Annotated in this window: 62 protein-coding genes and 4 tRNA genes (2 of these 66 running past the window's edge); 60 read left to right on the forward strand and 6 right to left on the reverse strand. The window is 68.6% G+C overall.

What is annotated here, in order from left to right; all coding sequences use genetic code 11:
* From ACFPP6_RS21615 to ACFPP6_RS21650, 8 genes are all read left to right on the forward strand, one after another.
* Positions 1 to 163 carry the final stretch of an NADH-quinone oxidoreductase subunit J family protein gene (locus tag ACFPP6_RS21615; RefSeq protein WP_382044855.1) on the forward strand. The gene continues 419 nt to the left of window position 1, outside the view, so the window shows 163 of its 582 coding nt (coding positions 420-582); the start codon falls outside the window, past its left edge; it ends in the stop codon at positions 161 to 163.
* Positions 163 to 522: an NADH-quinone oxidoreductase subunit NuoK gene (gene nuoK / locus ACFPP6_RS21620; protein WP_382044858.1), complete on the forward strand. Its 360-nt coding sequence runs from the start codon at positions 163 to 165 to the stop codon at positions 520 to 522. The genes ACFPP6_RS21615 and nuoK overlap by 1 nt, the downstream gene beginning before the upstream one ends.
* Positions 519 to 2510, forward strand: coding sequence for an NADH-quinone oxidoreductase subunit 5 family protein (locus ACFPP6_RS21625; protein WP_382044860.1), 1992 nt, complete (start codon positions 519 to 521; stop codon positions 2508 to 2510). Before nuoK ends, ACFPP6_RS21625 begins: the two co-directional genes overlap by 4 nt.
* 2 nt (positions 2511 to 2512) lie before the next feature.
* Positions 2513 to 4117 (forward strand): complex I subunit 4 family protein, encoded by a 1605-nt coding sequence (locus ACFPP6_RS21630; RefSeq protein ID WP_382044863.1) that lies wholly within the window; start codon positions 2513 to 2515, stop codon positions 4115 to 4117.
* Positions 4117 to 5667 (forward strand): NADH-quinone oxidoreductase subunit N, encoded by a 1551-nt coding sequence (locus ACFPP6_RS21635; protein ID WP_382044866.1) that lies wholly within the window; start codon positions 4117 to 4119, stop codon positions 5665 to 5667. The genes ACFPP6_RS21630 and ACFPP6_RS21635 overlap by 1 nt, the downstream gene beginning before the upstream one ends.
* Before the next feature lie 172 nt (positions 5668 to 5839).
* Positions 5840 to 6697: a zinc metalloprotease HtpX gene (htpX, locus tag ACFPP6_RS21640; protein ID WP_382044869.1), complete on the forward strand. Its 858-nt coding sequence runs from the start codon at positions 5840 to 5842 to the stop codon at positions 6695 to 6697.
* A 124-nt stretch (positions 6698 to 6821) separates the two neighbouring features.
* Positions 6822 to 6944 carry a SapB/AmfS family lanthipeptide gene (locus tag ACFPP6_RS21645; RefSeq protein WP_382045156.1) on the forward strand — a complete coding sequence of 41 codons (123 nt, stop codon included), beginning with the start codon at positions 6822 to 6824 and terminating at the stop codon, positions 6942 to 6944.
* Positions 6945 to 7337: 393 nt separating this feature from the next.
* Positions 7338 to 7733, forward strand: coding sequence for a YccF domain-containing protein (locus tag ACFPP6_RS21650; protein WP_058046850.1), 396 nt, complete (start codon positions 7338 to 7340; stop codon positions 7731 to 7733).
* Positions 7734 to 7889: 156 nt separating this feature from the next.
* Here ACFPP6_RS21650 and ACFPP6_RS21655 read toward each other — a convergent pair whose 3' ends face one another.
* Positions 7890 to 8378, reverse strand: coding sequence for a YajQ family cyclic di-GMP-binding protein (locus ACFPP6_RS21655; protein ID WP_058046849.1), 489 nt, complete (start codon positions 8376 to 8378; stop codon positions 7890 to 7892).
* A gap of 213 nt (positions 8379 to 8591) precedes the next feature.
* Here ACFPP6_RS21655 and ACFPP6_RS21660 point away from each other — a divergent pair.
* Positions 8592 to 8673: transfer RNA gene (locus ACFPP6_RS21660), tRNA-Tyr, on the forward strand.
* 103 nt (positions 8674 to 8776) lie between these two features.
* Here the strand turns inward: ACFPP6_RS21660 and ACFPP6_RS21665 are convergent.
* Entirely contained in the window at positions 8777 to 9439 is a 663-nt protein-coding gene (locus tag ACFPP6_RS21665; protein ID WP_382044872.1) for an NAD(P)H-binding protein, read from the reverse strand.
* Positions 9440 to 9507: 68 nt separating this feature from the next.
* On the reverse strand, positions 9508 to 10782 hold the full coding sequence (locus ACFPP6_RS21670; protein ID WP_382044874.1) for an amidohydrolase family protein: 1275 nt from the start codon (positions 10780 to 10782) through the stop codon (positions 9508 to 9510).
* 194 nt (positions 10783 to 10976) lie between these two features.
* Between ACFPP6_RS21670 and ACFPP6_RS21675 the strand changes: the two genes are divergently transcribed.
* From ACFPP6_RS21675 to ACFPP6_RS21710, 8 genes are all read left to right on the forward strand, one after another.
* A tRNA-Thr gene (locus tag ACFPP6_RS21675) sits at positions 10977 to 11049 on the forward strand.
* Positions 11050 to 11098: 49 nt separating this feature from the next.
* Positions 11099 to 11171 (forward strand) — tRNA-Met (locus ACFPP6_RS21680).
* Between the two features lie 85 nt (positions 11172 to 11256).
* Positions 11257 to 11421, forward strand: a complete 165-nt coding sequence (gene rpmG / locus ACFPP6_RS21685) for a 50S ribosomal protein L33 (protein WP_006604855.1) — start codon at positions 11257 to 11259, stop codon at positions 11419 to 11421.
* Positions 11422 to 11515: 94 nt separating this feature from the next.
* Positions 11516 to 11968 (forward strand): MaoC family dehydratase N-terminal domain-containing protein, encoded by a 453-nt coding sequence (locus tag ACFPP6_RS21690; RefSeq protein WP_058046846.1) that lies wholly within the window; start codon positions 11516 to 11518, stop codon positions 11966 to 11968.
* Positions 11968 to 12399, forward strand: a complete 432-nt coding sequence (locus ACFPP6_RS21695; protein ID WP_382044878.1) for a MaoC family dehydratase — start codon at positions 11968 to 11970, stop codon at positions 12397 to 12399. The genes ACFPP6_RS21690 and ACFPP6_RS21695 overlap by 1 nt, the downstream gene beginning before the upstream one ends.
* Positions 12400 to 12473: 74 nt before the next feature.
* A complete protein-coding gene (locus ACFPP6_RS21700; protein ID WP_382044881.1) occupies positions 12474 to 13007 on the forward strand; it encodes a TetR/AcrR family transcriptional regulator in 534 nt (177 codons plus the stop codon).
* A 75-nt stretch (positions 13008 to 13082) separates the two neighbouring features.
* Positions 13083 to 14483, forward strand: a complete 1401-nt coding sequence (locus ACFPP6_RS21705) for a DHA2 family efflux MFS transporter permease subunit (RefSeq protein ID WP_382044883.1) — start codon at positions 13083 to 13085, stop codon at positions 14481 to 14483.
* A 792-nt stretch (positions 14484 to 15275) separates the two neighbouring features.
* On the forward strand, positions 15276 to 16331 hold the full coding sequence (locus ACFPP6_RS21710; RefSeq protein WP_382044886.1) for a UDP-N-acetylmuramate dehydrogenase: 1056 nt from the start codon (positions 15276 to 15278) through the stop codon (positions 16329 to 16331).
* 120 nt (positions 16332 to 16451) lie between these two features.
* Here ACFPP6_RS21710 and ACFPP6_RS21715 read toward each other — a convergent pair whose 3' ends face one another.
* Both ACFPP6_RS21715 and ACFPP6_RS21720 read right to left on the reverse strand, forming a co-directional pair.
* Positions 16452 to 17489 carry an adenosine deaminase gene (locus ACFPP6_RS21715; protein WP_382044889.1) on the reverse strand — a complete coding sequence of 346 codons (1038 nt, stop codon included), beginning with the start codon at positions 17487 to 17489 and terminating at the stop codon, positions 16452 to 16454.
* 121 nt (positions 17490 to 17610) lie between these two features.
* On the reverse strand, positions 17611 to 18858 hold the full coding sequence (locus ACFPP6_RS21720) for a pyridoxal phosphate-dependent aminotransferase (protein ID WP_382044891.1): 1248 nt from the start codon (positions 18856 to 18858) through the stop codon (positions 17611 to 17613).
* Positions 18859 to 19238: 380 nt separating this feature from the next.
* Here ACFPP6_RS21720 and ACFPP6_RS21725 point away from each other — a divergent pair.
* The 14 genes from ACFPP6_RS21725 to tuf all read left to right on the forward strand — a co-directional run bounded on the left by ACFPP6_RS21725 (position 19239) and on the right by tuf (position 37377).
* Positions 19239 to 19311 (forward strand) — tRNA-Trp (locus ACFPP6_RS21725).
* A 109-nt stretch (positions 19312 to 19420) separates the two neighbouring features.
* A complete protein-coding gene (gene secE, locus ACFPP6_RS21730; RefSeq protein ID WP_030368429.1) occupies positions 19421 to 19711 on the forward strand; it encodes a preprotein translocase subunit SecE in 291 nt (96 codons plus the stop codon).
* Positions 19712 to 19792: 81 nt separating this feature from the next.
* Complete coding sequence (nusG, locus tag ACFPP6_RS21735; protein WP_382044894.1) at positions 19793 to 20671, forward strand: transcription termination/antitermination protein NusG; 879 nt, start codon at positions 19793 to 19795, stop codon at positions 20669 to 20671.
* 159 nt (positions 20672 to 20830) lie between these two features.
* Positions 20831 to 21265 carry a 50S ribosomal protein L11 gene (gene rplK / locus ACFPP6_RS21740; RefSeq protein WP_058046838.1) on the forward strand — a complete coding sequence of 145 codons (435 nt, stop codon included), beginning with the start codon at positions 20831 to 20833 and terminating at the stop codon, positions 21263 to 21265.
* Between the two features lie 80 nt (positions 21266 to 21345).
* Positions 21346 to 22062: a 50S ribosomal protein L1 gene (gene rplA / locus ACFPP6_RS21745; protein WP_382044898.1), complete on the forward strand. Its 717-nt coding sequence runs from the start codon at positions 21346 to 21348 to the stop codon at positions 22060 to 22062.
* A 221-nt stretch (positions 22063 to 22283) separates the two neighbouring features.
* On the forward strand, positions 22284 to 23231 hold the full coding sequence (locus tag ACFPP6_RS21750) for an SCO4651 family lipoprotein (RefSeq protein WP_382044901.1): 948 nt from the start codon (positions 22284 to 22286) through the stop codon (positions 23229 to 23231).
* 293 nt (positions 23232 to 23524) lie between these two features.
* Positions 23525 to 24055 (forward strand): 50S ribosomal protein L10, encoded by a 531-nt coding sequence (gene rplJ / locus ACFPP6_RS21755; protein WP_058046835.1) that lies wholly within the window; start codon positions 23525 to 23527, stop codon positions 24053 to 24055.
* 107 nt (positions 24056 to 24162) lie between these two features.
* Positions 24163 to 24549, forward strand: a complete 387-nt coding sequence (gene rplL, locus ACFPP6_RS21760) for a 50S ribosomal protein L7/L12 (protein WP_030368423.1) — start codon at positions 24163 to 24165, stop codon at positions 24547 to 24549.
* A 543-nt stretch (positions 24550 to 25092) separates the two neighbouring features.
* Complete coding sequence (gene rpoB / locus ACFPP6_RS21765) at positions 25093 to 28575, forward strand: DNA-directed RNA polymerase subunit beta (RefSeq protein WP_382044904.1); 3483 nt, start codon at positions 25093 to 25095, stop codon at positions 28573 to 28575.
* 97 nt (positions 28576 to 28672) lie between these two features.
* Positions 28673 to 32572 carry a DNA-directed RNA polymerase subunit beta' gene (locus tag ACFPP6_RS21770; RefSeq protein WP_382044907.1) on the forward strand — a complete coding sequence of 1300 codons (3900 nt, stop codon included), beginning with the start codon at positions 28673 to 28675 and terminating at the stop codon, positions 32570 to 32572.
* A gap of 438 nt (positions 32573 to 33010) precedes the next feature.
* Positions 33011 to 33382, forward strand: a complete 372-nt coding sequence (rpsL, locus tag ACFPP6_RS21775) for a 30S ribosomal protein S12 (protein WP_003948652.1) — start codon at positions 33011 to 33013, stop codon at positions 33380 to 33382.
* 2 nt (positions 33383 to 33384) lie between these two features.
* Positions 33385 to 33855 carry a 30S ribosomal protein S7 gene (gene rpsG, locus ACFPP6_RS21780; protein WP_030368420.1) on the forward strand — a complete coding sequence of 157 codons (471 nt, stop codon included), beginning with the start codon at positions 33385 to 33387 and terminating at the stop codon, positions 33853 to 33855.
* A 39-nt stretch (positions 33856 to 33894) separates the two neighbouring features.
* Positions 33895 to 36018 carry an elongation factor G gene (fusA, locus tag ACFPP6_RS21785; RefSeq protein WP_382044913.1) on the forward strand — a complete coding sequence of 708 codons (2124 nt, stop codon included), beginning with the start codon at positions 33895 to 33897 and terminating at the stop codon, positions 36016 to 36018.
* A gap of 165 nt (positions 36019 to 36183) precedes the next feature.
* Complete coding sequence (tuf, locus tag ACFPP6_RS21790) at positions 36184 to 37377, forward strand: elongation factor Tu (RefSeq protein WP_058046830.1); 1194 nt, start codon at positions 36184 to 36186, stop codon at positions 37375 to 37377.
* 114 nt (positions 37378 to 37491) lie between these two features.
* On the opposite strand, the gene ACFPP6_RS21795 is transcribed toward tuf, so the two are convergent.
* Positions 37492 to 39606: a PIG-L family deacetylase gene (locus ACFPP6_RS21795; RefSeq protein ID WP_382044916.1), complete on the reverse strand. Its 2115-nt coding sequence runs from the start codon at positions 39604 to 39606 to the stop codon at positions 37492 to 37494.
* Between the two features lie 620 nt (positions 39607 to 40226).
* Here ACFPP6_RS21795 and rpsJ point away from each other — a divergent pair.
* The 29 genes from rpsJ to ACFPP6_RS21940 form a co-directional block, all read left to right on the forward strand.
* The gene (gene rpsJ / locus ACFPP6_RS21800) at positions 40227 to 40535 is read left to right on the forward strand and encodes a 30S ribosomal protein S10 (RefSeq protein ID WP_003948644.1); all 309 of its coding nucleotides are present in this window, start codon (positions 40227 to 40229) and stop codon (positions 40533 to 40535) included.
* Between the two features lie 13 nt (positions 40536 to 40548).
* Positions 40549 to 41193, forward strand: a complete 645-nt coding sequence (rplC, locus tag ACFPP6_RS21805; RefSeq protein WP_030368416.1) for a 50S ribosomal protein L3 — start codon at positions 40549 to 40551, stop codon at positions 41191 to 41193.
* A gap of 7 nt (positions 41194 to 41200) precedes the next feature.
* Entirely contained in the window at positions 41201 to 41851 is a 651-nt protein-coding gene (gene rplD, locus ACFPP6_RS21810; protein ID WP_058046828.1) for a 50S ribosomal protein L4, read from the forward strand.
* The gene (gene rplW, locus ACFPP6_RS21815; protein WP_030368414.1) at positions 41851 to 42174 is read left to right on the forward strand and encodes a 50S ribosomal protein L23; all 324 of its coding nucleotides are present in this window, start codon (positions 41851 to 41853) and stop codon (positions 42172 to 42174) included. The genes rplD and rplW overlap by 1 nt, the downstream gene beginning before the upstream one ends.
* A gap of 40 nt (positions 42175 to 42214) precedes the next feature.
* A complete protein-coding gene (gene rplB, locus ACFPP6_RS21820) occupies positions 42215 to 43051 on the forward strand; it encodes a 50S ribosomal protein L2 (RefSeq protein ID WP_382044921.1) in 837 nt (278 codons plus the stop codon).
* 12 nt (positions 43052 to 43063) lie between these two features.
* On the forward strand, positions 43064 to 43345 hold the full coding sequence (gene rpsS, locus ACFPP6_RS21825; RefSeq protein WP_004950443.1) for a 30S ribosomal protein S19: 282 nt from the start codon (positions 43064 to 43066) through the stop codon (positions 43343 to 43345).
* Positions 43346 to 43386: 41 nt separating this feature from the next.
* On the forward strand, positions 43387 to 43734 hold the full coding sequence (gene rplV / locus ACFPP6_RS21830) for a 50S ribosomal protein L22 (protein WP_031012097.1): 348 nt from the start codon (positions 43387 to 43389) through the stop codon (positions 43732 to 43734).
* On the forward strand, positions 43734 to 44561 hold the full coding sequence (rpsC, locus tag ACFPP6_RS21835; RefSeq protein ID WP_058046825.1) for a 30S ribosomal protein S3: 828 nt from the start codon (positions 43734 to 43736) through the stop codon (positions 44559 to 44561). Before rplV ends, rpsC begins: the two co-directional genes overlap by 1 nt.
* Before the next feature lie 5 nt (positions 44562 to 44566).
* A complete protein-coding gene (gene rplP, locus ACFPP6_RS21840; RefSeq protein WP_030368409.1) occupies positions 44567 to 44986 on the forward strand; it encodes a 50S ribosomal protein L16 in 420 nt (139 codons plus the stop codon).
* Positions 44986 to 45210, forward strand: a complete 225-nt coding sequence (gene rpmC / locus ACFPP6_RS21845) for a 50S ribosomal protein L29 (RefSeq protein ID WP_030368408.1) — start codon at positions 44986 to 44988, stop codon at positions 45208 to 45210. The genes rplP and rpmC overlap by 1 nt, the downstream gene beginning before the upstream one ends.
* The gene (gene rpsQ, locus ACFPP6_RS21850; RefSeq protein WP_351511166.1) at positions 45210 to 45491 is read left to right on the forward strand and encodes a 30S ribosomal protein S17; all 282 of its coding nucleotides are present in this window, start codon (positions 45210 to 45212) and stop codon (positions 45489 to 45491) included. The genes rpmC and rpsQ overlap by 1 nt, the downstream gene beginning before the upstream one ends.
* A 103-nt stretch (positions 45492 to 45594) precedes the next feature.
* Positions 45595 to 45963 (forward strand): 50S ribosomal protein L14, encoded by a 369-nt coding sequence (rplN, locus tag ACFPP6_RS21855; protein ID WP_099199421.1) that lies wholly within the window; start codon positions 45595 to 45597, stop codon positions 45961 to 45963.
* Positions 45964 to 45966: 3 nt separating this feature from the next.
* Complete coding sequence (gene rplX / locus ACFPP6_RS21860) at positions 45967 to 46290, forward strand: 50S ribosomal protein L24 (RefSeq protein WP_058046823.1); 324 nt, start codon at positions 45967 to 45969, stop codon at positions 46288 to 46290.
* Positions 46290 to 46850: a 50S ribosomal protein L5 gene (gene rplE, locus ACFPP6_RS21865; RefSeq protein ID WP_030368404.1), complete on the forward strand. Its 561-nt coding sequence runs from the start codon at positions 46290 to 46292 to the stop codon at positions 46848 to 46850. Before rplX ends, rplE begins: the two co-directional genes overlap by 1 nt.
* Positions 46851 to 46855: 5 nt before the next feature.
* Positions 46856 to 47041: a type Z 30S ribosomal protein S14 gene (locus tag ACFPP6_RS21870; RefSeq protein ID WP_030368403.1), complete on the forward strand. Its 186-nt coding sequence runs from the start codon at positions 46856 to 46858 to the stop codon at positions 47039 to 47041.
* Positions 47042 to 47270: 229 nt separating this feature from the next.
* A complete protein-coding gene (gene rpsH, locus ACFPP6_RS21875) occupies positions 47271 to 47669 on the forward strand; it encodes a 30S ribosomal protein S8 (RefSeq protein ID WP_058046822.1) in 399 nt (132 codons plus the stop codon).
* Positions 47670 to 47691: 22 nt separating this feature from the next.
* Entirely contained in the window at positions 47692 to 48231 is a 540-nt protein-coding gene (gene rplF, locus ACFPP6_RS21880) for a 50S ribosomal protein L6 (RefSeq protein ID WP_030368401.1), read from the forward strand.
* Between the two features lie 3 nt (positions 48232 to 48234).
* Positions 48235 to 48618 carry a 50S ribosomal protein L18 gene (gene rplR / locus ACFPP6_RS21885; RefSeq protein WP_058046821.1) on the forward strand — a complete coding sequence of 128 codons (384 nt, stop codon included), beginning with the start codon at positions 48235 to 48237 and terminating at the stop codon, positions 48616 to 48618.
* 46 nt (positions 48619 to 48664) lie between these two features.
* Positions 48665 to 49267: a 30S ribosomal protein S5 gene (rpsE, locus tag ACFPP6_RS21890; protein ID WP_030368399.1), complete on the forward strand. Its 603-nt coding sequence runs from the start codon at positions 48665 to 48667 to the stop codon at positions 49265 to 49267.
* The gene (rpmD, locus tag ACFPP6_RS21895; protein WP_058046820.1) at positions 49267 to 49449 is read left to right on the forward strand and encodes a 50S ribosomal protein L30; all 183 of its coding nucleotides are present in this window, start codon (positions 49267 to 49269) and stop codon (positions 49447 to 49449) included. The genes rpsE and rpmD overlap by 1 nt, the downstream gene beginning before the upstream one ends.
* Position 49450: 1 nt before the next feature.
* The gene (rplO, locus tag ACFPP6_RS21900; protein WP_382044935.1) at positions 49451 to 49906 is read left to right on the forward strand and encodes a 50S ribosomal protein L15; all 456 of its coding nucleotides are present in this window, start codon (positions 49451 to 49453) and stop codon (positions 49904 to 49906) included.
* 202 nt (positions 49907 to 50108) lie between these two features.
* Positions 50109 to 51422 carry a preprotein translocase subunit SecY gene (secY, locus tag ACFPP6_RS21905; protein WP_058046819.1) on the forward strand — a complete coding sequence of 438 codons (1314 nt, stop codon included), beginning with the start codon at positions 50109 to 50111 and terminating at the stop codon, positions 51420 to 51422.
* Positions 51422 to 52078, forward strand: a complete 657-nt coding sequence (locus ACFPP6_RS21910) for an adenylate kinase (protein ID WP_382044939.1) — start codon at positions 51422 to 51424, stop codon at positions 52076 to 52078. Before secY ends, ACFPP6_RS21910 begins: the two co-directional genes overlap by 1 nt.
* Before the next feature lie 93 nt (positions 52079 to 52171).
* A complete protein-coding gene (gene map, locus ACFPP6_RS21915; protein WP_382044942.1) occupies positions 52172 to 53008 on the forward strand; it encodes a type I methionyl aminopeptidase in 837 nt (278 codons plus the stop codon).
* A gap of 163 nt (positions 53009 to 53171) precedes the next feature.
* Positions 53172 to 53393, forward strand: coding sequence for a translation initiation factor IF-1 (infA, locus tag ACFPP6_RS21920; RefSeq protein ID WP_003956442.1), 222 nt, complete (start codon positions 53172 to 53174; stop codon positions 53391 to 53393).
* A 59-nt stretch (positions 53394 to 53452) separates the two neighbouring features.
* Positions 53453 to 53566, forward strand: coding sequence for a 50S ribosomal protein L36 (rpmJ, locus tag ACFPP6_RS21925; RefSeq protein ID WP_003956441.1), 114 nt, complete (start codon positions 53453 to 53455; stop codon positions 53564 to 53566).
* Positions 53567 to 53743: 177 nt separating this feature from the next.
* Positions 53744 to 54124: a 30S ribosomal protein S13 gene (gene rpsM, locus ACFPP6_RS21930; protein WP_030368393.1), complete on the forward strand. Its 381-nt coding sequence runs from the start codon at positions 53744 to 53746 to the stop codon at positions 54122 to 54124.
* 104 nt (positions 54125 to 54228) lie between these two features.
* Positions 54229 to 54633 carry a 30S ribosomal protein S11 gene (gene rpsK / locus ACFPP6_RS21935; protein WP_003948617.1) on the forward strand — a complete coding sequence of 135 codons (405 nt, stop codon included), beginning with the start codon at positions 54229 to 54231 and terminating at the stop codon, positions 54631 to 54633.
* Between the two features lie 132 nt (positions 54634 to 54765).
* Positions 54766 to 55007, forward strand: partial view of a DNA-directed RNA polymerase subunit alpha gene (locus ACFPP6_RS21940; protein WP_004946635.1) — the start only. Its footprint extends 781 nt past the window's final position; only the first 242 of its 1023 coding nucleotides appear in the window; its start codon is at positions 54766 to 54768; the stop codon falls past the right edge of the window.

A 55007-nucleotide genomic window follows, 5' to 3' on the forward strand; every position in this document is an offset into this window, starting at 1 on the left:
CCTGGACGGCGACGCCCCCCAGGGCACGACGAAGGTCTCGGGCGAGATCCTCTTCCGGCACTGGGTGCTCCCCTTCGAGGCCCTGTCCGTCCTGCTGCTGGCCGCGCTCGTCGGCGCGGTGGTCCTCTCCCGCAGGAAGAGCCGGGAAGGGGCGCAGCGCTGATGCACCTCGTCTACCCGGCCGTCCTGGCCGCCCTCCTCTTCTGCACGGGCCTGTACGGCGTCCTCGCCCGGCGCAACGCGATCCTCGTCCTGATGTCCGTCGAGCTGATGCTCAACGCCGTCAACCTCAACCTGGTCGCGTTCGACGTGTGGCTGCGCGACGAGCTGCACGCCGGCCAGGCGCTGACCCTCTTCACCATCGCCATCGCCGCCGCGGAGATCGGCATCGGCCTGGCGATCGTGCTGCAGGTCCACCGCAACCGCGGCACCTCCGACGTCGACCGCCTGCGCGACCTGCGCGACGACGCACCCGACACCGATCGCGCAGACCGCGAGGAGAAGGCCGAGGCCGCCGCGTGAGCACCACGACCACCGCCGTTCTCGTCCCCCTGCTGCCCTTCCTCGGCGCCCTCGCGGGCCTGCTGACGGGCCGCCGCGCGCCCGGCTTCGTCCGCCCCCTGGCCGTCCTGCCGACCGCGGCCGCCGCCGTCCTGGCCGTCGTCGTCGCCTGGCGGCAGGGCGGCGGCGAGGCGCTGGACGCCGCCACCCGCCTCACCCCGACCGGCTCCGTGCCGATCGACCTCGCCCTGCACCTCGACGGCTTCGCCGTCCTCGTCGCGGTCCTGGTCGGCGTCGTCGCCACCTGCGTCCAGGCCTACTCGACGGCCTACCTGCGCGACGACCCCCGCTACCCCTCCTACGCCGCCCTCGTCTCCCTGTTCACCGCGGCCATGCTGCTCGTCGTCTACTCCGGCGACCTCATGGTGCTGCTGGTCGGCTGGGAGATCATGGGCATCTGCTCGTACTTCCTGGTCGGGCACTACTGGGAGACCGAGGCCGCCCGCACGGCCTCCCTCAAGGCGTTCCTGGTCACCAAGCTCGGCGACGTCCCCTTCCTGATCGGCATCCTCGCGCTGGCCGCCGACGCCGGGACGTTCCGGATCAACGGCATCCTCACCGCCGTCGGCTCCGGGGACATCGACCACCCCACGCTGATCGCGCTGCTGCTCCTGGCCGGCGTCGCTGGCAAGTCCGCGCAGTTCCCGCTGCACACGTGGCTGCCCGACGCGATGGCCGGCCCCACGCCGGTCTCCGCGCTGATCCACGCCGCGACGATGGTCGCGGCCGGCGTCTACTTCATCGCCCGGCTCCTCCCGCTCTTCACGGCCTCCGCGGCCGCGCTCGTCGTGCTCGCCGTGATGGCCGCGGTCACGATGGTCGGCTCGGCGCTCGCCGCCCTCGCCCAGGACGACATCAAGCGCGTCCTCGCCTACTCGACCGTGGGCCAGCTCGGCTACATGACCGGCGCCCTCGCCGTCGGCAACCGCAGCGCGGCCGTCTTCCACCTCGTCTCGCACGGCGCGTTCAAGGCGCTCCTGTTCCTCGGGGCCGGCGTGATCATCCACGCCGCCGGCACGAACTCGCTGGCCGCCATGGCCCGCATGGGCGGCCTCGCCAAACGCATCCCCGACGCGTACTGGACGATGACCGTCGCCCTCCTCGCGCTCGCCGCGATCCCCCCGTTCAGCGGCTTCTTCTCCAAGGAGGCCGTCCTCGGCGCGGCCGAGCACGCCGCCGAAGGCGACGCCACGGGCATCCCGGGCGCGGCAGGCTGGCTCGTCCTCACCGCGGGGCTCCTCACGGCGCTCCTCACCGCCGCCTACGCGTGCCGGCTGTGGCTGATGGCCTTCCGCGGCAAGGGCACCGAGGCCCCGGACCACGGCAGGCAGCCCGCCGCCATGAACACCGTCCTGTGGATCCTGTTCCTCCCCACCCTCGGGCTCGGCCTCGCCGCCGGGAAGCTCCCCGACTGGTTCGACGGCGGATCGCTCACCCCGACGCTCACCACCTCCGTCCTCTCCACCGGCTGCGCCCTCGCCGGCGCGATCGTGATGTACGCGGCCTGGCGCCGCACCGTCGTGCTCGCCGCCCGCACCCCCCTCGGTGCCGTGGCCGCCGACCCGGACGCGGCCCCCTACGTCTCCGAGGAGGAGACCATCGCCACCCACGAGGCCGCCTACGGCGACATCGCGGCGGCACCCGACCCGGCCGACCCCGGCCGGGCCCTCCTCGGCCCCCTGCACCGCCACGCCGCGTCCGGCTTCCACCTGGACGCCGTCTACTCGGCGCTGTTCGTCCGGCCCACGCGCGCGGCCGCCCGCCTCGCCCAGTTCCTCGACCGCGAGGTCGTCGACGCCTACGTCCGCGGAGCGGGCACGGCACCCCGCCTGCTCGGCGCGGCCGTCCGCCGCGCCCAGACCGGCAACGTGCAGACCTACCTCAGCGCCCTGCTCGCCGGCTCCGTCGTCCTGGCCGTCGCCGCCGTGCTCGTAGCCACCGGAGCCTGACCATGACTGCAATTTCTCAGACCGGCACCGTCATGCAGTACCTCCTCGCCGCGATCGTCGTCCTCCCCCTCGTCGGCGCCGCCGCCGCTCTGCTGCCGGCCCCGCCCGGCCTCAAGGGCAAGAGCCCCGAGCAGGCCGTGCTCCGCCACGGCGTCACCGTCACCGGCGCCGTCCTCGCGCTGACCGTCGCCCTCGCCGCCGGCTTCGACCACGACAGCCCGGCCCGCATGCAGGCGACCACCGACATCAGCTGGATCCCGGCCCTGAACATCCGGATCCACCTGGGCGTGGACGGCGTCTCGCTCCCCCTCCTCGTCCTGACGGCGCTGCTGACCTTCCTCTGCGCGCTGTACAGCTACTTCAAAATGCCCGCGGGCCCGTCTCCCAGGGCATTCGTCGCGCTGCTCCTCGTCCTCGAGGCCGGCACCCTCGCGACCTTCGCCGTCCTCGACCTGATGCTGTTCTTCCTGGCCTTCGAGATGGTGCTCATCCCGATGTACTTCCTCATCGCCCGCTGGGGCGGCGAGGGCAGGGAGCGCGCCGCCTGGCGCTTCATCCTCTACACGCTGCTCGGCTCCGTCGTGATGCTGCTCGGCCTCCTCCTGGTCGGGATCAAGGGCGGCACGTTCGACATGGTGGCACTCGCCACTGACAACGGGTCCTCGCTCGGCCACACCACGCAGCTCATCGCCGTCCTCGCCATCGGCATCGGACTGGCCGTCAAGGCCCCCATGTGGCCCCTGCACAGCTGGCTGCCCGACGCCCACACCGCCGCCCCGACCGTCGGCTCGGTGCTGCTCGCGGGCGTGCTGCTGAAGATGGGCACGTACGGCTTCGTCCGCATCGTCCTGCCGATCGCCCCCGACGGCGCGCACACCTTCGCGCCGTACCTCGCCGCCTTCGCGGCCGTCGGCATCATCTACGGCTCGCTGGTCTGCCTGGCGCTGGCCCGGTCGGGCGCGAAGGGCGACCTCAAGCGCCTCATCGCGTACTCCTCCGTCGGCCACATGGGCTTCGTCCTGCTCGGCATCGCCACGCTCACCCCCACGGGCGTGAACGGCGCGCTGTTCGCCAACATCGCCCACGGCCTCATCACCGGCCTCCTCTTCTTCCTGGTCGGCGCGGTCAAGGACCGCTACGGCACCAGCGACCTCGACGCGCTCGCCGGCCGCACCGGCGCCGCCCTCTACGGCAAGGCGCCCCGCCTCGGCGGACTCCTCGCCTTCGGCGCGATCGCCTCCCTCGGACTGCCCGGCCTGGCCGGCTTCTGGGGCGAGATGCTCGCGATGTTCGGCGCCTTCCGCCCCGCGGAGGGGCTCAGCCGCCCGGCGTTCCTGACGTTCATGGCGCTGGCCGGCCTCGGCACGCTCCTGACGGCGGCCTACATGCTCGTCGTCGTCCGCCGCGTGTGCATGGGCGGCGACGGCGGCAGCACCCGGCCGCAGACCGCCGGCACCGCGGAGGACGCACCCGCCGACGTGCGGTCCTACGAGTTCGCCGCCTGGACCCCCCTCGTCGCCCTCACCGTCCTCGCCGGACTCTGGCCCGCGGCCCTCCTCGGCCTCACCGACCCGGCCGTTCAGCAGCTCCTCCGAGGAGGCAACTGATGGGCTCCCTGATCCAGTCCGTCGACTGGCTCGCCATCGCACCGCCCACCGTCGCCGCCGTGGTGGCGCTGGCCGTCCTGGTCGCCGACCTCTTCCTCCCCGAGGCCCGCAAGCCGCTCCTCGGCTGGTTCTCCGTCGCCGGACTGCTGCTCGCGGGCGTCTCCCTGCTGCCGCTCCTCGGCGGCGACCGCTCCACCTTCTGCCTCACCGGCACCTCCGCGGGCCGCAACGCCTGCAGCTACACCGCCGACGACTTCACGCTCGTCATCCAGCTCCTGGTGCTCGGCGGCGCCCTCCTGACGGCCCTGCTGTCCATGAGCGCCGTCCGCGACGAGGATCTCCCCGAAGGGGAGTTCTGGTTCCTGCTGCTGTCCTCCGCCGCGGGCGCCGCCCTGCTGCCCGCCTCCCGGGACCTCGCGACCCTCGTCGTGGCCCTCGAAGTGGCCTCCCTGCCGGCCTTCGCCCTCGTCGGCCTGCGCCGCGGCGACCGCCGTTCCTCCGAGGCGGCCCTGAAGTTCTTCCTCTCCTCGGTCACCGCGACCGCCGTCACCCTCCTGGGCGTCAGCTTCGTCTACGCGGCCACCGGCACCCTGCACCTCACCGAGATCGCGGCGAAGCTCGGCGACGTCGACCCCCGCCTCGACACCCTCGCGCAGACCGGCGTCGCCCTCACCCTCGTGGGCTTCGCCTTCAAGACCGCCGCCGCCCCCTTCCACTTCTGGGTGCCCGACACCTACGTGGGCGCGCCGCTGCCCGTCGCCGCCTACCTGTCGGTCATCGGCAAGGCCGTCGGCTTCACCGGCCTGATCCTCGTCGCCGTCGTCGCCTTCCCCGCGTACTCCGGCGTCTGGGGCCCGGCCCTCGCCGTGCTCGCCGCCGTCACCATGACCGCCGGCAACGTCGCCGCGCTGCGCCAGCGCCCGGAGCGCGCCCACAGCGCCGTCCGCCTCCTGGCCTGGTCCTCCGTGGGCCAGGCGGGCTACCTGCTCGTGCCCATCGCCGCCGCCGGCTACGCCGACGACCCCGCGCACGCCATCGGCTCCACCGTCGCGTACGCCCTGATGTACGCCGCCGTGAACCTCGGCGCCTTCGCCGTCGCCGCCCTGGTGGCCCGTACGAGCCCGCAGAACCGGATCACGGACTACCGGGGCCTCTACGCCCGCCGCCCGCTCGCGGCGCTCGCCCTGGGCTTCTTCCTGCTCTGCCTGGCGGGCCTGCCGCCGGGCGTCATCGGCCTCTTCGCCAAGGTCACGGTCTTCACCGCGGCCGTCGACGCGGGCCTGGGCTGGCTGGCGGTCGTCATGGCCCTCAACGTCGTGATCGCCCTGTACTACTACCTGCAGTGGACGGCGGTGCTCTTCCGGCCGGCGGAGGCCGCGGAGGTTGCGGAGGCCGCGGAAGGCGCGGCGGGCACGGCGGCAGCGGAGCCGGCGCACGTCCGCATCCCCATGCCGCTCGCAGCCGCCATCGCCCTCACCGCCGTGGCCGGCGTCGCCCTGTCGGGCGCCCCGCAGCTCGTCCTCCGCTTCGCCTCGGGGGCGCTCCTCTAGGACCGGGGGCGCCGGCGTCACCCGTACGGACCGGCGCCGCTCGCGTGCACAAGGGAACCAGGGGCCTTCGCCTGGCGTTGACCGGTCAGGAAGGTTCCACTGGAGATTCCACCGCGAGTGGAAGCACGACAGCGCGAAGGGTTCCCCTGCCGCACCACTTGGAGGGCGTACCGTGCACCGCCGGCACAACGGGCTCAGGACCGCAGTCCTTCTCGGGGGGCTGTCCGCACTCATCATCGTCATCGGCAGCCTCTTCGGGCGTACGGGCCTGATCGTCGCCGTCCTGGTGGCGCTCGGCACCAACGCCTACGCCTACTGGAACAGCGACAAGCTGGCCCTGCGGGCCATGCGCGCCCGCCCCGTCAGCGAATTCGAGGCGCCGCAGCTCTACCGCATGGTCCGCGAGCTCTCCACGGCCGCCCGCCAGCCCATGCCCCGGCTGTACATCTCGCCGACCGAGGCCCCCAACGCCTTCGCGACCGGCCGCAACCCCCGCAACGCCGCCGTCTGCTGCACGGACGGCATCCTCCGCCTGCTCGACGAGCGCGAGCTGCGCGGCGTCATCGGCCACGAGCTCAGCCACGTCTACAACCGCGACATCCTCATCTCCTCGATCGCGGGCGCGCTCGCCTCGGTGGTGATGTTCCTGGTGAACTTCGCCTGGCTGATCCCCTTCGGCAGATCGGACGACGACGAGGGCCCGGGCATCGTCGGCATGATCATGATCATGCTGCTGGGCCCGATCGCGGCGTCCCTCATCCAGCTCGCCGTCAGCCGCTCCCGCGAGTACGAGGCCGACGCCTCCGGCGCCCGCCTCACCGGCGACCCCCTCGCCCTGGCCTCGGCCCTCCGCAAGCTCGAAGCCGGCACGCAGCGGCTGCCCCTGCCGCCCGAGCCCCGCATCGAGACGGCCAGCCACATGATGATCGCGAACCCGTTCCGCGCGGGCGGCGGCATGACCAAGCTGTTCTCCACCCACCCGCCGATGGGGGAGCGCATCACCCGCCTGGAGCGGATGGCGGGCCGCTGACGGCCCGGCCCGGACGGCGGAGGGCCGCTGCGGGGGTAGCGGTGAACGGTCGCGGGCAGCCTCTACCTGGGGCGCAGCGCCAGGCTGGGCCCCGTCGGAGTGCGTGTGGAGGGTGGTGGACCGCGTGGTCCTTTTCGACCTGCAGACCCTTGAGATTCCCCGTGGAACCGATGACCCGATGGGTTTCAGGAGCACCGGTGACAGCGCTCTCAGTCTTCTGATCTGCCCTGATGAGGGCGAGGCCTGACGGGGGTTGCCGACCCTTGGGTCAGCGGATGGTGCCGGCGCCGGTACCGCGATAGCAGCGGCATCGGCACCGGCGGCCGGTACGGGTCCTGGTCCGGCGCCGGCCTTCAGTGCTGCCGCGGGCGCGGCAGGCTGCGTGTCGATGAGCGTGTGGCGGAAGCGGAGGCCAACGGCCGGCGACCTGGGTCGGAGCGGGGCGCAACAACTGCCCACGGCGGCCCGGGGCGCACAGCGGCCTTAGGGCCTACGAGAGGCCCCGTCCCTCGGCCCGAGTGCCCAGCCGCGAGCAGGTCGCCGTCACCTTGGGTTGTCCATATGCAGGTTCTGGCAACCGTCGGTAGCCACCTGGGCGTCCCAGTCGCTGGAGAGCAGTGCGAGTGGGAGGCTGAGTTTCATGAAGTTCATCCTGAACATCATCTGGTTGGTGCTCTGCGGTTTCTGGATGGCGATCGGCTACGTCGTCGCAGGTCTCATCTGCTGCATCCTGATCGTCACGATTCCCTTCGGCATCGCGTCCTTCCGCATCGCCAACTACGCTCTGTGGCCGTTCGGCCGGACGACCGTCGAGCGGCGGGACGCCGGTGCGGGCTCGCTGCTGGGAAACGTCATCTGGATCGTCTTCGCCGGCTGGTGGCTGGCACTCGGCCACATCGTCACGGGCATCGCCCTGTGCATCACCATCATCGGGATCCCGTTGGGCATCGCGAACTTCAAGCTGATCCCGGTCTCGCTGATGCCTCTGGGCCGCGAGATCGTCCCGACGGACCAGGCGTTCGCCGGCCGCTGGTAGGGAGAGCCGCAGACCCCCGCCGGGGCCGCCCTGCCGTTCACCGAACACCTGGAAACTCGACATGACTTGAGGTCAAGGCAGCGAACGCCGAAGGCGCGGCGGAGGGGAATCCCTCCGCCGCGCCTTCGGATGTGACTGCTGCCGACTACCGCCGTTTTACCGGTAGTTGACGAACTGGATCGCGAAGTCCAGGTCCTTGCCCTTGAGGAGGGCCTGGACGGCCTGGAGGTCGTCACGGCTCTTGGAGCTGACGCGCAGCTCGTCGCCCTGGACCTGCGCCTTGACGCCCTTCGGGCCCTCGTCGCGAATGATCTTGGCGACCTTCTTCGCGTTCTCCTGCGAGATCCCCTCCTCGATCGAGGCGAAGATCTTGTACTCCTTGCCGGAGGCCTGCGGCTCGCCCGCGTCGAGCGACTTCAGCGAGATTCCGCGCTTGACCAGCTTGGTCTCGAAGATGTCGAGGACGGCCTTGACCCGCTCCTCGGCATTGGCGCGCATCTCGATCTTGTCGCCGGACCATGCGATCGAGGCGCCGACGCCCTTGAAGTCGTAACGCTGGGAGATCTCCTTGGCGGCCTGGTTGAGGGCGTTGTCGACCTCCTGCCGCTCGACCTTCGAGACGATGTCGAAACTGGAGTCGGCCATATTGAGTTGGCTCCTCGTACGTAGATCCATCGGGGGGTGCGGCTCGGTGCTCCGCCGGCCCGGGGGCCGGTGGAGGAGCGCCCCGTCAGCCTAGCCACCCCGGGCCCGTTCGCACGGGCGATGAACCGAGTGGCGGACCACCCCAGGTCATCGGGTATGGTTTACGTCGTTGCCCCGGAGCGAATCGAAAGAGCGCCCGAGGTGACAGCCCATGGCGGTGTGCCCGAGTGGCCAATGGGAGCGGACTGTAAATCCGTCGGCTTAGCCTACCCAGGTTCGAATCCTGGCGCCGCCACGGAACGGGGCCCCTGACCTGAAAAGGTCAGGGGCTTCTTTCGTTTCCGGGCCGGATTTCAACGGCGGGCCCCCGGTCTTCGGCGGCCCGCCCGGGCCGGCCTTCAGTCGCCGGCCGCCGCCTTCACCGCATTCGCCACCGGCGTGTCGCCGCCGATCAGCTCCAGCGTCCGCCCCGCCGTGCCCGGCTCGTCCAGCAGCGCCGCGAGGACCGCCGCGACGTCGTCCCGGGTCACCGCGCCCCGGCCCGTGGACTCCCCGAGCGTCACCAGCCCCGTACCGGCGTCGTCCGTGAGCCGCCCGGGCCGCAGGATCGTCCAGTCCAGGGCGGCTCTGGCCCGCACGTCCGCGTCCGCCGCCCCCTTGGCGCGCAGGTACGCGGCGAAGACCGGGTCGGTGCCCTCCGGGGGCTCGCGGTCGGCGCCCATGGAGGAGACCACCAGGAAGCGGCGGACCCCCGCCGCCTCGGCCGCGTCCGCGAAGAGGGCGGCCGCCGCGCGGTCCACGGAGTCCTTGCGGGCGATGCCGCTGCCCGGCCCCGCGCCGGCCGCGAAGACGGCGGCGTCGGCGGACTCCAGGTGCCGCACCAGGTCTCCCACGGAGGCCGACTCCAGGTCGCACACGACCGGTTCGGCACCGGCCGCCAGGAGGGCGCCCGCCTGCTCGGGCCTGCGGATGACGCCCGCGATCTCGTCCCCGCGCGCGTGGAGCAGCCGCTCCAGCCGCAGCGCGATCTGACCATGTCCACCAGCGATGACAATGCGCATGATCCGACCGTACGCCGATCACCGGAATCCGACAGAGGGCCTCGCCGGACCCGCCCCGGGACCCCGGGTCAGGACGGCTCCCCGCCGCCGCGCGAGGACTGCCGGGGCAGCTCCAGGGCCGCGGCGGCCGACCCGTCGCAGTACTCCCGCACGGCGCTCGTACGGGCCACCACGCGGCCCTTGTGCACCACGAGGCGGCTGTACGCCATCGAGAGCACGCCCTCGATGCGCTCGCCGCGGACGGCCAGCAGCTCGGCCGGGAAGCCCGCCTCCACCCGCACCCGCGGCAGCCCCATGGCCGCCCGCGCCCACCCGCTGACCGCCTCGTACGCCTCCTCGGGCCGCAGCTCGCCGTGCGAGGCCAGCAGGAACGCCGCCTCCAGGGGATCGCCGCGCCCGACCGGATTGGCCGCGTCGCGCAGGGCGCCGCTGCCGGCCGCCACCCGCACCCCCGCCGCCCGCAGGAGCCGCACCGGGGCGCAGCGCGAGACGCGGGCGCCGCGCTGCTCCAGCGTCCCGCAGTCGCCCTGTGGCAGGCAGACGACGGTGACCCCGGCGGCGGCGAGCTGCCCGGCCGCCCGGACGGCCAGGTCGCGGGGGAGCCGGGCGAGGCCGCCGCAGGGGCCGAGGGTGACTCCGGGGCGCAGACCGCCGGCCATGGCGGCCAGCCGGGCGAGCCGGGCCGGGTCGGAGCCGTCGGTGTGCAGGTCGACCGGGCACCCGTACTCGGCGGCGAGGTCGAGGGCGGTCTCGGCGAAGCCGGTGGGGTCGGGGTCGAGGTCGGGGCAGCCGCCCACGGCGGCGCCCATCTTCACGGCGTCCCGCAGCAGGGCCAGCCCGTCGGCCCCCGCGGCCCCGGTCAGCAGCCGGGGCACGGCGACGGCGGTGAGGTCGGTCAGCCCGCGCAGGGTCCGCCGGGCCTGCAGGACGGCCTCCAGCGAGCGCAGCCCCTGCACGTCGCCGATGCGCACGTGGCAGCGCAGGGCGGTGGCCCCGTGCCCGAGCTGGAGCAGCGCGGCCTCGGTGGCGCGGCGCTGGACGTCCTCGGCGGCGTACGAGACGGGGCCGTCGGCCTCGGCGGTGAGCGCGGTGGCGCCGTGGCCGTGCGGCTCGGCGGGCGCGGGCAGCAGCAGATAGCCGCTGAGGTCCACGCGCGGGCCGGGTGCCAGGCTGCCGGCGGTGCCCACCGCCTCGATGTGCCCGCCGCTCAGCCGCACGTCCACGGTGCGGCCGTCGGCGAGCCGGGCGCCGCAGAGGACGAGGGCGCCGTCGCCGGGCACGACGGCGGGAGGGGTGGCATCGCCGCCGGGGTTCGCCGGGGGCTGCGGCTGGCTGTCGGGCATCGCGCTCCTCCGGGTGCCGGGGCGTGCATGATCACGCAGCACGTCCGAGCGTAGGGCGCGTCAGGAACGGCTTCGAGCAAGCGACGAATAGTCGTACTGGTGTGGTGCGGGAAGGCTTCCGTGGCGCCGTCGCCGGCCCCGGCCGGATACGGATTTCACCTTCGGCGGCCAACCGTGTAATGTCTTCCTCGCTCGCCCCAATAGCTCAGTCGGCAGAGCGTCTCCATGGTAAGGAGAAGGTCAACGGTTCGATTCCGTTTTGGGGCTCTGGTGTGAGAGGTTCCCCGCCTTCGGGCGGGGATCCCTCCCACATCAAAGCGGTGTAGCTCAGTCGGTAGAGCAAGCGGCTCATAATCGCTGTGTCACCGGTTCAAGTCCGGTCACCGCTACACGTAGTAGCCGATTGTGGGGTCGGTCCTCCGGTCGGCTACTCTTGTCTGCGTTAATCCGTCCATTCCGTCAAGGAGCACTCACGTGGCTGCCACCGACGTCCGCCCGAAGATCACGCTGGCCTGCGTGGAGTGCAAGGAGCGGAACTACATCACCAAGAAGAACCGGCGTAACGACCCGGACCGTCTTGAGATGAAGAAGCACTGCCCCCGTTGCAACTCGCACACTGCGCACCGCGAGACGCGATAACAACAGGCTCGTTCACGAGGCCGTCCCCATTCCTTGGGGGCGGCCTCGTGGCGTATCCGCCACCGTAAACCACCCAGTAGGAGGTGCCGAGCCCATGGCGCTCGACCAGTCCTTCGTAGGGCGGACCTATCCGGCCACCGAACCGTACGAGGTCGGCCGGGAGAAGATCCGCGAATTCGCCGAGGCCATCGGCGACACCAATCCGGTGTACACCGATCCCGAGGCCGCCAAGGCGCTGGGGCACCCGGATGTGATCGCCCCGCCGACCTTCGTCTTCTCCGTCACGTACCGGGCCGCCGGCGCGGTCGTGAACGACCCGCAGCTGGGCCTGGACTACTCGCGCGTCGTGCACGGCGACCAGAAGTTCGCCTACGCCCGCCCCGTGCGGGCCGGCGACCGCCTCTCGGTCGTCTCCACGATCGAGTCGATCAAGTCCCTGGCGGGCAACGACGTCCTGTCGGTCCGCGGCGACGTCCGGGACGAGCACGGCGAGCACGTCGTGACCGCGCACACGACGCTGGTGGCCCGCGCGGCCGAGGAGGCGTGATGGCTGCCCGTATCTCCTACGACGAGGTCGAGATCGGCACCGAGCTGCCGGCCCGCTCCTTCCCGGTGACGCGCGCGGACCTGGTCCGCTACGCGGGTGCCTCGGGCGACTTCAACCCGATCCACTGGAACGAGAAGTTCGCCAAGGAGGTGGGCCTGCCGGACGTGATCGCGCACGGCATGTTCACCATGGCCGAGGCGGGCCGCGTCGTCACCGACTGGGCGGGCGACCCGGGCGCCGTCGCCGAGTACGGCGTGCGCTTCACCCGCCCGGTCGTCGTGCCGAACGACGACAAGGGCGCGGTGATCGAGGTCACGGCCAAGGTCGCGGCCAAGGACGACGAGCGCCGCACGGTCCGGGTGGACCTGGTGGTCAAGAGCGAGGGCCAGAAGGTCCTGGGGATGTCGCGGGCGGTCGTACGCCTCGCCTGACGCCGGGGGCGCCGCGACCGAGCGGCGCCCTCCCCTTTTGACATGGCAAGTAAGTGACCGCTAACTTACCGATCATGGTCAGGATGAGCGCGGAGGAGCGCCGCGAGAGTGTGATCCGCGCCGCAATCACGGAATTCGCGCGCGCCGGCTACAAGGGCACGTCCACGGAGGCGATCGCGCGCCGCGTGGGCGTCTCGCAGCCGTACCTGTTCCGGCTCTTCCCCACCAAAGAAGCGATCTTCCTGGCGGCGGCCCAACGCTGCCTGGAGGAGACCGGGGAGGTCTTCCGGAAGGCGGTCGAGGGCGCGCCGCCCCGCGGGGCGCTGCAGGCCATGGCCGCCGCCTACGACCACCTCATCGCCGACGACCCCGAGAAGCTGCAGATGCAGATGCAGATCTACGTCGCGGTGGCCTCGGCCGAGGCGGCGGGGGACCACGCGTTCGGGAGAACGATCCGGGCGGCGTGGCTGGAGCTGTGGGACGGGGCGAACCTCGCCCTCGGCGGGGACCCGAAGGAGACGACGGGGTTCCTGGCCAAGGGGATGCTGATCAACACGCTGGTGTCCCTGGGCTTCCCGCCGGCCCACCGGGTGTGGAGCGGTTTCTAGGGGAACGCAGGGGACCCGCGTGTCCTCATGCCCAACAAAGTTAGTGACTAATTACTAAGCAACACGGGGGAAGGCATGCAACCCAAAGCGATCTGGGCCCTGATCATCACCGGCGCGGCCGGCTTCATGGCGGCCCTGGACAACCTGGTCGTCACCACGGCCCTCCCGTCGATCCGCGAGGACCTCGGCGGGGCACTGGAAGACCTCGAATGGACCGTCAACGCCTACACGCTGACCTTCGCGGTCCTGCTCATGTTCGGCGCGGCCCTGGGCGACCGCTTCGGCCGCCGCAAGCTCTTCGTCACCGGCCTGGTGATCTTCACGGCCGCCTCCGCCGCGGCCGCCCTCGCGCCCGGCATCGAGGCCCTGATCGCCGCCCGGGCCGTCCAGGGCGTGGGCGCCGCCATCACCATGCCGCTGTCGCTCACCCTCCTCACCGCGGCCGTCCCCGCCGACCGCCGGGGCCTCGCGTACGGCATCAAGGGGGCCGTGGACGGCCTGGCCGTCGCCGGCGGCCCGCTCATCGGCGGCACGCTCACCGAGCACATCTCCTGGCAGTGGATCTTCTGGCTCAACGTCCCGCTGGGCCTGGCCCTCATCCCGCTGGCCCGCCTCCGCCTGGACGAGTCGCGCGCCGAGAACGCCCGCCTGGACCTCCCCGGCACGCTCCTCGTCAGCGGCGGCCTCTTCGGCGTCGTCTACGGCCTGGTCAACGCCCACGCGCACGGCTGGACGAGCCCCCGGGTCCTGACCGCCCTCATCGCGGGCGGCGTCCTCATAGGAGGCTTCATCGGCCACGGCATCCGCGCCGAGCGGCCCATGCTCCCCATGCGCCTCTTCAAGAACCGCGCCTTCGCAGGCGTGAACGCCGCGAGCGTCTTCATGTTCCTGGGCATGTTCGGCTCGATCTTCCTGCTCAGCCAGTTCCTCCAGAACGTCCTCGGCTACTCGCCCACCGAGGCCGGGCTGCGCATGCTCCCCTGGACCGGAATGCCCATGATCGCGGCGCCGCTCTCCGGCTACCTCGCCGACCGCATCGGCAGCCGCCCCGTCGTCGTCACCTCCCTGGCCCTGCAGGCCCTCGGCCTCGCCCACTTCGCCCTGGTCATGGGCCCGGACGTCTCCTACGCGGCCCAGCTTCCCGGACTGATCGTCAGCGGCATCGGCATGGGCCTGTTCTTCGCCCCCGCCGCGAAGCTCGTCATGTCCAGCGTCCGCCCGGCGGAGCAGGGCATGGCCTCCGGGGCGAACAACGCTCTGCGGGAGGTGGGCGGGGCGCTCGGCATCGCCGTCCTCGCCTCCCTCTTCTCCGCCCAGGGCGGCTACGGCTCGCCCCAGCGCTTCCTGGACGGCCTGACGCCCGCGCTGTGGGCCGGCGCGGCGGCGGTGGCCCTCGGGGCGCTCACGGCGACCCTGATCCCCTCGCGCCCTGCCCCCGCCCGGGCCGCCGCGCCCAGCACCGCCGGCGCGCCCTGACGACGCACGCCCCCGCCGCTACGCGGCGGGGGCACTCCCACCCACCCACCCATCAGGGAATTGCAGAGGTGCTGCACCGGGGAGCCCAGCGCCGGGGGGGGGAGGAGGCAGAGCCCACCGCCCACGCGGGGGAGCCGGGAAGGGCGGGCGCCCCCGCCTGCCGGGGCCAAGGAAGGACAGCAGCCACCGCCGCGGGAGGGGGCCCATGGGAGGCCCGCCCACGGAGGGGCCGCCCACGGGGGAGGGAACCCCACGGGAGGGGTCCATGGGAGGGCCGCCCACGGAGGGGGCCGTTTACGGGGGAGGGAACCCCACGGGAGGGGTCCATGGGAGGGCCGCCCACAGAGGGGATCGCCCCGCGGGGGAAGGGAACCCCGCCCACGAAGGGTCCATGGGAGGGGTCCGCCACAGAGGGGCCGCCCACGGGACAGGGAACCCGCCCACGGGAGGGCGTCCATGGGGCCCGCCCACAGAGGGGGCCGCCCACGGGGCAGGGAAGGCCCGCCCGCAGAGGGAGATCGCCCACGGGAAAAGGACCCCACCCACGGGAGGGACTCGGTACGGGAGGGGACCCGTCTACGGGAGGGGCTGGTCTACGGGAGGGGACCGTCTACGGAGGGGGACGGGGGCGCAGGGGGTGTTTCGGAATGCTGCCGGATATTTGTGGGCGGCGTGCCGGGTGCCCGGTGCGGCAGGCGGTTCCGCCCGTAAATATCCGATTCCGAAACACCCCCGGAGCCCCCGGCCCCCGGCCCCGGACCACCGCGCCCGACCCACCCGTACCCTGGTCTGGTGCAGGAACGACACGACGCCCCCCTCGCCCCCCTGACCACCTTCAGGCTCGGCGGCCCGGCCACCCGCCTGATCACGGCCACCACCGACGCCGAGGTGATCGCCGCCGTCCGCGAGGCCGACGAGACCGCCACCCCGCTGCTGATCATCGGCGGCGGCAGCAACCTCGTCATCTCCGACAAGGGCTTCGAGGGCACCGCCCTGCGCATCGCGACCACCGGCTTCACCCTCAACGGCACCAGCCTCGAACTGGCCGCCGGCGAGAACTGGTCCGACGCCGTCGCCCGCACCGTCGAAGCCGGCCTCGCCGGCATCGAATGCCTCGCCGGAATCCCCGGCTCCGCCGGCGCCACGCCCATCCAGAACGTCGGCGCCTACGGCCAGGACGTCGCCCAGACGATCACCGAGGTCGTCGCCTACGACCGCCGCACCGGCGAGACGGTGACCCTCACCAACGCCGAGTGCGCCTTCTCCTACCGCCACAGCCGCTTCAAGCAGGACCCCGCCCGCTACGTCGTCCTCCGCGTCCGCTTCGGGCTGGAGGACGCGGCCGGCATGTCCGCTCCCATCCGCTACCCGGAGACCGCCCGCGCCCTCGGCGTCGAGGCCGGCGACCGCGTCCCCGCGGACCGGGCCCGCGAGACGGTCCTCAAGCTGCGCGCGGGCAAGGGCATGGTGCTCGACCCCGAAGACCACGACACGTGGTCGGCCGGATCGTTCTTCTGCAACCCGATCCTCACCGAGGCGGAGCACGCGGCGTTCCTGACCCGCGTCGCGGACCGGCTCGGCCCGGACGTGGCGCCTCCGGCGTACCCGGCGGGGGAGGGCTTCATGAAGACCTCGGCGGCCTGGCTGATCGACAAGGCGGGCTTCACGAAGGGGTACGGCTCGGGCCCGGCGCGCATCAGCACGAAGCACACGCTTGCGCTGACGAACCGGGGCGAGGCGACCACGGAGGACCTCCTCGCCCTGGCCCGCGAGGTCCGGGCCGGCGTCCACGAGGCGTTCGGAGTGACCCTCGTGAACGAGCCGGTCACGGTCGGCGTGGCGCTGTAGAAGTCGGCGGCGCAAGAGCCAGCGGCGCAAAAGCCGGCGGCGCAAGAGCCAGCGGCGCAAAAGCCGACGGCGCAAGAGCCGGCGGCGCAAAAGCCAGCGGCGCAAGAGCCGGCGGCAGCCTCAGCCCGCGAGCCAGTCGTCGATCCCCCGCAGCAACCCCGCCCGCACAGGCTCCGGCGCAGCCGACCCCCGTACCGACTGCCGCGCCAGCTCCGCCAGCTCCGCGTCCGTGAAGCCGTGGTGCTCCCGCACCAGCTCGTACTGCGCGGCGAGCCGCGAGCCGAAGAGCAGGGGGTCGTCCGCGCCGAGAGCTATCGGCACGCCGGCGTCCCACAGGGTGCGCAGCGGCACGTCGCCCGGCTTCTCGTAGACGCCGAGGGCGACGTTCGACGACGGGCACACCTCGCAGGTCACCCCGCGCTCGGCGAGCTTGCGCATCAGGCGGGGGTCCTCGGCGGCCCGGACGCCGTGCCCCACGCGGGCGGCGCGCAGGTCGTCCAGGCAGTCCCGCACGCTGCTCGGGCCCGAGAGCTCGCCGCCGTGCGGCGCGGCCAGCAGCCCGCCCTCACGGGCGATCTCGAAGGCGCGGTCGAAGTCGCGCGCGAGGCCGCGCCGCTCGTCGTTGGAGAGCCCGAACCCGACCACGCCCCGGTCGGCGTACCGCACGGCGAGGCGCGCGAGCGTCCGCGCGTCCAGCGGGTGCTTCATGCGGTTGGCGGCGACGAGGACCCGCATCCCCAGGCCGGTCTCTTTCGACGCCGTCTCGACGGCGTCGAGGATGATCTCCAGGGCGGGGATGAGCCCGCCCAGCCGCGGCGCGTAGGACGTCGGGTCGACCTGGATCTCCAGCCATCCGGACCCGTCCCGGACGTCCTCCTCCGCGGCCTCCCGCACGAGCCGCTGGATGTCCTCCGGCGCCCGGAGGCACGACCGCGCGATGTCGTACAGCCGCTGGAAGCGGAACCAGCCCCGCTCGTCCGTGGCCCGCAACTTCGGGGGCTCGCCGCTGCTCAGGGCTTCCGGGAGGTGCACCCCGTACTTGTCGGCGAGTTCCAGCAGGGTGTCGGACCGCATCGACCCGGTGAAGTGCAGGTGCAGATGGGCCTTCGGCAGCAATCGGACGTCACGAACACTCTCCATTCGCAGATCCTGCCGCATGCACAGGCCAACCGGAAGGGAGTTTGCCCCGACGGGCCCCTTAACGGGCGCTGCCCCGAAAACGAATACGGGCCCCCGGCACAAGCCGGGAGCCCGTACGCACGGAAGGCGAAGGCGAGGACTACGCCTTGGGCTCCGCCAGCAGCTTCTGGATCCGCGAGACGCCCTCGACGAGATCCTCGTCGCCCAGCGCGTAGGACAGCCGCAGGTACCCCGGCGTGCCGAAGGCCTCGCCCGGCACCACCGCGACCTCGACCTCTTCCAGGATCAGCGCGGCGAGCTCCACGGACGTGGCGGGCCGCTTGCCGCGGATCTCCTTGCCGAGCAGGGCCTTCACCGACGGGTAGGCGTAGAAGGCACCCTCCGGCTCCGGGCAGAGGACGCCGTCGATCTCGTTGAGCATGCGCACGATCGTGCGGCGGCGCCGGTCGAAGGCGACCTTCATCTCGTCGACGGCGGACAGGTCGCCCGCGACCGCGGCGATCGCGGCCCGCTGTGCGACGTTGGACACATTCGACGTGGCGTGCGACTGCAGGTTCGTCGCGGCCTTGATCACGTCCTGCGGGGCGATGACCCAGCCGACCCGCCAGCCGGTCATGGCGTACGTCTTGGCGACGCCGTTGACGACGATGCACTTGTCGCGGAGCTCCGGCACCACGACCGGCAGCGACGAGAACTCGGCGTCGCCGTAGACGAGGTGCTCGTAGATCTCGTCCGTCAGCACCCACAGCCCGTGCTCCGCGGCCCAGCGGCCGACGGCCTCCACCTGCTCGCGCGAGTAGACGGCACCGGTCGGGTTCGACGGGGAGACGAAGAGCAGCACCTTCGTGCGCTCGGTGCGGGCGGCCTCCAGCTGCTCGACCGAGACGCGGTAGCCGGTGGTCTCGTCGGCCACGACGTCGACCGGGACGCCGCCGGCCAGCCGGATGGACTCGGGGTACGTGGTCCAGTACGGCGCCGGGACGATGACCTCGTCGCCCGGGTCGAGGATCGCGGCGAAGGCCTCGTAGATGGCCTGCTTGCCGCCGTTGGTGACCAGCACCTGCGAGGCCTCGACCTGGTAGCCGGAGTCGCGCAGCGTCTTGGCGGCGATGGCGGCCTTCAGCTCGGGCAGGCCGCCGGCGGGCGTGTAGCGGTGGTTCTTCGGGTCGCGGCAGGCCTCCACGGCGGCCTCGACGATGTAGCCGGGGGTCGGGAAGTCGGGCTCGCCGGCGCCGAAGCCGATCACCGGGCGGCCGGCGGCCTTGAGGGCCTTGGCCTTGGCGTCGACGGCGAGCGTCGCGGACTCGGAGATCGACCCGATGCGGGTCGACACCCGGCGCTCGGTGGGGGACTGGAGGGAGGGCTCGGAAGGAGTCGCAGCGGTCATGGGGGCATCGTTGCAGACGGGGGACGAAGCGGGCGCCCTCGTCTCGCACAAGGCCCGCGATGCGCCCCGCACAAGCCCCGCCATGCGCCCCGCACAAGGCCAGCCACGCGTCCCGCACAAGGCCAGCCACGCGTCCCGCACAAGGCCTGCGTACGGCTCGCACAAGGCCCGGCGCACGGCTTCGCCTACGCCCCCAAACCCCCGGAGGGATCCATTCCGGAAGCGCTCCGCGACCCCTCGCGGCACACGTCGCGGCACAAGCTGTTCGACGCACGCCCCAGGACCACGTACACTCATCCGTCGTTGGCCCTCACCGGCCGCAATCGAGGTCCGCACACACCGTGCGAACGCTCGGATGCGGTACGTTGGGGAAACCACAAAGGGTCGTAGCTCAATTGGTAGAGCACTGGTCTCCAAAACCAGCGGTTGGGGGTTCAAGTCCCTTCGGCCCTGCTACACGCATCGTCACCAGGGTGCGTGCGTGCGTACGTACTGAAATGCACCGCCGTGCGGCTCAACCGGGCGCGGCACGGCTCACGACCCGGATTCAGGTGAGGACGTAGTGACGGAAGCCCTTGGCTCCACCGCGACGCCTGAGAGCGGTCGTCCCGAGGACGAGGTGGCCGCCAAGAAGGGCCGCCGTGGCGGGAAGCGCGGGAAGAAGGGCCCCTTCGGCCGCCTCGCGCTGTTCTACCGCCAGATCGTCGCCGAGCTCCGCAAGGTCGTCTGGCCCACCCGGGGCCAGCTGTCGACGTACACCACTGTGGTGATCGTCTTTGTCGTCATCGTCATTGGCCTGGTCACCGTGATTGACTATGGGTTCACCAACGCCGTCAAGTACGTCTTCGGCTGAATCCGCGGGTAGGGCGGCTGCCGTGAGGCGGGCCGCCCCTTTCGCACGTTCCACCCCTTGTAGCCAGGAAGAAGCAGCCACGTGTCTGACCCGAACCTGAACGACGCCGTCGAGCCCGTCGAGGCGGCAGAGGCCGACGTGGATGCCGCCGCCTCGGCCGAGGTCGAGGGCGACGACACCGCGCAGGAGATCGTCGAGGGCGCCGACGCCGCCGACGAGCTCGACGCCGAGGAAGCCGCCGCGGGCGAGCCGGCCGAAGAGGCCGCCCTTCACGTCGAGTCCGACGAGGACGACGAGGCCACCGAGGAAGAGGCCGAAGAGGCCGCCGAGGAAGAGCCCGCCGTCGACCCCATCACCGCCCTGCGCGAAGAGCTCCGCGGCCTGCCCGGCGAGTGGTACGTCATCCACACCTACGCCGGTTACGAGAACCGCGTGAAGACCAACCTCGAGCAGCGCGCCGTCTCGCTGAACGTCGAGGACTACATCTTCCAGGCCGAGGTGCCGCAGGAAGAGGTCGTCCAGATCAAGAACGGCGACCGCCGCACCGTCCGCCAGAACAAGCTCCCGGGCTACGTCCTGGTGCGCATGGACCTGACGAACGAGTCCTGGGGCGTCGTCCGCAACACCCCGGGCGTCACCGGCTTCGTCGGCAACGCCTACGACCCCTACCCGCTGACGCTGGACGAGATCGTCAAGATGCTCGCCCCGGAGGCCGAGGAGAAGGCCGCCCGCGAGGCCGCCGAGGCCGAGGGCAAGCCGGCGCCGCAGCGCAAGGTCGAGGTCCAGGTGCTGGACTTCGAGGTGGGCGACTCGGTCACCGTCACCGACGGTCCGTTCGCGACCCTGCAGGCCACGATCAACGAGATCAACGCCGACTCGAAGAAGGTCAAGGGCCTCGTCGAGATCTTCGGTCGCGAGACCCCGGTCGAGCTGAGCTTCGACCAGATCCAGAAGAACTGACACTTCTGATCAAACGCTTCCGAACAGGTCAGACCAGCTGATAAAGCCGGTCTGACCTGCTCGGTTTTTGGCCGCAGCATGTTACCCGTTATCGTGGTGCGGTATGCCTGCGCGCACTGTGCGCGGGCAAAAAACTCTCACTAGGACCCGGAGAGAGCAATGCCTCCCAAGAAGAAGAAGGTCACGGGGCTTATCAAGCTCCAGATCAGCGCCGGTGCCGCGAACCCGGCTCCGCCGGTCGGCCCCGCGCTGGGCCAGCACGGCGTCAACATCATGGAGTTCTGCAAGGCCTACAACGCCGCGACCGAGTCGCAGCGTGGCATGGTCGTGCCGGTGGAGATCACGGTCTACGAGGACCGTTCCTTCACCTTCGTGACCAAGACTCCGCCGGCCGCGAAGCTGATCCTCAAGGCCGCGGGCGTGGACAAGGGCTCGGGCGAGCCGCACAAGACCAAGGTCGCCAAGATCACCGAGGCGCAGGTCCGTGAGATCGCCACGACCAAGATGCCCGACCTGAACGCCAACGACCTGGACGCCGCGTCGAAGATCATCGCCGGCACCGCCCGTTCCATGGGCATCACGGTCGAGGGCTGACCTCCACCCCCCTGGCAGCACCCCGTGGAAGGGCCAGCGCTGGCCCGCACCACGACTCCAATCACCACTGAGGAGTTTCAGTGAAGCGCAGCAAGACTCTTCGCAACGTGGACGCGAAGATCGACCGGGAGCGTCTGTACGCCCCGCTCGAGGCCGTCCGCCTGGCGAAGGACACCTCCGCCACCAAGTTCGACGCGACCGTCGAGGTTGCCATGCGTCTGGGCGTCGACCCGCGCAAGGCCGACCAGATGGTCCGCGGCACCGTGAACCTTCCGCACGGCACCGGTAAGACCGCCCGGGTCCTGGTCTTCGCGACCGGCGACCGTGCCGAGGCCGCGCGTGCCGCGGGCGCCGACATCGTCGGTGCCGACGAGCTCATCGACGAGGTCGCGAAGGGCCGTCTGGACTTCGACGCCGTCGTCGCCACCCCGGACCTCATGGGCAAGGTCGGCCGCCTCGGCCGCGTGCTCGGTCCGCGTGGTCTGATGCCGAACCCGAAGACCGGCACGGTCACCCCGGACACGGCCAAGGCCGTGACCGAGATCAAGGGCGGCAAGATCGAGTTCCGCGTCGACAAGCACTCGAACCTGCACTTCATCATCGGCAAGGTCTCCTTCGACGAGGCCAAGCTGGTGGAGAACTACGCCGCGGCGCTCGAGGAGATCACCCGCCTCAAGCCGTCCGCCGCGAAGGGCCGCTACATCAAGAAGGCGACCCTGACCACCACGATGGGCGCCGGCATCCCGCTGGACCCGAACCGCACCCGCAACCTCCTCGTCGAGGACGAGGCCGTCTGATCCCGACCGGATCACGACGCCTCTGCGCGTAAGCGAACGAGCAGGCCCCGCATCTCCTTGTGAGGTGCGGGGCCTGCTCGCGTTCTCAGCGCCCTCGTTCTCAGCGCCTTCGTTCTCGGCGTCTCCGTTTTTGACGCCTTCGATGCGGTGATCCGGGGTATCCGCCGGTGAGGTGAACTAACGTTCACATTGATCACTTTTGAGCAGAGGGGGGCAAGGACATGCACGAGTCCACCTGGAAGCGCCTGGGCCTGACCGTGACGGCCGTGACCCTGCTGGCCGGCGTCACGGCCTGCGGCGGCGGCGAGAAGGACGACAGGGGCGCCTCAGGGGCCTCCACCAAGGCGGAGAAGCGGGCGGCGGCGGGGGTGGCGGCCGAGGCCGTCAACGCGGCCTTCAAGAAGACGCAGTCGGTGAAGTCGGCCAAGTTCAAGATGACCATGAAGATGCCGGGTCTCGGCGATCAGCCGCTGACCCTGGAGTCCTCCGGCGTCATGGGCTGGGATCCCAGCGTCGTGGACCAGCGCGTGACCGGCGCCGGGCTGCCCGGCAAGGACGGCGCCCCGGCCGGGGCCCGGTCCATCACGATCGGCAGCGTCACGTACACGGACGCGGGCCCGGAGGCCGCCGCCAAGAACGACGGCAAGCGCTGGCTCAAGATCGACCTCGCGGAGATGGCCAAGGAGTCCGGCGGCGACTCGAAGGCCCTCCAGCAGCTCATGGGCGGCGGGCAGGGCCAGAGCCAGGACCCGGCCAAGCAGATGGCGCTGCTGAAGGAGTCGCCCAACGTCGAGCTGGTCGGCGAGGAGACGGTCGAGGGGGAGCGGACCCGGCACTACAAGGGCACGCTCACCACGGAGGAGGCCGTGAAGTCCAACAAGAGCCTCGAGGGCCTCGACGAGAAGGACCGGCAGCAGCTGCTGGACTCCATCAAGCAGGCCGGCATCACGCGGTACGACATGGACGTCTGGGTGAACTCCGGCGACCTCCCCGTGAAGCTGGTCATGAACATGGACACCGCCAAGGGCCGGATGGAGATCACCCAGAACCTCTCCGACTTCGGTGCCAAGGCCGACGTGCAGGCGCCGCCGGCGGAGCAGACCGTCGACCTGCTGGAGAAGCTCAAGAAGATGAAGGAGTCCGGCGACACCCCGTCGCTGTCCTCCTGACCTGCGGGGAAACCACCGCCCGGGGGCCGATTTGCCTCCGGGCACCCCGTTCACGTACCTTCTTGCAGAAGCCAAAGACCGCTGGTCGTTGCTGTGCCTCTGCAAAGGGGTGTGGTGGCCGAAGGATCCGCTAGCTGCGGGCGACCTGCGCAGGTGATTTGAGGAAGCACTCCCGCAACGACTTCGGGTCGAAGCGGTCGAGTTACGCCCCGAGCACCTGTGCCGGGGCGTTTCGTTTTGCCCAGGTCCCTTCGCGTAGCGGTCCCGAATCACCCGGAAGGAGGCCGAGGCTCATGGCGACGTCCGCCAAGGCTGCTGCGGTTGCCGAGCTGACGGACAAGTTCCGTAGCTCGAATGCCGCTGTGCTGACCGAGTACCGCGGTCTCACCGTGGCGCAGCTCAAGACGCTGCGCCGTTCGCTCGGTGAGAACGCCCAGTACGCCGTGGTGAAGAACACGCTGACCCAGATCGCGGCCCGTGAGGCCGGGATCACGCTGGAGGACCAGCTCTTCGCTGGCCCGACGGCCGTTGCCTTCGTCACCGGTGACCCGGTGGAGTCGGCGAAGGGTCTCCGTGACTTCGCCAAGGAGAACCCGAACCTCATCATCAAGGGCGGTGTCCTTGACGGTAAGGCGCTCTCCGCTGATGAGATCAAGAAGCTTGCGGACCTCGAGTCCCGCGAGGTTCTGCTCAGCAAGCTGGCCGGTGCCATGAAGGGCAAGCAGTCCCAGGCTGCCTCGCTCTTCCAGGCGCTGCCGACGAAGCTCGTCCGCACCGCGGACGCGCTGCGCGCCAAGCTCGCCGAGCAGGGCGGTGCCGAGTAATTCGGCTCGCGCATTGATCGGTGCCACCCGGCACCGGTCGCAGCGGGCCGTACGCCCGCCGACATGTACATCCCGGCACCTGCCGATTTAGTGGAAGGACCGCCATCATGGCGAAGCTGACCCAGGACGAGCTGCTCGCGCAGTTCGAGGAGATGACCCTCATCGAGCTCGCGGCCTTCGTGTCCGCGTTCGAGGAGAAGTTCGACGTCACCGCCGCCGCTGCCGCGCCGGTCGTCATGGCCGGCGGCGTCGCCGGTGGCGCCGCTGAGGCCGTCGAGGAGAAGGACGAGTTCGACGTCATCCTCACCGCCGCCGGTGACAAGAAGATCCAGGTCATCAAGGTCGTCCGTGAGCTGACCTCCCTGGGCCTGAAGGAGGCCAAGGACCTCGTCGACGGCACCCCGAAGCCGGTCCTCGAGAAGGTCGCCAAGGACGCCGCGGAGAAGGCCGCCGAGGCCCTCAAGGGCGCCGGCGCCTCCGTCGAGGTCAAGTGACCTCGCGAGTCGTCTGACTCTTTCCGCCGGCGGTAGCCGGTAGTCGAAGGGCGATCACCCATGCGGGTGGTCGCCCTTCGGCGTTTCCCCGGACGGCTGCGCGGAGCACGTCCCGGGGGCGAGTATGGTGATCTTCGTTGCCCTCCCGGAGGGGTCGTGGGCCTTGACGAACGCGACGGGGCGCGCAATTCTCAGGACGCGTCGCCACATCGGTCCACCGTCCGAGGCATGGATCGAAGGCGAACTGGGAAGTCTTGCGTCAGGCGATGCCTGCAGGCGTCCGCCGCACAGCGAGGGACAACAGGATCCCGGAGGGAGAGATTGGTATCGCACCGGTCTCCGCATATCCGCTCTGGACATCAGTGGGCCAAGTGGCTACACTGACCCTTTGCGCTGCCTGTTAGCTGCTCCCTGCCCGTCACCAGGGGCATGCCCACTATCGAGCACTGCTGATGGAAACCCGCTGACCTGGGATTTCTTATCGATGCACGGTGTGGGGCCGGTACGCGCGTAGTGAGTCCGAGCCCTCGGAAGGACCCCCTCTTGGCCGCCTCGCGCAACGCCTCGACTGCCAATACGAACAACGGCGCCAGCACCGCCCCGCTGCGCATCTCTTTTGCGAAGATCAAGGAGCCCCTCGAGGTTCCGAACCTCCTTGCGCTGCAGACCGAGAGCTTCGACTGGCTGCTCGGCAATGCCGCCTGGAAGGCTCGCGTCGAGGCTGCGCTGGAGTCTGGTCAGGACGTCCCCACCAAGTCCGGTCTGGAGGAGATCTTCGAGGAGATCTCCCCGATCGAGGACTTCTCCGGGTCGATGTCGCTGACCTTCCGCGACCACCGTTTCGAGCCCCCGAAGAACTCGATCGACGAGTGCAAGGAGCGCGACTTCACGTACGCGGCCCCGCTCTTCGTCACCGCCGAGTTCACCAACAACGAGACCGGTGAGATCAAGTCTCAGACGGTCTTCATGGGCGACTTCCCGCTCATGACCAACAAGGGCACCTTCTGCATCAACGGCACCGAGCGTGTCGTCGTCTCGCAGCTGGTCCGCTCGCCCGGCGTCTACTTCGACTCCTCCATCGACAAGACGTCCGACAAGGACATCTTCACGGCCAAGATCATCCCGTCCCGGGGTGCCTGGCTGGAGATGGAGGTCGACAAGCGCGACATGGTCGGTGTCCGCATCGACCGCAAGCGCAAGCAGTCCGTCACCGTCCTCCTGAAGGCTCTCGGCTGGACCACCGAGCAGATCCTCGAGGAGTTCGGCGAGTACGAGTCCATGCGCGCCACCCTGGAGAAGGACCACACCCAGGGCCAGGACGACGCGCTGCTCGACATCTACCGCAAGCTGCGCCCGGGCGAGCCCCCGACGCGTGAGGCCGCGCAGACGCTGCTCGAGAACCTCTACTTCAACCCCAAGCGCTACGACCTCGCGAAGGTCGGCCGCTACAAGGTGAACAAGAAGCTCGGCGCGGAGGCCCCCCTCGACGCCGGTGTGCTGACCACGGACGACGTCATCGCGACGATCAAGTACCTGGTCAAGCTGCACGCCGGTGAGCTGGAGACGGTCGGCGAGAACGGCACCTCGATCGTCGTCGAGACCGACGACATCGACCACTTCGGCAACCGTCGTCTGCGCAACGTCGGCGAGCTCATCCAGAACCAGGTCCGCACGGGTCTGGCTCGTATGGAGCGCGTCGTCCGCGAGCGCATGACCACCCAGGACGTCGAGGCGATCACGCCGCAGACCCTGATCAACATCCGGCCGGTCGTCGCCTCCATCAAGGAGTTCTTCGGCACCAGCCAGCTGTCCCAGTTCATGGACCAGACCAACCCGCTGTCGGGTCTGACCCACAAGCGCCGTCTGTCGGCGCTGGGCCCGGGTGGTCTCTCCCGTGAGCGGGCCGGCTTCGAGGTCCGTGACGTTCACCCGTCGCACTACGGCCGCATGTGCCCGATCGAGACCCCTGAAGGCCCGAACATCGGTCTGATCGGCTCGCTCGCCTCCTACGGCCGCGTCAACGCGTTCGGTTTCGTCGAGACCCCGTACCGCAAGGTCGTCGAGGGTGTCGTCACGGACGACGTCGACTACCTGACTGCCGACGAGGAAGACCGCTTCGTCATCGCCCAGGCGAACGCCGCCCTCACCGAGGACATGCGCTTCGCCGAGGCCCGCGTGCTGGTCCGCCGCCGTGGCGGCGAGATCGACTACATCGCCGGCGACGACGTCGACTACATGGACGTCTCCCCGCGCCAGATGGTGTCGGTCGCGACCGCCATGATCCCGTTCCTCGAGCACGACGACGCCAACCGCGCGCTCATGGGATCGAACATGATGCGCCAGGCCGTTCCGCTGATCAAGGCCGAGGCGCCGCTGGTCGGCACCGGCATGGAGTACCGCTGCGCGGTCGACGCCGGTGACGTCATCAAGGCCGAGAAGGACGGTGTCGTCCAGGAGGTCTCCGCCGACTACGTCACGGTGGCCAACGACGACGGCACGTACAACACCTACCGGGTCGCGAAGTTCTCGCGCTCCAACCAGGGCACGTCCTTCAACCAGAAGGTCGTCGTCGACGAGGGCGCCCGCGTCATCGCCGGCCAGGTGCTCGCCGACGGTCCGTCCACGGACGAGGGCGAGATGGCCCTCGGCAAGAACCTGCTCGTGGCGTTCATGCCGTGGGAGGGTCACAACTACGAGGACGCGATCATCCTGTCGCAGCGCCTCGTCCAGGACGACGTCCTCTCCTCGATCCACATCGAGGAGCACGAGGTCGACGCCCGTGACACCAAGCTCGGCCCGGAGGAGATCACCCGGGACATCCCGAACGTCTCCGAGGAGGTCCTCGCCGACCTCGACGAGCGCGGCATCATCCGCATCGGTGCCGAGGTCGTCGCCGGCGACATCCTGGTCGGCAAGGTCACGCCCAAGGGTGAGACCGAGCTGACCCCGGAGGAGCGCCTGCTCCGCGCGATCTTCGGTGAGAAGGCCCGTGAGGTCCGTGACACCTCGCTGAAGGTCCCGCACGGCGAGATCGGCAAGGTCATCGGCGTCCGCGTCTTCGACCGCGAGGAGGGGGACGAGCTTCCCCCGGGCGTGAACCAGCTGGTCCGCGTCTACGTCGCCCAGAAGCGCAAGATCACCGACGGTGACAAGCTCGCCGGCCGTCACGGCAACAAGGGTGTCATCTCCAAGATCCTCCCGGTCGAGGACATGCCGTTCCTCGAGGACGGCACCCCGGTCGACATCATCCTCAACCCGCTCGGTGTCCCGTCCCGAATGAACCCGGGACAGGTCCTCGAGATCCACCTCGGCTGGCTCGCCAGCCGAGGCTGGAAGGTCGAGGGCGACGAGGACTGGATGAAGCGCCTGCAGGCCATCGGCGCCGACGACGTCGCGGCCGGCACCAACGTCGCGACCCCGGTCTTCGACGGCGCCCGCGAGGACGAGATCGCCGGTCTCTTCGAGTCCACGATCCCCAACCGCGACGGTGACCGCCTGGTCCTGCCCTCGGGCAAGGCCCGGATGTTCGACGGCCGCTCCGGCGAGCCGTTCCCGGACCCGATCTCCGTCGGGTACATGTACATCCTCAAGCTGCACCACCTGGTCGACGACAAGCTGCACGCCCGTTCGACCGGCCCGTACTCCATGATCACCCAGCAGCCGCTGGGTGGTAAGGCTCAGTTCGGTGGCCAGCGCTTCGGTGAGATGGAGGTGTGGGCGCTGGAGGCATACGGCGCCGCATACGCCCTCCAGGAGCTGCTGACCATCAAGTCCGACGACGTGACCGGCCGCGTGAAGGTCTACGAGGCCATCGTCAAGGGCGAGAACATCCCCGAGCCCGGCATTCCCGAGTCCTTCAAGGTGCTCATCAAGGAAATGCAGTCCCTGTGCCTCAACGTGGAGGTGCTGTCCTCGGACGGCATGTCCATCGAGATGCGCGACACGGACGAGGACGTCTTCCGCGCTGCGGAAGAGCTCGGTATCGACCTGTCCCGGCGCGAGCCGAGCAGCGTCGAAGAGGTCTGACGGGTCTGACCGGGGCCTCCCTGTGAGGCCCCGGTCGTCCCCGGACCCCCTCAGACCACTGATGAAGACACGACCCTGAAAGAGGGATTGACGAACAGTGCTCGACGTCAACTTCTTCGACGAGCTGCGGATCGGCCTGGCGACCGCGGACGACATCCGAACCTGGTCCCACGGCGAGGTCAAGAAGCCGGAGACCATCAACTACCGCACCCTGAAGCCCGAAAAGGACGGACTCTTCTGCGAGAAGATCTTCGGTCCGACCCGGGACTGGGAGTGCTACTGCGGCAAGTACAAGCGTGTCCGCTTCAAGGGCATCATCTGTGAGCGCTGTGGCGTCGAGGTCACCCGCGCCAAGGTGCGCCGTGAGCGGATGGGCCACATCGAGCTGGCCGCTCCCGTCACCCACATCTGGTACTTCAAGGGCGTTCCGTCGCGGCTGGGCTACCTGCTCGACCTCGCCCCGAAGGACCTCGAGAAGGTCATCTACTTCGCCGCCTACATGATCACGTGGGTGGACGAGGAGCGCCGCACGCGCGACCTGCCCTCGCTGGAGGCCCACGTCTCCGTCGAGCGCCAGCAGATCGAGCAGCGCCGTGACGCCGACCTCGAGGCCCGTGCCAAGAAGCTCGAGTCCGACCTGGCCGAGCTCGAGGCCGAGGGTGCCAAGGCCGACGTGCGCCGCAAGGTGCGCGAGGGCGCCGAGCGCGAGATGAAGCAGCTGCGCGACCGTGCGCAGCGCGAGATCGACCGTCTCGACGAGGTCTGGAACCGCTTCAAGAACCTCAAGGTCCAGGACCTCGAGGGCGACGAGCTGCTCTACCGCGAGCTGCGCGACCGCTTCGGCACCTACTTCATGGGTGCGATGGGCGCCGCCGCGCTGCAGAAGCGCCTGGAGTCCTTCGACCTCGACGAGGAGGCCGAGCGCCTCCGCGAGATCATCCGGACCGGCAAGGGCCAGAAGAAGACCCGTGCGCTCAAGCGCCTCAAGGTCGTCTCCGCCTTCCTGCAGACCCGCAACAGCCCCAGCGGCATGGTGCTGGACTGCATCCCCGTGATCCCGCCGGACCTGCGTCCGATGGTGCAGCTGGACGGTGGCCGCTTCGCGACCTCCGACCTGAACGACCTGTACCGCCGTGTGATCAACCGCAACAACCGCCTCAAGCGTCTCCTTGACCTCGGTGCCCCCGAGATCATCGTGAACAACGAGAAGCGGATGCTGCAGGAGGCCGTCGACGCACTGTTCGACAACGGCCGCCGCGGTCGCCCGGTCACCGGTCCCGGTAACCGCCCGCTGAAGTCCCTCAGCGACATGCTGAAGGGCAAGCAGGGTCGATTCCGTCAGAACCTGCTCGGTAAGCGAGTCGACTACTCGGCCCGTTCCGTCATCGTCGTCGGTCCGCAGCTGAAGCTGCACCAGTGCGGTCTGCCCAAGGCCATGGCGCTGGAGCTCTTCAAGCCGTTCGTGATGAAGCGCCTGGTCGACCTGAACCACGCGCAGAACATCAAGTCGGCCAAGCGCATGGTCGAGCGCGGCCGCACTGTGGTGTACGACGTCCTCGAAGAGGTCATCGCCGAGCACCCGGTGCTGCTGAACCGTGCGCCCACCCTGCACCGCCTCGGCATCCAGGCCTTCGAGCCGCAGCTGGTCGAGGGCAAGGCCATCCAGATCCACCCGCTCGTCTGCACCGCGTTCAACGCGGACTTCGACGGTGACCAGATGGCCGTCCACCTGCCGCTCTCCGCGGAGGCGCAGGCCGAGGCCCGCATCCTGATGCTGTCCTCGAACAACATCCTCAAGCCGGCCGACGGCCGTCCGGTCACCATGCCGACCCAGGACATGGTGCTCGGTCTGTTCTTCCTCACCACCGACGAGGAAGAGCGCAAGGTCATCGGCGAGGGCCGGTCCTTCGGCTCGGTCGCCGAGGCGATCATGGCGTTCGACGCCCGTGAGCTCTCGCTCCAGGCGAAGGTCGACATCCGCTTCCCGATCGGCACCGTTCCCCCGCGCGGCTGGGTTCCCCCGGTCGCCGAGGAGGGCGAGCCGGAGTGGCAGCAGGGCGACAGCTTCCGCCTGCGCACCACCCTGGGCCGCGCGCTCTTCAACGAGCTGCTGCCCGAGGACTACCCGTTCGTCGACTACTCGGTGGGCAAGAAGCAGCTCTCCGAGATCGTCAACGACCTGGCCGAGCGCTACCCCAAGGTCATCGTGGCGGCGACGCTCGACAACCTGAAGGCGGCCGGCTTCCACTGGGCGACCCGTTCCGGCGTCACCGTGGCCATCTCCGACGTCGTGGTCCCCGAGGCCAAGAAGGAGATCGTCCGCGGCTACGAGGCGCAGGACGAGAAGGTCCAGAAGCAGTACGAGCGCGGTCTGATCACCAAGGACGAGCGCACGCAGGAGCTCATCGCGATCTGGACCAAGGCGACCAACGAGGTCGCCGAGGCGATGAACGCGAACTTCCCCAAGACGAACCCCATCTTCATGATGGTTGACTCGGGTGCCCGAGGAAACATGATGCAGATGCGGCAGATCGCCGGTATGCGTGGTCTGGTGTCCAACGCGAAGAACGAGACCATTCCGCGACCCATTAAGGCGTCGTTCCGTGAGGGTCTCTCCGTGCTGGAGTACTTCATCTCCACCCACGGTGCCCGTAAGGGTCTCGCGGACACCGCCCTCCGTACCGCCGACTCGGGTTACCTGACCCGTCGTCTCGTGGACGTCTCGCAGGACGTCATCATCCGCGAGGAGGACTGCGGCACCGAGCGCGGCCTCAAGCTGCAGATCGCGTCCCGCGGCGCCGACGGCGTGCTGCGCAAGGCCGACGACGTCGAGACCAGCGTCTACGCCCGCATGCTGGCCGAGGACGTCGTCATCGACGGCAAGGTCATCGCGCCGGCCAACGTCGACCTCGGTGACGTGCTCATCGACCAGCTCGTCGCCAACGGCGTCGAGACGGTCAAGACCCGCTCGGTCCTCACCTGTGAGTCCGCGGTCGGCACCTGTGCCTTCTGCTACGGCCGCTCGCTGGCGACCGGCAAGCTGGTGGACATCGGTGAGGCGGTCGGCATCATCGCCGCCCAGTCCATCGGTGAGCCCGGTACCCAGCTGACGATGCGTACCTTCCACACCGGTGGTGTGGCCGGTGACGACATCACCCAGGGTCTGCCCCGTGTCGTCGAGCTCTTCGAGGCTCGTACGCCCAAGGGTGTCGCCCCGATCTCGGAGGCGGCCGGCCGCATCCGCATCGAGGAGACCGAGAAGACCAAGAAGATCGTCGTCACTCCGGACGACGGCAGCGAGGAGACGGCGTTCCCGATCTCCAAGCGCGCCCGTCTGCTGGTCAGCGAGGGCGAGCACGTCGAGGTGGGCCAGAAGCTCACCGTGGGTGCCACCAACCCGCACGACGTGCTGCGCATCCTGGGTCAGCGCGCCGTCCAGGTCCACCTGGTCGGCGAGGTCCAGAAGGTCTACAACTCGCAGGGCGTGTCGATCCACGACAAGCACATCGAGATCATCATCCGGCAGATGCTGCGCCGTGTGACGATCATCGAGTCCGGCGACGCGGAGCTGCTGCCGGGCGAGCTCGTGGAGCGCTCGCGCTTCGAGGGCGAGAACCGTCGTGTGGTCACCGAGGGCGGTCACCCCGCCTCCGGCCGCCCGCAGCTGATGGGTATCACCAAGGCCTCGCTCGCCACCGAGTCGTGGCTGTCGGCGGCGTCCTTCCAGGAGACGACCCGGGTGCTCACCGACGCGGCGATCAACGCCAAGTCGGACTCCCTGATCGGCCTCAAGGAGAACGTCATCATCGGTAAGCTCATCCCGGCCGGTACGGGCCTGTCCCGCTACCGCAACATCCGGGTGGAGCCCACCGAGGAGGCCAAGGCCGCGATGTACTCGGCCGTCGGTTACGACGACATCGACTACTCGCCCTTCGGCACCGGCTCCGGCCAGGCGGTCCCGCTGGAGGACTACGACTACGGTCCGTACAACCAGTAAGTCGCAAGCGGTACGTCCACAGGGCGGTCACCCCACCGGGGTGGCCGCCCTGCGGCGTACCGGGGGACGTGCCCGGGGAGCGCCGGCCGCGTGATTTCACCCATACGCGCGACACGGACCTCCCGCAGACCCGGGAAACCGTCACATATGCAGCACATCGGGGTGTCCTCCGCGTGTGCATTTGTTTTGACCGCAGCCCATGCGCTAGGTAGGCTCTGACCTTGTGCCTGGGGTGTCCCTGGGCTCTCGTGCGTGCCCACAGTCCGCGCGGGAGACCGGACCTCTCGGATCTTTTCGGTCCGATGCGGTCGAAGACACCGAATTTCGCGCCCTTCCGTACACCGGTATGGGTCTGCGGCCTTCGACACGCCCGACCGCGTGGGTCGGCGGGTTCCAGGTTAGTTTTATCGTGATCGGCACACAGAAACCGGAGAAACGGTGCCTACGATCCAGCAGCTGGTCCGGAAGGGCCGGCAGGACAAGGTCGAGAAGAACAAGACGCCCGCGCTCGAGGGTTCGCCCCAGCGCCGCGGCGTCTGCACGCGTGTTTTCACGACCACCCCGAAGAAGCCGAACTCGGCGCTCCGTAAGGTCGCGCGTGTGCGTCTGACCTCCGGCATCGAGGTCACCGCTTACATTCCGGGTGAGGGCCACAACCTGCAGGAGCACTCGATCGTGCTCGTGCGCGGTGGCCGTGTGAAGGACCTGCCGGGTGTTCGCTACAAGATCATCCGCGGCTCCCTCGACACGCAGGGCGTCAAGAACCGTAAGCAGGCTCGCAGCCGCTACGGCGCCAAGAAGGAGAAGTAAGAATGCCTCGTAAGGGCCCCGCCCCGAAGCGCCCGGTCATCATCGACCCGGTTTACGGCTCCCCCCTGGTGACGTCGCTCATCAACAAGATCCTCCTGCACGGCAAGCGCTCCACCGCCGAGCGCATCGTGTACGGCGCCATGGAGGGTCTGCGCGAGAAGACCGGTAACGACCCGGTCATCACCCTCAAGCGCGCTCTCGAGAACGTGAAGCCGGCTCTCGAGGTCAAGTCCCGCCGCGTCGGTGGCGCCACCTACCAGGTGCCGGTCGAGGTCCGTCCGGGCCGCGCCTCCACCCTGGCGCTCCGCTGGGTCGTCGGTTACTCCCGCGCCCGCCGCGAGAAGACCATGACCGAGCGCCTCATGAACGAGCTCCTGGACGCCTCCAACGGTCTGGGCGCTGCGGTCAAGAAGCGTGAGGACACGCACAAGATGGCCGAGTCCAACAAGGCCTTCGCGCACTACCGCTGGTAGTCGCTACCCCCATCGAGAACCGAGAGAAGACTGAGCCATATGGCCACCACTTCGCTTGACCTGGCCAAGGTCCGCAACATCGGGATCATGGCCCACATCGACGCGGGCAAGACGACCACCACCGAGCGGATCCTGTTCTACACCGGTGTTTCGTACAAGATCGGTGAGGTCCACGACGGCGCTGCCACGATGGACTGGATGGAGCAGGAGCAGGAGCGTGGCATCACGATCACGTCTGCTGCCACCACCTGCCACTGGCCGCTGAACAACGTCGACCACACCATCAACATCATCGACACCCCGGGCCACGTCGACTTCACCGTCGAGGTGGAGCGTTCGCTGCGCGTGCTCGACGGTGCCGTGACGGTGTTCGACGGCGTTGCCGGTGTCGAGCCCCAGTCCGAGACCGTTTGGCGTCAGGCGGACCGCTACGGCGTGCCGCGCATCTGCTTCGTCAACAAGCTGGACCGTACGGGTGCCGAGTTCCACCGCTGCGTCGACATGATCGTCGACCGCCTGGGCGCGGTTCCGCTGGTCATGCAGCTGCCGATCGGCACCGAGGCCGACTTCAAGGGCGTGGTCGACCTCGTCCAGATGAAGGCGCTGGTCTGGTCCGCCGAGGCCGCCAAGGGCGAGATGTACGACGTCGTCGACATCCCGGACACCCACATCGAGGCTGCCGAGGAATGGCGCGGCAAGCTCCTCGAGGGCGTTGCCGAGAACGACGAAGAGATGATGGAGCTCTTCCTCGAGGGCCAGGAGCCCACCGAGGAGCAGCTGATGGCGGCCATCCGCCGCATCACCCTCGCGTCGAAGGGCGGCGGCGACTCCGTCACCGTCACCCCGGTGTTCTGTGGTACCGCGTTCAAGAACAAGGGCGTTCAGCCCCTGCTCGACGCCGTGGTCCGCTACCTGCCGTCGCCGCTGGACATCGAGGCCGTCGAGGGCCACGCGGTCAACGACGCCGACGAGGTCGTGAAGCGCAAGCCGTCCGACGACGAGCCGTTCGCCGGCCTTGCCTTCAAGATCATGAGCGACCCGCACCTCGGCAAGCTCACCTTCGTCCGGGTTTACTCGGGCCGCATGACGGCGGGCACCCAGGTGCAGAACTCCGTCAAGGGCAAGAAGGAGCGCATCGGCAAGATCTACCGGATGCACGCGAACAAGCGTGAGGAGATCGAGTCGGTGGGTGCCGGTGACATCGTCGCCGTCATGGGTCTGAAGCAGACCACCACCGGTGAGACCCTCTGCGACTCCGCGAACCCGGTGATCCTCGAGTCGATGGACTTCCCGGCCCCGGTCATCCAGGTCGCCATCGAGCCCAAGTCCAAGGGCGACCAGGAGAAGCTCGGCGTCGCGATCCAGCGTCTCGCCGAGGAGGACCCGTCCTTCCAGGTCCACACGGACGAGGAGACGGGCCAGACCATCATCGCGGGTATGGGCGAGCTGCACCTCGACGTGCTGGTCGACCGTATGAAGCGTGAGTTCAAGGTCGAGGCCAACGTCGGCAAGCCGCAGGTCGCGTACCGCGAGACGATCCGCAAGGCCGTCGAGCGCATCGACTACACGCACAAGAAGCAGACTGGTGGTTCCGGCCAGTTCGCCAAGGTGCAGATGGCGATCGAGCCCCTCGAGGGCGACGGCTACGAGTTCGAGAACAAGGTCACCGGTGGCCGTATCCCGCGGGAGTACATCCCGTCCGTGGACGCGGGTTGCCAGGAGGCCATGGAGTTCGGTGTTCTGGCCGGCTACCCGCTGACCGGCGTCAAGGTGACGCTGCTCGACGGTGCCTACCACGACGTCGACTCCTCCGAGCTGGCGTTCAAGATCGCCGGTTCCATGGCGTTCAAGGAGGGTGCTCGTAAGGCGTCCCCGGCTCTGCTCGAGCCGATGATGTCCGTCGAGGTCACCACCCCCGAGGACTACATGGGTGATGTCATCGGTGACATCAACTCCCGCCGTGGCCAGATCCAGGCCATGGAGGACCGTCACGGCGCCAAGCTCGTCAAGGGCCTGGTTCCGCTGTCGGAGATGTTCGGCTACGTCGGAGACCTCCGCAGCAAGACTTCGGGTCGCGCAAGCTACTCGATGCAGTTCGACTCCTACGCCGAGGTTCCGCGGAACGTCGCCGAGGAGATCATCGCGAAGGCCAAGGGCGAGTAATCGGCTCCGTCTCCACAGACGAAGCTCACGCTTTAGGCTTGACACCGACTGTCGGGGCATACCACCGCAAACCGTGGCGGTGTGCCCCGGCGGACGGCACCCCAGCAAAGATCCCTGGCGCCGACCCAATCCAGGCGTACAGAACCACTCCCCAGGAGGACCCCAGTGGCGAAGGCGAAGTTCGAGCGGACTAAGCCGCACGTCAACATCGGCACCATCGGTCACGTCGACCACGGTAAGACCACTCTTACCGCGGCGATCACCAAGGTGCTGCACGACGCGTACCCGGACCTGAACCCCTTCACGCCTTTCGACGAGATCGACAAGGCCCCGGAGGAGCGTCAGCGCGGTATCACCATCTCGATCGCGCACGTCGAGTACCAGACCGAGTCGCGTCACTACGCCCACGTTGACTGCCCGGGTCACGCGGACTACATCAAGAACATGATCACCGGTGCCGCCCAGATGGACGGCGCGATCCTCGTGGTCGCCGCGACCGACGGTCCGATGCCGCAGACCAAGGAGCACGTGCTCCTGGCCCGCCAGTCCGGCGTTCCGTACATCGTTGTCGCCCTGAACAAGGCCGACATGGTGGACGACGAGGAGATCCTGGAGCTCGTCGAGCTCGAGGTCCGTGAGCTCCTCAACGAGTACGAGTTCGACGGCGACAACGCTCCGGTCGTCCAGGTCTCGGCGCTCAAGGCGCTCGAGGGCGACAAGGAGTGGGGCGAGAAGCTCCTCGGCCTGATGAAGGCTGTCGACGAGAACATCCCGCAGCCCGAGCGTGACGTCGACAAGCCGTTCCTGATGCCGATCGAGGACGTCTTCACGATCACCGGTCGTGGCACCGTCGTCACCGGTCGTATCGAGCGTGGTGTCCTGAAGGTCAACGAGACCGTCGACATCATCGGCATCAAGACCGAGAAGACCACCACCACGGTCACCGGCATCGAGATGTTCCGCAAGCTGCTCGACGAGGGCCAGGCCGGTGAGAACGTCGGTCTGCTCCTCCGTGGCATCAAGCGCGAGGACGTCGAGCGCGGCCAGTGCATCATCAAGCCGGGTTCGGTCACCCCGCACACCGAGTTCGAGGCCACGGCCTACATCCTGTCGAAGGACGAGGGTGGCCGTCACACCCCGTTCTTCAACAACTACCGTCCGCAGTTCTACTTCCGTACGACTGACGTGACCGGTGTTGTGACCCTCGCCGAGGGCACCGAGATGGTCATGCCCGGCGACAACGCCGAGATGTCCGTCTCCCTGATCCAGCCCGTCGCGATGGAGGAGGGCCTGCGCTTCACCATCCGTGAGGGCGGCCGCACCGTCGGCGCCGGCCAGGTCACCAAGATCAACAAGTAAGTCTTCTTGCTTGAAGGTCTGAGAAGGCCCCGCACATCCTCGGATGTGCGGGGCCTTCTCGCATGCGCCCGTAGGGACGAAATCAGCTGTACGGGTGAACGCCGTACGGCCGCATCAGGTGTGCGGGAGCTCCGGGCGCCAGATCCACGGCCGCGCGTCCGGGCTCATCCCGGCCACGCACAGCTGGTGGCCGGCGTCCGTGGTCATCGCGGAGGTGCCCACGGGCACGAGCTTCGCGTCGGAGCGCACGGGCTCGGAGTCGCCGGAGCCGTCGATGAGCTGTATCTCGCCGTTCACCGCCCGCCCGAGCACCATCACCGCGTCCTGCCCGCCCCGGACGGCCAGGGTGTGCGCGGAGAGCGGCCCGTAGCCCGCGAAGTCCGGCAGCTCGGCGGTGCGCATCTCGTCGGAGCCCGGCGTGAAGGTGTGGACCACCGGCTCGACGGCCGCGGGGGAGCGGTAGACGAGGGCCAGGGCGCCCTCGGGGCCGAGCGCCGCACCAGGGAGCCCGCCCGGCTGCGGCAGGCCCTTCAGGGGCGCGTAGCGGACCGGCTTGCCCGGCTCGTCCTGCGTCCAGTGGTGGACGGTGTCGCGGCCGGTGCCGAAGACGTGGACGCGCTGCTCCCCGTCCAGGACGGCGGTGAGCCCGTCCTGGATCTCCTGGCCGTGCAGGCTCTGCCACTTCCCCCAGGTGCCGTCGGCCTCGCGCACCCGGCCGGAGACGCCCTTGCCCGCGTTGCGGACGAAGAGGTGCACGCGCCCGTCGGGGGTGGCGACGGCGGCCGGCACGCCCACGCGGCGGCCGCGGTCGGGGCGCTGCTCGGGGTTGCCGAGGCCGGTCCAGGCCTTGAAGGGGCCGCCGGGGGAGCGCTGCTCCAGGACGACGATCTCGCGGGTGTCGGGGTGGCCCTGCCCGGTGAGGGCGGAGAACCGCAGGGCGAACAGCAGCCGGCGCCCCTGGGAGTCCTGCACCGCCGCGAGGACGGGCGCGAGGGGACCGCCGCCGAGGTTCTGCGGCTCGCTCCAGCGGCCGCTGCCGGGGGAGGTCTCCTGCCAGCGCACGGCCTGGGTGCCCAGCACGCCGAAGGCCTCCAGGCGGCCGGCCCTGTCGGTGCCCAGGGCCGTGGTGGGGCCCTGGTAGCGGTAGTGGGTGGAGCGGATCCAGCCCTTGCGGTTCGTCATGGGGCGGTCGCCGCCCTGGCCGTAGTCGCCGCAGCCGGCGGGGTTGCCGCACTCCCACGCGGGGTCGCCGCCGTACGCCTGGACCAGGCGGTGCTTCTGCTCTATGACCTCGGGCGGGAGGTTGTGCGGCCAGCGCTGGTTGTAGTAGCCGCGGAAGGACGTGGTCACGAAGCGGGGCGGGTGGCCCTCGCGCTTGGTGGTGTCGGCCACCCACTGGGAGAGCGCCTTCCAGGTGAAGAGCGCGGTCGGGGTGTGGTCGCGGTGGTCGGAGCAGGCCCCGTAGTCGTTGTCCTTGGGGTGGGTGGCGTCGTGGACCTGGTAGTCGGGGTCCGGGTCCATGGTGTGGACCACGGTGGGCCGGAACCGGTCCATGATCCCGGCGAGCACGTCCACCAGCGTGCCGTGCCGGTAGGTGCTGGCGGACGTGCACGGCGAGCCGGTGGCGACGAGCGACTGCATCTCGCCCTCGGGCCGCTCCCACAGCAGGGGCAGCCGCATCTCGCCGGCCGAGAGCATGGCGATGTTGAGGAAGATCAGCTGCGCCTTGCGCCTGCCGTTGGTGAGCTCGTTGGTCTCGGCCTTGACGCCGCCGCCCAGGTCCAGGACGGACTTCTTCCAGGCCGTGAACTGGTCCAGGCCGATCATCTCGGCGTACGCCTGGCGCAGGCCCTGGTGGCGCGCGGAGGAGTAGGCCGCCTTGTCGGGCCTGGTCTTGGGCATGCCCTCGATCCAGTTCTGCCCGACGGCCTCGCCGGCCGTGACGTAGACCGAGACGACGGGGACCCCGGCCCGCACGATGTGCTCGGCGTCGGGGCTCATGAAGTACAGGTCGTCGTCGGGGTGCGCCATGACCTGCAGCAACAGGGAGTTCCCGGTGTTGGTGAAGGACTGGGTGGCGCTGGGGTCCACAGCTCTTATGGGGCTGGGGGAGGCCTTGGGCTTCTTGCCGCCCCCTCCGCTGCACCCCGCCGCGACGGCCGCCGTGACGGCGGCCAGGCCGGCGAGCGCGGTCCGGCGGGATATCACCATGTGCTGTGAGATGTTCAACTACATGACTCCGTCCCGTTGTGCAGACGCGGTCCCCTGCTGCCCCGGCGTGATAGGGGACGACGGGGGGAGCGCGGCGGTTGCCCGGGGCCGCGGCAAACCCCGGCAAAGTGCGGATTTCTCGGCGACCGGCAGGCGTGGAGCAGGTGACCTGGGGGACCCGAGCGGCGGTCGAGGTGTAAGAGCCATAGTGTCCCGTATGTCGGCGAGGTGGTTTGACAACTGAGCCGGTCGGGGTACCGTCTTCGGCCACGATTGGCGCCTCTTCGGCCGCGTATGGCACACTGTTCAGGTTGCTCGGTTGAGTGCCGATGCTGCGCGCCTCCCGCCGGGAGGACTGGAAGCGAGTCCCGCAGTACTCGTCGCCTCTTATCAGGGGCGGAAGTACGGGAATCTTCCGGGAAGTGTCAGCGGGGCCCCAGCCAGGCACTCGGTGGGTGTCTTTCCCCCACAACCCCCTTCACCAGGGAATTTCCTTAGGGAAATCTGCTGGAAGGGGCGCGACACGCCCGACCGCGTGGGTCGGAGGTGGAGTGGGGAAGGACGGCGTTCGGAAGCGGTTTCCGGGCGCAGCCGGCCGAGTCCCAGAGCGTTACGAGAGACAGGACTACTGAGTAGCCATGGCGGGACAGAAGATCCGCATCCGGCTCAAGGCCTACGACCACGAGGTCATCGACTCCTCGGCGAAGAAGATCGTCGAGACGGTGACGCGCACTGGTGCGTCGGTCGCGGGCCCGGTGCCGCTGCCCACTGAGAAGAACGTGTACTGCGTCATCAAGTCGCCGCACAAGTACAAGGACTCGCGCGAGCACTTCGAGATGCGCACGCACAAGCGCCTCATCGACATCCTCGACCCCACGCCGAAGACGGTTGACTCGCTCATGCGTCTCGACCTGCCGGCGGGCGTCGACATCGAGATCAAGCTCTGAGGTGACGCGCGAGATGGCTAAGAACATTAAGGGCGTCCTGGGCGAGAAGCTCGGCATGACCCAGGTCTGGGACGAGAACAACCGGGTTGTCCCGGTGACCGTCGTCAAGGCCGGGCCCTGCGTCGTCACCCAGGTCCGCACCAACGACAGCGACGGCTACGAGTCGGTCCAGATCGCCTTCGGCGAGATCGACCCGCGCAAGGTGAACAAGCCCCTCAAGGGTCACTTCGCCAAGGCCGACGTCACCCCGCGCCGCCACCTGGTGGAGCTGCGTACCGCTGACGCCAGCGAGTACACGCTCGGCCAGGAGATCACCGCTGCCGTGTTCGAGTCGGGCGTCAAGGTTGACGTCACCGGCAAGAGCAAGGGCAAGGGCTTCGCCGGTGTCATGAAGCGTCACAACTTCCGTGGCCTCGGCGCCGGGCACGGCACCCAGCGCAAGCACCGCTCCCCCGGTTCCATCGGTGGCTGCGCCACCCCGGGCCGTGTGTTCAAGGGCCTCCGCATGGCGGGCCGCATGGGCAACGAGCGGGTCACCACCCAGAACCTGACCGTCCACGCCGTTGACGCGGAGAAGGGCCTGCTCCTCATCAAGGGCGCGGTTCCTGGTCCGAACGGCGGCCTCGTCCTGGTCCGTACCGCGGCCAAGGGGGCCTGAGGTAACGATGAGCACCATTGACATCCTTTCGCCGGCAGGCGACAAGGCCGGGACCGTCGAGCTCCCCGCGGAGATCTTCGACGCGAAGGTCAGCGTTCCGCTGATCCACCAGGTCGTCGTCGCGCAGCTGGCCGCTGCCCGTCAGGGCACGCACAAGACCAAGACCCGTGGCGAGGTCCGCGGCGGTGGCAAGAAGCCGTACCGCCAGAAGGGCACCGGTCGCGCCCGTCAGGGTTCGACCCGCGCGCCGCAGTTCGCCGGTGGTGGCGTCGTGCACGGTCCCGTGCCGCGTGACTACTCGCAGCGCACCCCGAAGAAGATGAAGGCCGCCGCCCTGCGCGGTGCCCTCTCGGACCGCGCGCGTCACTCCCGCATCCACGTCGTCTCCGACGTGGTCGAGGGTGCGGCGTCCACCAAGGCCGCGAAGAGCCTGTTCGGCAAGATCAGCGAGCGGAAGAACCTGCTCCTGGTCGTCGAGCGCTCCAACGAGGCCGCGTGGCTGTCCGCCCGCAACCTGCCCCAGGTTCACATCCTGGAGCCGGGCCAGCTGAACACGTACGACGTGCTCGTCTCCGACGACGTGGTCTTCACCCAGGCCGCCTTCGAGTCCTTCGTGTCTGGCCCCAAGGCCGTTGAGACCGAAGGGAGCGAGGCCTGATGACTGAGGCCGTCGTCACCAGCAAGACGTTCTCGGACCCGCGCGACCTCCTGGTCAAGCCGGTTGTCTCCGAGAAGAGCTACGCGCTGCTGGACGAGAACAAGTACACGTTCATCGTCGACCCGCGCGCCAACAAGACCCAGATCAAGCAGGCCGTCGAGGCGGTCTTCTCGGTCAAGGTCACCGGGGTCAACACGATCAACCGTCAGGGTAAGCGCAAGCGCACCAAGACCGGTTTCGGCAAGCGTGCCAACACCAAGCGCGCCATCGTGACCCTCGCCGAGGGCGACCGTATCGACATCTTCGGCGGTCCGACCGCCTAAGGGCGGTCTGGATCGTCCGGAATCGGACGAGGACTGAGAAATGGGTATCCGCAAGTACAAGCCGACGACCCCGGGCCGTCGTGGCTCCAGCGTCGCCGACTTTGTCGAGATCACGCGGTCCACGCCGGAGAAGTCGCTGGTCCGCCCCCTGCACAGCAAGGGCGGCCGTAACAACACCGGTCGTGTGACCGTCCGTCACCAGGGCGGTGGCCACAAGCGCGCCTACCGTGTGATCGACTTCCGTCGTCACGACAAGGACGGCGTGCCGGCCAAGGTCGCTCACATCGAGTACGACCCGAACCGCACCGCGCGCATCGCGCTCCTGCACTACGCAGACGGCGAGAAGCGCTACATCATCGCTCCGGCCAAGCTGGGCCAGGGCGACCGGATTGAGAACGGCCCCGGCGCCGACATCAAGCCGGGCAACAACCTCCCGCTCCGCAACATCCCGGTCGGTACCACGATCCACGCGATCGAGCTCCGTCCCGGTGGTGGCGCCAAGTTCGCCCGCTCTGCCGGTTCCTCCGTGCAGCTGCTGGCGAAGGAGGGCCAGTACGCCCACCTGCGTATGCCGTCGGGCGAGGTCCGCCTGGTCGACGTCCGCTGCCGCGCCACGGTCGGCGAGGTCGGCAACGCCGAGCAGTCGAACATCAACTGGGGCAAGGCCGGCCGCATGCGCTGGAAGGGCGTTCGCCCGACCGTCCGCGGTGTCGCGATGAACCCGGTTGACCACCCGCACGGTGGTGGTGAGGGCAAGACCTCCGGTGGTCGCCACCCGGTCTCCCCGTGGGGTCAGAAGGAGGGTCGTACTCGTTCTCCCAAGAAGGCGAGCAACAAGTACATCGTCCGCCGCCGCAAGACGAACAAGAAGCGCTAGGAGCGGGTTTAGATGCCGCGTAGTCTCAAGAAGGGACCCTTCGTCGACGGACACCTCATCAAGAAGGTGGACGCTCAGAACGAGGCTGGTACCAAGAACGTCATCAAGACCTGGTCCCGTCGCTCCATGATCGTGCCGGCCATGCTCGGCCACACGCTCGCGGTGCACAACGGCAAGACGCACGTCCCGGTGTTCGTCACCGAGTCGATGGTCGGCCACAAGCTCGGCGAGTTCTCGCCGACCCGCACCTTCCGCGGCCACGTCAAGGACGACCGCAAGTCGAAGCGCCGCTAAGCGGGGTGCGAACGACTATGACTGACACCGAAGGGACAACCATGGAAGCCAGGGCCCAGGCGCGGTACATCCGCGTCACGCCCATGAAGGCCCGCCGCGTGGTGGACCTCATCCGTGGCATGGATGCCACGGAGGCTCAGGCGGTCCTGCGTTTCGCCCCGCAGGCCGCGAGCGTGCCGGTGGGCAAGGTGCTGGACAGCGCCATTGCCAACGCCGCGCACAACTACGACCACACGGACGCTTCGTCGCTGTACATCAGCGAGGCGTTCGTGGACGAGGGCCCGACCCTGAAGCGGTTCCGTCCGCGCGCCCAGGGCCGTGCCTACCGGATCCGCAAGCGGACCAGCCACATCACCGTGGTCGTCAGCAGCAAGGAAGGAACCCGGTAATGGGCCAGAAGGTTAACCCGCACGGGTTCCGGCTCGGCATCACCACGGACTTCAAGTCCCGTTGGTACGCCGACAAGCTGTACAAGGACTACGTCAAGGAAGACGTTGCCATTCGTCGCATGATGACGAAGGGCATGGAGCGCGCCGGTATCTCGAAGGTTGAGATCGAGCGCACCCGCGACCGCGTCCGCGTTGACATCCACACCGCTCGCCCGGGCATCGTCATCGGCCGCCGCGGCGCCGAGGCCGACCGCATCCGCGGTGAGCTGGAGAAGCTGACCGGCAAGCAGGTCCAGCTGAACATCCTCGAGGTCAAGAACCCCGAGGTCGACGCTCAGCTGGTGGCCCAGGCCGTCGCCGAGCAGCTGTCCTCCCGCGTCTCCTTCCGTCGCGCCATGCGCAAGAGCATGCAGTCGACGATGAAGGCCGGCGCCAAGGGCATCAAGATCCAGTGCGGTGGCCGTCTCGGCGGCGCCGAGATGTCCCGCTCGGAGTTCTACCGCGAGGGCCGTGTGCCCCTGCACACGCTCCGCGCGAACGTCGACTACGGCTTCTTCGAGGCCAAGACCACCTTCGGCCGCATCGGCGTGAAGGTCTGGATCTACAAGGGCGACGTCAAGAACATCGCCGAGGTCCGCGCCGAGAACGCCGCTGCGCGTGCGGGCAACCGCCCGTCCCGCGGCGCCGGCGAGCGCCCGGCCCGTGGTGGCCGTGGCGGCGAGCGTGGCGGCCGCGGCCGCAAGCCGCAGCAGAACGCCGCTGCCGAGGCCCCCAAGGCCGAGGCCGCTGCCGCTGCTCCGGCTGAGTCCACCGGAACGGAGGCCTGACCGACATGCTGATCCCTCGCAGGGTCAAGCACCGCAAGCAGCACCACCCCAAGCGGAACGGCATGGCCAAGGGTGGCACCGAGCTCGCCTTCGGTGAGTACGGCATCCAGGCCCTGACCCCGGCCTACGTGACGAACCGTCAGATCGAGTCCGCTCGTATCGCCATGACGCGTCACATCAAGCGTGGCGGCAAGGTGTGGATCAACATCTACCCGGACCGTCCGCTGACCAAGAAGCCGGCCGAAACCCGCATGGGTTCCGGTAAGGGTTCTCCGGAGTGGTGGATCGCGAACGTCAAGCCCGGTCGGGTGATGTTCGAGCTGTCTTTCCCGAACGAAAAGGTTGCTAAGGAGGCGCTCACCCGCGCCGCCCACAAGCTTCCGATGAAGTGCCGCATTGTTCGGCGCGAGGCAGGTGAGTCGTGATGGCCGCTGGTATCAAGGCGACCGAGCTGCGCGAGCTCAACGACGAGGACCTCGTCGCGAAGCTCCGTGAGGCCAAGGAAGAGCTGTTCAACCTCCGCTTCCAGGCGGCGACCGGGCAGCTTGAGAACCACGGTCGGCTCAAGTCCGTCCGTAAGGACATCGCCCGGATCTACACCCTGATGCGCGAGCGTGAGCTGGGCATCGAGACGGTGGAGAGCGCCTGATGAGCGAGAAGAATGTGACTGAGACGAACGACCGCGGTTTCCGCAAGACCCGTGAGGGTCTCGTCGTCAGCGACAAGATGGACAAGACCGTCGTCGTCGCCGTCGAGGACCGCGTCAAGCACGCGCTGTACGGCAAGGTCATCCGCCGTACGAACAAGCTCAAGGCGCACGACGAGCAGAACGCTGCCGGCGTCGGCGACCGCGTCCTCCTGATGGAGACGCGTCCGCTGTCGGCGACCAAGCGCTGGCGCGTCGTCGAGATCCTCGAGAAGGCCAAGTAATTTCTGAGGGGTTTCCCTCGGATAAGTTCCGCCAGGCTCGGCGTGGGGTCCTCACCTCGGTGAGGCCCCCCGCCGGGAACCGGCAGACGATCAGGAGATAGACGTGATCCAGCAGGAGTCGCGACTTCGGGTCGCCGACAACACTGGTGCCAAGGAGATCCTTTGCATCCGTGTTCTCGGTGGTTCGGGTCGCCGCTACGCGGGCATCGGTGACGTCATCGTCGCCACCGTCAAGGACGCGATCCCCGGTGGCAACGTGAAGAAGGGTGACGTCGTCAAGGCCGTCATCGTTCGCACCGTCAAGGAGCGCCGCCGTCCGGATGGCTCGTACATCCGCTTCGACGAGAACGCCGCTGTCGTTCTCAAGAACGACGGCGACCCCCGCGGCACCCGTATCTTCGGCCCCGTGGGCCGAGAGCTGCGCGAGAAGAAGTTCATGAAGATCGTCTCGCTCGCGCCGGAGGTGCTGTAACCGATGAAGATCAAGAAGGGCGACCTGGTCCAGGTCATCACCGGTAAGGACAAGGGCAAGCAGGGCAAGGTCATTCAGGCCTTCCCGGCTGAGGACCGTGTTCTCGTCGAGGGTGTCAACCGGGTCAAGAAGCACACCAAGGCCGGCCAGACCGCCCGTGGTTCCAAGACCGGTGGCATTGTCACGACCGAGGCCCCGATCCACGTGAGCAACGTTCAGCTCATCGTGGAGAAGGACGGCAAGAAGGTCGTCACCCGCGTCGGTTACCGCTTCGACGACAACGGCAACAAGATCCGCGTTGCCAAGCGCACCGGTGAGGACATCTGATGACTGCCACCACCAACGCGCCGCGTCTCAAGCTGCGCTACCGCGAAGAGATCGTCGGCAAGCTGCGTGAGGAGTTCTCGTACGAGAACGTCATGCAGGTTCCCGGCCTCACCAAGATCGTGGTCAACATGGGTGTGGGCGACGCCGCCCGCGACTCCAAGCTGATCGAGGGCGCCATCCGCGACCTCACCACGATCACGGGCCAGAAGCCCGCCGTCACCAAGGCTCGCAAGTCCATCGCGCAGTTCAAGCTGCGTGAGGGCCAGCCGATCGGCGCCCACGTCACCCTCCGTGGTGACCGCATGTGGGAGTTCCTGGACCGCACCCTGTCGCTCGCGCTGCCGCGCATCCGCGACTTCCGTGGTCTGTCCCCGAAGCAGTTCGATGGTCGGGGCAACTACACCTTCGGTCTCACGGAGCAGGTCATGTTCCACGAGATCGACCAGGACAAGATCGACCGCGTCCGGGGTATGGACATCACCGTGGTGACCACGGCGACCAACGACGACGAGGGCCGCGCCCTCCTTCGTCACCTCGGCTTCCCGTTCAAGGAGGCGTAAGCGAGATGGCGAAGAAGTCTCTTATTGCCAAGGCTGCTCGCAAGCCGAAGTTCGGTGTGCGCGCGTACACCCGCTGCCAGCGCTGCGGCCGCCCGCACTCCGTGTACCGCAAGTTCGGCCTCTGCCGCGTGTGCCTTCGTGAGATGGCTCACCGTGGCGAGCTGCCGGGCGTGACCAAGAGCTCCTGGTAACAACCCACTTGGGTTGACCAGGACTCTCGGTAAGCATCCTGGACGGCGGTCGCCCGACCCGATCATCTCCGGCGAGCTTCGTGCTCGCGTAGAGTTGAAGGGTTGGGTGCCCGCCGCCCATGACCGTCTTACTACGCCGTAGGTCCCCGCACCGCACCCGCCCCGACCCTGTTCGGGGAGAGGGATGGCGCAGATAGGAAACCACGGCGAGAGAGGCCGAAGGCCAAACATGACCATGACCGATCCGATCGCAGACATGCTGACCCGTCTGCGGAACGCGAACTCGGCTTACCACGACTCCGTGGCCATGCCCCACAGCAAGATCAAGGCGCACATCGCCGAGATCCTGCAGCAGGAGGGCTACATCGCCGGCTGGAAGGTCGAGGACGCCGAGGTCGGCAAGAGCCTCGTCATCGACCTGAAGTTCGGTCCGAACCGCGAGCGCTCGATCGCCGGGATCAAGCGCATCTCGAAGCCGGGCCTGCGTGTCTACGCAAAGTCCACCAACCTGCCGAAGGTCCTCGGCGGCCTGGGCGTGGCGATCATCTCCACGTCCCACGGTCTCCTGACCGGCCAGCAGGCCAGCAAGAAGGGCGTGGGTGGGGAAGTCCTCGCCTACGTCTGGTAACCAGGGAACGGAGGAATAGCCAATGTCGCGTATTGGACGGCTGCCCATCCAGGTTCCCGCTGGTGTGGACGTCACCATCGATGGCCGTACGGTCCACGTGAAGGGCCCCAAGGGCTCCCTCACGCACGCCGTTGCCGCGCCCATCGAGATCGCTAAGGCCGAGGACGGCACCCTTGTCGTCTCTCGTCCGAACGACGAGCGTCAGAACAAGGCCCTGCACGGCCTGTCCCGCACGCTGGTGGCGAACATGATCACCGGCGTGACCGCGGGCTACAGCAAGGCTCTTGAGATCAGCGGTGTCGGTTACCGCGTCCAGGCGAAGGGCTCCAACCTGGAGTTCTCTCTGGGCTACAGCCACCCGATTCTGATCGAGGCCCCCGAGGGCATCACCTTCAAGGTCGAGTCCCCCACCAAGCTCAGCGTCGAGGGCATCGACAAGCAGAAGGTCGGCGAGGTTGCCGCCAACATCCGCAAGCTTCGCAAGCCCGACCCCTACAAGGCCAAGGGCGTGAAGTACGCGGGTGAGGTCATCCGCCGCAAGGTCGGAAAGGCTGGTAAGTAAGCCATGGCATACGGTGTGAAGATCGCCAAGGGCGATGCTTACAAGCGCGCCGCCAAGCAGCGCCGCCACATCCGCATCCGCAAGAACATGTCGGGTACGGCCGAGCGTCCGCGCCTGGTCGTGACGCGCTCCAACCGTGGCATCACCGCCCAGGTGATCGACGACATCAAGGGTCACACCCTGGCGTCGGCGTCCCACCTGGACGCGTCGATCCGCGGTGGCGAGGGCGACAAGAGCGCCCAGGCCACGAAGGTGGGCGCCCTGGTCGCCGAGCGTGCCAAGGCCGCCGGCGTCGAGGCTGTCGTGTTCGACCGCGGTGGCAACCAGTACGCCGGGCGCATTGCCGCTCTGGCGGACGCCGCCCGCGAAGCCGGGCTGAAGTTCTAAGCCCCGGTTCCGGAGCTAGCGGACGTAACAGAGAGAGGTAAATCCAATGGCTGGACCCCAGCGCCGCGGAAGCGGTGCCGGTGGCGGCGAGCGGCGGGACCGGAAGGGTCGCGACGGTGGCGCTGCCGCCGAGAAGACCGCGTACGTTGAGCGCGTAGTCGCGATCAACCGCGTCGCCAAGGTTGTCAAGGGTGGTCGTCGCTTCAGCTTCACCGCGCTCGTCGTGGTGGGTGACGGTGACGGCACCGTGGGTGTCGGTTACGGCAAGGCCAAGGAAGTTCCGGCTGCCATCGCCAAGGGCGTGGAAGAGGCCAAGAAGAACTTCTTCAAGGTCCCCCGTATCCAGGGCACCATCCCGCACCCGATCCAGGGCGAGAAGGCCGCGGGCGTCGTCCTGCTCAAGCCGGCTTCCCCCGGTACCGGTGTTATCGCCGGTGGCCCGGTGCGTGCCGTGCTCGAGTGCGCCGGCGTTCACGACATCCTGTCGAAGTCGCTCGGTTCTTCGAACCCGATCAACATCGTGCACGCCACGGTGACGGCCCTCCAGGGACTCTCCCGTCCCGAGGAGATCGCCGCCCGTCGTGGCCTGCCGCTGGAGGACGTGGCTCCCGCCGCTCTGCTGCGGGCGCGTGCAGGGGCGGGTGCGTAATGGCTCGCCTCAAGGTCACGCAGGTCAAGTCCTACATCGGTAGCAAGCAGAACCACCGCGACACCCTGCGTTCGCTTGGTCTCAAGAAGATCAACGACGTGGTTGTCAAGGAGGACCGTCCCGAGATCCGCGGCATGGTGCAGACCGTCCGCCACCTCGTGACGGTTGAGGAGGTCGACTGACATGGCGGAGCAGAACCCGCTGAAGGTCCACAACCTCCGTCCTGCCCCGGGCGCCAAGACCGCCAAGACCCGTGTGGGTCGTGGTGAGGCGTCCAAGGGTAAGACCGCAGGTCGTGGTACCAAGGGCACCAAGGCCCGTTACCAGGTTCCGCAGCGCTTCGAGGGTGGGCAGATGCCCCTCCACATGCGCCTGCCGAAGCTCAAGGGCTTCAAGAACCCGTTCCGCACCGAGTTCCAGGTCGTGAACCTGGACAAGCTGGCCGCGCTCTACCCGCAGGGTGGCGAGGTCACGGTGGCCGACCTGGTCGCCAAGGGTGCGGTTCGCAAGAACCAGCTCGTCAAGGTCCTGGGCCAGGGCGAGGTCTCCGTGGCGCTGCAGGTTTCGGTTGACGCCGTCTCCGGCTCCGCCAAGGAGAAGATTGTCGCTGCCGGCGGCACCGTCACCGAGCTCGTCTGAGCTCGTTGAACTGACAACCGGGGATGTCCCAAAAGGGGCATCCCCGGTTGGTCGTTCCAAGGGGGGCACGGTCGCCGGTAAGGTGGCGTGCACTGTTAACCTCCGCGCGGCCTGTGTCCGCGCGGATTTTGACTGATAAGTATTCGTCGATCCTCAAGACCGTCACCTCTCGCGTGGCAACGTGAGAGGCGCAGGAGGCACCGTGCTCACCGCGTTCGCCCGGGCGTTCAAGACGCCCGACCTGCGCAAGAAGCTGCTGTTCACGCTGGGCATCATGGTGCTCTTCCGACTCGGTGCGCACGTACCGGTGCCGGGAGTCGACTACCGCAATGTCCAGATGTGCATGGACCAGACCAAGAGTGGTCAGGGCCTCTTCGGCCTCGTGAACATGTTCAGTGGTGGCGCGCTGCTGCAGATCACGATCTTTGCGCTCGGGATCATGCCGTACATCACGGCGAGCATCATCCTGCAGCTCCTGACCGTCGTCATTCCACGGCTGGAAGCCCTCAAGAAGGAGGGGCAGTCGGGTCAGGCGAAGATCACGCAGTACACGCGCTATCTGACCGTGGCTCTTGCGATCCTTCAGGGCACCGGCCTGGTCGCCACTGCCCGCAGCGGTGCCTTGTTCGGGGGCTGCACCGTCGGGAACCAGATCGTTCCCAACCAGTCGATCTTCACCACCGTCGTCATGGTCATCACCATGACCGCCGGTACCGCACTGATCATGTGGCTCGGTGAGCTCATCACCGACCGCGGCATCGGCAACGGCATGTCGATCCTGATGTTCACCTCCATCGCCGCCGGTTTCCCGAGCTCCCTCTGGGCGATCAAGCTCCAGGGCAGCCTGATGGGCGGTTGGCTGGAGTTCTCCCTGGTCATCCTGTGCGGCCTCGCGATGGTCGCGCTCGTCGTCTTCGTCGAGCAGGCCCAGCGCCGGATCCCCGTGCAGTACGCCAAGCGCATGATCGGCCGCCGTTCCTACGGCGGTACGTCCACCTACATCCCGCTCAAGGTGAACCAGGCGGGCGTGATCCCCGTCATCTTCGCCTCGTCGCTGCTCTACATTCCGGCGCTGCTCGTGCAGTTCACCGGCTCCAAGGCGGGCTGGGCGAACTGGATCAACGCCAACCTGGTCAAGGGTGACCACCCGATCTACATGGCCACCTACTTCCTGCTGATCGTTTTCTTCGCCTTCTTCTACGTCGCCATCTCCTTCAACCCCGAAGAAGTTGCCGACAACATGAAGAAGTATGGTGGGTTCATCCCGGGCATCCGGGCGGGTCGTCCCACCGCGGAGTACCTGAGCTACGTGCTGAACCGCATCACGTGGCCGGGCTCTCTCTACCTGGGCCTGATCGCCCTGGTGCCCACGGTGGCACTGGTCACACTCAACGCGAACCAGAACTTCCCATTCGGGGGAACCAGCATCCTGATCATCGTGGGTGTCGGTCTGGAGACTGTGAAGCAGATCGAGAGCCAGCTTCAGCAGCGCAACTACGAAGGGTTCCTCCGCTGATGCGAATCGTCCTCGTCGGGCCGCCCGGCGCCGGCAAGGGTACGCAGGCCGCGTACCTCGCCAAGAACCTCGCGATCCCGCACATCTCGACGGGCGACCTCTTCCGGGCGAACATCAGCCAGGGCACGCCCCTGGGCCAGAAGGCCCAGGAGTACATGCGGGCCGGCCAGCTCGTGCCGGACGAGGTCACCATCGGCATGGCCAAGGACCGCATGGACCAGCCGGACGCCGCCGGCGGCTTCCTGCTCGACGGCTTCCCGCGCAACCTGGCCCAGGCCGAGGCGCTGGACGCCATCCTCAAGGGCGACGACCTCAAGCTCGACGCCGTCCTGGACCTGGAGGTCCCGGAGGACGAGGTCGTCAAGCGGATCGCCGGCCGCCGGATGTGCCGCAAGGACAGCAGCCACATCTTCCACGTGATCTACAACCCCCCGAAGACCGAGGGTGTGTGCGACGCGTGCGGCGGCGAGCTGTACCAGCGCGAGGACGACAGCGAGGAGACCGTCCGCCGCCGGCTGGAGGTCTACCACAGCGAGACCGAGCCGATCATCGACTACTACAAGGCCCAGGGCCTCGTGGTGACGATCTCGGCCCTCGGCAAGGTCGCCGAGGTGACGGGACGGGCGATGGCCGCGCTGGAGCGCGAAGACGCCTGACATGGCCTGTGCTACGGCCGCGGTGCCCTTCGGGGCACCGCGGCCGTAGTGTTTGTTTGAGCATTTGGACCGCAAGACCCAGGAAGGCATCCCATGGTCGAGATCAAGACCGCCGAGCAGATCGCGAAGATGCGCGAGGCCGGCCTGGTCGTCGCCGCCGTGCACGCGGCCACCCGGGAGGCGGCCGTCCCCGGTGCCACGACCAAGGACCTGGACGACGTCGCCCGCAAGGTGATCGCCGAGCACGGCGCGAAGTCGAACTTCCTCGGGTACGGCGGCTTCCCCGCCACCATCTGCACCTCGGTGAACGAGGTCGTCGTCCACGGCATCCCGGACACGAAGACCGTCCTCAAGGACGGCGACATCATCTCCATCGACGCCGGCGCCATCGTCGACGGCTGGCACGGCGACGCGGCCTTCACGGCCTTCGTGGGCACCGGTCACGCTCCGGAGCTGCTGGAGCTCTCCCGGGTGACCGAGGAGTCCATGTGGGCCGGCATCGCCGCCGTGAAGAACGGCAACCGCCTGGTGGACATCTCCCGGGCCATCGAGGGCTACATCCGCCGCCAGCCCCGCCCGGCGAGCGGCAAGTACGGGATCATCGAGGACTACGGCGGCCACGGCATCGGCTCCGAGATGCACATGGACCCGCACCTGCTGAACTACGTCTCGCGCAAGCGCGGCAAGGGCCCCAAGCTCGTCCCGGGCTTCTGCATCGCCATCGAGCCCATGGTGAGCCTCGGCACGGCCCGTACGCACGTTCTGGAGGACGACTGGACGGTCCTCACGGACGACATGTCCTGGTCCTCCCACTGGGAGCACTCCGTCGCTCTGACGGAGGAAGGGCCGCTGGTGCTGACGGCGGTCGACGGGGGCAAGGCGAAGCTGGCGGAATACGGGGTCACGGCGGCTCCGGACCCCCTCGCCTGACCTCCGCTTAAGGATCACTGCGGCTGGGCAGTCACCCCTGGATTAGTCTTTCGGGTTGCCCTGACGTAGACTGACGCGTCGGCTCTCGTGTATCCGCATGCCTTCGTACCGATGGCACGCACATACGAGAGTTGATCAAGGTAGCCGATTCGAAAGGCGAAGCGTGGCCAAGAAGCAAGGTGCCATCGAGATCGAGGGCACCGTGATCGAGTCTCTGCCGAACGCAATGTTCAAGGTGGAGCTCCAGAACGGTCACAAGGTCCTCGCGCACATCAGCGGCAAGATGCGGATGCACTACATCCGCATCCTTCCGGATGACCGGGTCGTCGTGGAGCTCTCTCCCTACGACCTGACGCGTGGCCGGATCGTCTACCGCTACAAGTAGATCTTGTCGCCGTCCCGCTCGTACGGGGCGACGGCACTGACCCGGAGAACCTCACACCCATGAAGGTCAAGCCGAGCGTCAAGAAGATCTGCGACAAGTGCAAGGTGATCCGCCGCCACGGCCGGGTCATGGTCATCTGCGACAACCTGCGCCACAAGCAGCGCCAGGGCTGACGCAGAACCTGCACTTCGCAGTTTCTTCGCGCGACGCGAGCAAAAACGTACATACGCAGAACCCGTCCAGTGCTCACTGGCGACACCTCCGGCGGGGGCCGGGGACCCGGAACGTACCTAGTACGGCGGCCGGGATCGGTTCTGTGTCAGACCCCCGAGAACATCTGGAGCCATTGAATGGCACGCGTTTCCGGTGTTGACATCCCGCGCGACAAGCGCGTGGAGGTTGCACTCACCTACGTCTTCGGTATCGGCCGCACCCAGTCGCAGGCGACCCTCGCCGCCACCGGTGTGAACCCGAACACCCGCGTTCGTGACCTTCCCGAAGAGGACCTGGTCAAGATCCGCGAGTACGTGGACGCCAACCTCAAGACCGAGGGTGACCTCCGTCGCGAGATCCAGGCCGACATCCGCCGCAAGGTCGAGATCGGCTGCTACCAGGGTCTGCGTCACCGCCGCGGCCTGCCGGTCCACGGTCAGCGCACCAGCACGAACGCTCGTACCCGCAAGGGCCCGCGTCGCGCCATCGCCGGCAAGAAGAAGCCGGGCAAGAAGTAGTCCACAGCGGACGCTGCGGTGCTCCGGGGGGCAACCCCCGGGTCGGCCGCATTCCAGCGGTCTTCGCTGTAGGACCGACCACCTCCCTCCATCAGGAGTAAGACATGCCCCCCAAGGGTCGTCAGGGCGCTGCCAAGAAGGTGCGCCGCAAGGAAAAGAAGAACGTCGCTCACGGCCACGCGCACATCAAGAGCACGTTCAACAACACGATCGTGTCCATCACGGACCCGACCGGCAACGTGATCTCCTGGGCCTCCGCCGGCCACGTCGGCTTCAAGGGCTCGCGCAAGTCCACCCCGTTCGCCGCGCAGATGGCCGCCGAGTCCGCCGCGCGTCGTGCGCAGGAGCACGGCATGCGCAAGGTCGACGTCTTCGTCAAGGGCCCGGGTTCCGGTCGTGAGACCGCCATCCGTTCGCTCCAGGCGACCGGTCTCGAGGTCGGCTCCATCCAGGACGTCACCCCGACCCCGCACAACGGCTGCCGCCCCCCGAAGCGTCGTCGCGTCTGACGCGGCGCGGCTTCGGCTGCTGCCTTGAGGGTCGGGCGGTACGGCTTCCCTTCCGGGGGGCCGTGCCGCCCGTACCCTTGTAATACCTCGGGACATCAAATAGTGGGTGTCCATGACTGAAGGATTCATCGCATGCTGATCGCTCAGCGCCCCTCGCTGACCGAAGAGGTCGTCGACGAGTTCCGCTCCCGGTTCGTGATCGAGCCGCTGGAGCCGGGCTTCGGCTACACCCTCGGCAACTCCCTGCGCCGTACGCTCCTCTCCTCGATCCCGGGTGCGGCGGTCACGTCCATCCGCATCGACGGTGTCCTGCACGAGTTCACCACCGTGCCGGGCGTCAAGGAGGACGTCACCGACCTCATCCTGAACATCAA

Origin of the sequence: Streptomyces aureoversilis (assembly GCF_042657885.1) — a bacterium.
Lineage (GTDB): Bacteria > Actinomycetota > Actinomycetes > Streptomycetales > Streptomycetaceae > Streptomyces > Streptomyces aureoversilis.

Coding starts and splice junctions, on each gene's coding strand:
- rplJ (WP_058046835.1), top strand. CDS start 23,525: ATGGCGACGTCCGCCAAGGCTGCTGCGGTTGCCGAGCTGACGGACAAG.
- rplK (WP_058046838.1), top strand. CDS start 20,831: ATGCCTCCCAAGAAGAAGAAGGTCACGGGGCTTATCAAGCTCCAGATC.
- ACFPP6_RS21870 (WP_030368403.1), top strand. CDS start 46,856: ATGGCGAAGAAGTCTCTTATTGCCAAGGCTGCTCGCAAGCCGAAGTTC.
- ACFPP6_RS21635 (WP_382044866.1), top strand. CDS start 4,117: ATGGGCTCCCTGATCCAGTCCGTCGACTGGCTCGCCATCGCACCGCCC.
- rplX (WP_058046823.1), top strand. CDS start 45,967: ATGAAGATCAAGAAGGGCGACCTGGTCCAGGTCATCACCGGTAAGGAC.
- rplR (WP_058046821.1), top strand. CDS start 48,235: ATGGCATACGGTGTGAAGATCGCCAAGGGCGATGCTTACAAGCGCGCC.
- rplL (WP_030368423.1), top strand. CDS start 24,163: ATGGCGAAGCTGACCCAGGACGAGCTGCTCGCGCAGTTCGAGGAGATG.
- ACFPP6_RS21910 (WP_382044939.1), top strand. CDS start 51,422: ATGCGAATCGTCCTCGTCGGGCCGCCCGGCGCCGGCAAGGGTACGCAG.
- ACFPP6_RS21630 (WP_382044863.1), top strand. CDS start 2,513: ATGACTGCAATTTCTCAGACCGGCACCGTCATGCAGTACCTCCTCGCC.
- rplO (WP_382044935.1), top strand. CDS start 49,451: ATGGCGGAGCAGAACCCGCTGAAGGTCCACAACCTCCGTCCTGCCCCG.
- rpsE (WP_030368399.1), top strand. CDS start 48,665: ATGGCTGGACCCCAGCGCCGCGGAAGCGGTGCCGGTGGCGGCGAGCGG.
- fusA (WP_382044913.1), top strand. CDS start 33,895: ATGGCCACCACTTCGCTTGACCTGGCCAAGGTCCGCAACATCGGGATC.
- rpmJ (WP_003956441.1), top strand. CDS start 53,453: ATGAAGGTCAAGCCGAGCGTCAAGAAGATCTGCGACAAGTGCAAGGTG.
- rpmC (WP_030368408.1), top strand. CDS start 44,986: ATGGCCGCTGGTATCAAGGCGACCGAGCTGCGCGAGCTCAACGACGAG.
- rplV (WP_031012097.1), top strand. CDS start 43,387: ATGGAAGCCAGGGCCCAGGCGCGGTACATCCGCGTCACGCCCATGAAG.
- rpsH (WP_058046822.1), top strand. CDS start 47,271: ATGACCATGACCGATCCGATCGCAGACATGCTGACCCGTCTGCGGAAC.
- rplB (WP_382044921.1), top strand. CDS start 42,215: ATGGGTATCCGCAAGTACAAGCCGACGACCCCGGGCCGTCGTGGCTCC.
- ACFPP6_RS21705 (WP_382044883.1), top strand. CDS start 13,083: ATGCAACCCAAAGCGATCTGGGCCCTGATCATCACCGGCGCGGCCGGC.
- ACFPP6_RS21720 (WP_382044891.1), bottom strand. CDS start 18,858: ATGACCGCTGCGACTCCTTCCGAGCCCTCCCTCCAGTCCCCCACCGAG.
- rplD (WP_058046828.1), top strand. CDS start 41,201: ATGAGCACCATTGACATCCTTTCGCCGGCAGGCGACAAGGCCGGGACC.
- rplW (WP_030368414.1), top strand. CDS start 41,851: ATGACTGAGGCCGTCGTCACCAGCAAGACGTTCTCGGACCCGCGCGAC.
- ACFPP6_RS21690 (WP_058046846.1), top strand. CDS start 11,516: ATGGCGCTCGACCAGTCCTTCGTAGGGCGGACCTATCCGGCCACCGAA.
- rpsM (WP_030368393.1), top strand. CDS start 53,744: ATGGCACGCGTTTCCGGTGTTGACATCCCGCGCGACAAGCGCGTGGAG.
- rpmD (WP_058046820.1), top strand. CDS start 49,267: ATGGCTCGCCTCAAGGTCACGCAGGTCAAGTCCTACATCGGTAGCAAG.
- rpsQ (WP_351511166.1), top strand. CDS start 45,210: ATGAGCGAGAAGAATGTGACTGAGACGAACGACCGCGGTTTCCGCAAG.
- rpsJ (WP_003948644.1), top strand. CDS start 40,227: ATGGCGGGACAGAAGATCCGCATCCGGCTCAAGGCCTACGACCACGAG.
- ACFPP6_RS21655 (WP_058046849.1), bottom strand. CDS start 8,378: ATGGCCGACTCCAGTTTCGACATCGTCTCGAAGGTCGAGCGGCAGGAG.
- ACFPP6_RS21670 (WP_382044874.1), bottom strand. CDS start 10,782: ATGCCCGACAGCCAGCCGCAGCCCCCGGCGAACCCCGGCGGCGATGCC.
- rplC (WP_030368416.1), top strand. CDS start 40,549: ATGGCTAAGAACATTAAGGGCGTCCTGGGCGAGAAGCTCGGCATGACC.
- nuoK (WP_382044858.1), top strand. CDS start 163: ATGCACCTCGTCTACCCGGCCGTCCTGGCCGCCCTCCTCTTCTGCACG.
- ACFPP6_RS21695 (WP_382044878.1), top strand. CDS start 11,968: ATGGCTGCCCGTATCTCCTACGACGAGGTCGAGATCGGCACCGAGCTG.
- rpsK (WP_003948617.1), top strand. CDS start 54,229: ATGCCCCCCAAGGGTCGTCAGGGCGCTGCCAAGAAGGTGCGCCGCAAG.
- ACFPP6_RS21665 (WP_382044872.1), bottom strand. CDS start 9,439: ATGCGCATTGTCATCGCTGGTGGACATGGTCAGATCGCGCTGCGGCTG.
- rplE (WP_030368404.1), top strand. CDS start 46,290: ATGACTGCCACCACCAACGCGCCGCGTCTCAAGCTGCGCTACCGCGAA.
- rpsS (WP_004950443.1), top strand. CDS start 43,064: ATGCCGCGTAGTCTCAAGAAGGGACCCTTCGTCGACGGACACCTCATC.
- rplP (WP_030368409.1), top strand. CDS start 44,567: ATGCTGATCCCTCGCAGGGTCAAGCACCGCAAGCAGCACCACCCCAAG.
- ACFPP6_RS21700 (WP_382044881.1), top strand. CDS start 12,474: ATGGTCAGGATGAGCGCGGAGGAGCGCCGCGAGAGTGTGATCCGCGCC.
- ACFPP6_RS21650 (WP_058046850.1), top strand. CDS start 7,338: ATGAAGTTCATCCTGAACATCATCTGGTTGGTGCTCTGCGGTTTCTGG.
- rplF (WP_030368401.1), top strand. CDS start 47,692: ATGTCGCGTATTGGACGGCTGCCCATCCAGGTTCCCGCTGGTGTGGAC.
- map (WP_382044942.1), top strand. CDS start 52,172: ATGGTCGAGATCAAGACCGCCGAGCAGATCGCGAAGATGCGCGAGGCC.
- rpsG (WP_030368420.1), top strand. CDS start 33,385: ATGCCTCGTAAGGGCCCCGCCCCGAAGCGCCCGGTCATCATCGACCCG.
- ACFPP6_RS21715 (WP_382044889.1), bottom strand. CDS start 17,489: ATGCGGCAGGATCTGCGAATGGAGAGTGTTCGTGACGTCCGATTGCTG.
- rpsC (WP_058046825.1), top strand. CDS start 43,734: ATGGGCCAGAAGGTTAACCCGCACGGGTTCCGGCTCGGCATCACCACG.
- ACFPP6_RS21750 (WP_382044901.1), top strand. CDS start 22,284: ATGCACGAGTCCACCTGGAAGCGCCTGGGCCTGACCGTGACGGCCGTG.